The sequence below is a fragment of the Parcubacteria group bacterium genome (assembly GCA_016204045.1).
GTDB lineage: Bacteria > Patescibacteriota > Minisyncoccia > Phycocordibacterales > UBA2135 > JACQLQ01.
Window position 1 is genome coordinate 333,464 of record JACQLQ010000001.1, and the last position, 53,684, is coordinate 387,147.

Sequence of the window (53,684 nt, forward strand, 5' to 3'; positions counted from 1 at the left end):
CTGTGTCGCTTCTTCTTCGTTTACAACATAGCCATGACGTATACCGCGCGATTCGGCCTTGCCCCTTGCCACGACAGAAAATCCGGAGTCTTTATCTCCATGTTCGAGAACAGCCACACGTGTTGTGTGGCTTCCGATATCAATGCCGACAGAAAGGTTGCGAGCCACAAGAAAAGAGGAGGAGAATCTTACATGAGACCAAAACGGCGCATGTATTTACGTTCCTCTTTTTCCATTGTACTACCGTGTCTCTCTCCTTTCAAATGAAGGAGGCCGTGGATAAACAGAAAGGCGAGGTGGTTTCTGTAAGTGAGGCCATACTCGGGGGCTTCTCTCTTTGCCCGACTGGTATTGATACATATCTCTCCCTCGTCATCTGCAAGGGGGAATGCGAGCACATTTGCCGGCGTACTTTTCTTTCTGTACACCTGGTTGAACCTCTGGGCGCTCGTGTCATTGATGAAGACCAGGCTTAGGGTGTACGAAGCACCGAGAACTGCCTTTTTCATCTCCGAAAAAGGCAGGCGTGGTAACCTGCCCTTTGTCGCGTTGGTAATGGAGAACGTCTTTTCCATGAGAACCTTACCTTACACTATCTTTCCGAGCTTCTTCAGTTTCTCGTACTTTTTTTGTTTATCGATACGCTTGAGCGCCCACCTTTTTTTCTTGAATTGAGATTCTTCACGGGTGTAGAAACGGATCTTTTTTGCTGCGTTCAAGATACCTGTGCCGCGAAGGCGCTTTGAAAAACGTCGAACGAGGCTAATGTTCGTTTCGTTTTGGTTTTTGGTTACTTCGGCATTCACGGTCATATGTTGAGACACTATATACAATCTGAGGTAGTTTGGCAACCCCCAATAGTGTTGCGGCCTCTCTTTGGGAAGCCGTTAGCCGCCTTCGGCGGGCTAGCACTAGTCAGGGTAGGGCCCGGCTATTCCCGCATCTTCTTCTTGAGATAATCGGCGAACTTTTCAATAGGTACTGTTTCTTGAGACCGCGATCCCATGTCGCGCACGATGACTGTTCCGTCAACCGACTCCTTCTGTCCGATAATGATGACAAAAGGAATAGCGAGTTTCTCTGCTGTGCTCAGCTGGAGAGAGAGTTTGTCCTTTGAGAGCGCGTGGGCGATTGGTATGTGGGCCTTCCGCAGCAGTTCGATGACTTCCAAGCTTTTCAGTTTTGCCTCGGCGCCGAGCTGAATGAAGTATACCTTTGGCTTTTTAATAATGCGGGGAGAGTGAGGCGAGAATTCAGGAGATTCGATGACGCGGTCGACGCCAATCGTGGCGCCCACAGCAGGGACATCGCGCTTTGCGTTAAATCGTTTCGCAAGATCGTCATATCGTCCGCCACCAGCGAGGGCAAGGCGAGGAGGAACCGCCACTTCTTTTGCGGGAGGAGTGTCTTCAGGGGGCGTCTCTGTCTTTGCCTCGGGATCCGCCTCTGTGCTTTCATCTGTTTTCTCAGCATCCTTCTTTGGCTCTTGAACGGGAGCGACGGGTGCGCCGCCATCAGTGACAATCTCAAAGACAGTACGCGTGTAATAGTCGAGACCGCGGACTAATGTGTGGTCAATGTGGTAGGGGATTCCCATCGCGTCCAAGTATTCGAGTACGCCAGCAAAGTGACCCTTGCAGGCTTCGCAAAGGTGCGCCACCGCCTCGGGTGCTTCGGCGTTAATCTCGCGTGTCTCCTCCTCTTTTGAGTCGAGAATGCGAAGGGGGTTTGTCTTGAGCCGTTCTTTGTCAATTGGACTCAATTTCTGAATGTGTCGTCGATAATAGGTGGTTAGTTCACGCACATAGACAGTACGGCACGAACGGCATCCAATACTGTTGATCAAGACCGAGAGATGCTTCAACCCTGACTCGACGAGCATCTTGTGCATGAGCCCAATCGTCATTGCGTCTGCAATATTGTGAGAGGTGCCGAGAATCTCGATCCCAAACTGGTAAAACTGCCGATAACGCCCTCCCTGCGGTCGGTCGTGCCGGAAAAACGGCCCGTAGTAGTAGAGCATGACGGGTTGAGGCAGTGTGTGCATGCCGTGTTCCAGATAGGCGCGCATTACTGGCGCTGTTCCTTCAGGGCGCATAACCAAGGCGTCGCCCCCTCTGGTCTTGAGTGAATACATCTCTTTCTCAACAATATCGGTGTGTTCTCCAACCCCTGCAGTGAACACTTCCTCGCGTTCCAGTATCGGTGTTTCTATCGGTCTGAAGCCATAGTACACTGCAATTTCTGCAGCTTTTTCAAAAAAGCCCTGGTAATGATAGAACGTATCGTTCTTAATATCACGCATACCGCGTGGGTGTGCGAAGTTTCCCTCCTTTTTCTTTTTTGCCGAGGGAGTTTCGGCGGACTTCTTCATCTTTTTAGTTGTCGGTTTTTTGTTGGGCATAGTTAGGGTGTTATTTCTTCGAAACTATGTCTTCCTGGATGGAGCGCCATGTCATTGAGCGGGAAGAGGGCAAAAAATGCTTCACCGATTATGTTTTCCTGCGGAAGTGGACCCCAGATGCGTGAGTCCAAACTTTCGGGTCGGTTGTCTCCCATCACGAAGTACTCCGTGTCTTTGAGGGTTTTTATTCGGATGTCCATGAAGTTGTCTGGAACGACATAGGGCTCAGCAAGGGTGAAAGGCTCTGTTCCGGGTTTGGTAATGGTTACCTCACCTTGCGTGATTTTGACAGTTTCTCCTGGCAGTCCGATGACACGCTTAATCAAAAACTTTGAAGGATCTTGCGGGAGGCGAAAGATGATGACGTCGCCACGCTCAGGTTCATCAAAGCGATACGTGAACTGGTCAACAATGAGATACGTGCCGCTTTTAAATGTTTCCTCCATTGAGGCACCGCTTACAATGTAGGGTTGTGCGATGTAAATGCGAAAGGGGATAACAATGAGGAGGGCAATGACGGCAAACTTTACTGTTTCAAAGAGAAATGTAAAAAGACTAAATTGTTCTTTAGATGTTTTTTCTTCCGCCTGTGCTTCTTTTTCCTCAACCATTGGGGCATTATACTATGATAGTAACAAAAAACAAAAACATACAATCTATACAACACGGATGATACTCGATAGTATATAGATATGTTTTACATCGTCGGTCTGGGAAATCCGGGAACAGAGTATGAGAAAACTCGGCACAATATTGGCCGCGCTGTTGTGGAGCGCGTGCGTGAGCACAATGACTTTCCTGAATGGAAGCACGACAAAAAGGCCGGAGCGCTCGTTTCAAAAGGCGTGCTAGGTACTGATGCTGTTACTTTAGTTTTACCCGAGACGTATATGAACAAGTCAGGGAGTGCCGTTTCCTACTTTGTTAAGAGCAAGAAAGCTGCAGAAAAGGCGGTTGTCGTCCATGATGATCTCGATTTGCCTATCGGCACCCTCAAACTTGTCTTCAACCGCGGCTCCGCGGGCCACAAAGGCGTCGAATCGGTCAAGCGTGCGCTCGGGACGGAAGCGTTTGTTCGTCTTCGTATCGGGGTCTCTCCTCTCGGCAAGGATGGCAATGCTAAGAAACCAAAAGGGGAAGATGCCGTGAATACTTTTGTCTTAAAAACGTTTACTCCCGGCGAGCAGTCGAAAATCAAAGATGCCGTGATTCGGGGAGAGGGAGCGCTCCATGCGGTTCTCACACTTGGGCGCGAACGCGCGATGAATGAGTTTAATTGATTAATCAAACAAAAGCGGCCCGACTCAAGTCGGGCCGCTTTTGTTTATGCTTTTATTTTTTAGCTTCTTTTTGTGCTTCGGCGTATGAGAGTGTCATGCGCTGTGCCTTGGGATCGAAGAGTGTAATCTTCACCGGGTACGCTTTTCCTAGCTCGAGCGCTTCGCGGAGCTTTGCTTCATCTCCGAACTCCGAGATGTGGACCAAGCCGGCAACTCCTTCCTCAATAGAGATGAGGGCGCCGTGTTTGTTGTACTTAATTACAACACCGGTAACCATGCTTCCTGTTTTGTATTTCTTTTCTGCATCCACCCATGGGTTCTCCTTGAGTGCCTTAATGGAGAGCGAAATCTTGCCATCCTTAATCTCTATGACCTGTACCTTCACTTTCTCACCGACTTTGGCAAAGGTGCGTGGGTTCTCAACGAGTCCCCAGTCCATCTCCGAGATGTGGACCAACCCCTCGAGGCCGTCCTCGATTTTAACAAAGAGGCCGAAGTCGACGATGCCAGTAATCTCTCCCTCAAGAATGTCGCCAACTTTATATCGCTCTACTAATTCTGTTTTTTCCTTTTCCTCTAGTCCCTTTTCGCTAAAGATAAGTTTTCCCTCTTTGGGGTCAACAGAAAGAATGCAGACAGCAAGTGGTTTGCCCACAAACTTCTGGAGTTCGGAAAGGATTTCGTCTTTGTTGCCGTCGAGCACACGAGGATAGTGCTCTGCCTTGAGTTGAGAAGCGGGGAGGAATCCTTGTATGCCCTGCCATTCGAGAATAAGACCGCCCTTGTTTGCGTCTTTGACGCTGAGTTCAAAGACACTCTTGCCACGCATGGCGTCTTCTGCCTCGCTCCAGATGAGCGCTTGCCGAGCTTCTTTGAGTGACAGCTCTATATAACCGTCTTCGTTCTCTGCTTCAACTACTTTTGCCGTGATGATATCACCAATGTTTATTTTCTTGATGATCTCGCGCGCGTTTAGGAATTCCCTTCCGTAGATAATACCTGTGCCGAAGGGGACGAGATCAATATAAAGGGCGCCCTTCTCAAGGGTTAGTACACGTCCTTCGACGAGGTCACCGTCTTCTGGGTGCTTGGGTGCCGCCTCGAGAATAGAGGTCATCGGATGCATTGCTGCATTTACCTCTTTTACGGGTTGCTCCAGCTCGTCCGACATGGGTCGCGCTTTCTTTGTACGAGATACTGCCGCGGTCTTTTTGATTTTAGTAGTTGGCTCTACGGCAACTTCTTTAGATTCATCCGTCTCGGCCTCTCCTTTGCGAGACGGCTCAGCTTTCGCTTTTTTAAGTAAAAACATGTGTATGGTGCTTTGGGGCTCGCATGGTTTTCATACATTGCAACCGATCCTTTGAAAACCGACCATGTCGAGGTTACCCCCTCGGCGTTATTAATAATGTATAAGCAAGAAGTCTATATGAGTTAGTCAAATTTTGCAATCTCCCGCATTGCGGTCTCCCATACAAACAAACAGACCACCTAAAAGGCGGTCCGAACTTCTGGGAACTAAAACTTTATGAAAGAAAGAACGTGGGTGGAAGCGGCACCTGTTGCCGCCCCCACCCCTTGTCTCTCGAGGTTCGTGGGAGAACCTCAAGAGCGGGTACGCGGGTGTGCCCACGACGGAGAAGGCCGTCCACACCCTTGCCCCTTCAGCCCCGTCCGTGGCCGAACCACGCGACGGGACTGTTGTTGAAGGGAGAAGTCATTGCCCTAACCTTGAGCTGCTGCGTCGCGGCGTACGCAACTGACTTCCGACACATGGCCGCGCTGAGGCTGGCGTGCGGTGGTTACTCGTCGTGCGGCTCGCCGGCGATGGCGAGTGTCGCGTCGGCGGCGAAGCCGGCGGCGGTCGTAAGGATCGTTTCGGTCGCAGTCGTCGTCGGATCGTGCTTGTTCACGGCGTGTCTCCTCGGCGGGTGGCGTGCGGTCGGTCGATCGTCTAGCGTCTATACATTATACACCCTACAGTTTTTTTGTCAAGACCCCCTCAAAAGGGCCCAAGAAATGAAGCTATTTTGAACCTCTTGGAGTTTTTGCTAGAATTGTAAGCATGATCATTACCTACTACGGTCTACAATTCTTCAAACTTCAAGTGGGCGACCTTGTTATTGCCGTGAACCCGATTGCGAAGGGATCAAAAGAGAAGACCGCGCGCTTTGGAGCAAATATTGCGCTTATCACTACCAACCATCCCGATATGAACGGGGCGGAGCAAGTAACCCATGGCGACAAGAAGCCGTTTGTTGCGAATGGCCCAGGTGAATATGAAGTTGAGGGGGTTCCAATACGTGGGTTTCTTACCAAAACAAAATACGGTTCGGCAGCCTCACCACAGGGAGGCAAGGGAGAGCGCCCCAACACCATCTATTTCTTTTCCATAGATTCGCTCGATGTATGTTTCTTGGGAGCATTAGATGATGCGACGATTCCTCCCGATGTATATGAAAAGATCTATAACGTCGATATTCTCTTTGTTCCTGTGGGGGGAGGGGAAGTCTTGACCCCTTCTGCCGCCTATAAATTGGCACTTTCGTTTGAACCGAAACTCATCATCCCTATGCATTATGGAGAGGCGTCTTCGAAGGAGCTCAAAACATTTCTCGATGAAGCAGGAGCAGAGAATGCGCGTCCTGAAGAGAAGCTTACGCTGAAGAAAAAAGACGTTGAAAGTAAAACAGGAGAGGTCGTAGTCTTGAAGCCCCTTACTTCCTAGTAAACATGTTTGCACTCCTTGAGAGTCTTAAGAAAAAACCCATCACGGTGCGTTTGCGCATTGCCTTTGGGGGAGCGCTCTTAATTACGCTTATCCTCGCGATTGTGTGGGGATTTGGTTTGACAAGACAGCTTGCGGAGGTCGGAAGTGTTACAAGTGCGTCAGACGAAGAGGTGGGGACCATGAGCCCCTTCGAGATGATTAAAAGCGAGTTTGAGGATGTCCTCGAGCGATACTGAAGCGGCCAAGGAATGGGAGCCCACACTCCTTGAGTAGAGAGGTGTTTTTTGGTAGTATAGAAGCAACAGCAAGGACGTTTTGCTATGGCAAATGAAAAGGAAAACATAAAGGAAAGCGCTGAAGAGCGCATTGTCCCTCGCAAGATTGTTACCGAGATGCGCGAGTCATATCTCGACTACGCGATGTCGGTCATTACCTCCCGCGCACTTCCAGACGTGCGCGATGGCATGAAGCCGGTCCACCGGCGTATTTTGTATGCCATGCATGACATGGGGCTCTCGTCCGGCGGAAGGTTCCGCAAGTCTGCCGCCATCGTCGGTGAGGTGCTTGGTAAGTACCACCCACACGGCGACACGGCCGTGTATGACTCTCTGGTCAAAATGGCGCAGACGTTTTCTTCGCGCTACCCCCTTGTCCTGGGCCAGGGAAACTTCGGCTCTGTCGACGGAGACTCGGCAGCCGCTATGCGTTATACCGAGGCAAAGCTCTCGAGAAGTTCGAGCGAAATGCTTCGTGATATTGAGAAAGAGACAGTACCCTTTCGTCCCAACTATGATGGCACACACAAAGAACCGGAAGTATTGCCTGCAGCGCTACCAAACGTCCTCTTGAACGGCGCTTTGGGTATTGCCGTCGGTATGGCAACCAACATGCCTCCGCATAACCTGCGCGAAGTGGTCAACGCCACCATACACTTGATTGGCGACAAAGACGCGACAACGGAGGACTTGCTCCAGCACGTCCAAGGTCCCGATTTTCCAACAGGGGGCCTCGTTTTCAACGCCAAAGACATTGCTCACGCTTATGCGACTGGTCGCGGAGGTGTAGTGACGCGCGGAGAGGCAGAAATTGTCGAGGGCAAAAGCGGCGGTTTCCAGGTTATCATTACCTCGCTCCCGTATCGCGTGAACAAAGCAGAGTTTGTTGCGCGCATTGCCGAGCTTGTCCGCGAGAAGAAACTCGAAGGCGTTAAGGCGCTCCGCGACGAATCCTCACGAGGAGAGACGCGTGTTGCGGTGGATGTGAAGCAGGGTGCCCAGCCGCAATCTATTTTAAATTACCTCTACAAACACACTGACCTAGAGACGATGTTCCACTACAACATGCTTGCGCTGGTGGACGGCGTTCCGCGCACGCTTTCTTTGAAGAGCATTCTCCAGGAGTTCATCAAACACCGTGAAGTTGTTGTTCGCAAAAGGACCGAGTTTGACCTTGCGAAGGCAGAGGAGCGCGCACACATTTTGGAAGGGCTCAAAAAGGCGCTCGACAACATCGACAAGATAATCACCCTCATCAAGAAGTCCAAGGATACGAAGGATGCACACGACAATTTGCAAAAACAGTTCAAGTTTTCTGACCGACAAGCCACGGCCATCCTTGAGATGCGGCTGTCAAAGCTCGCCGGTCTCGAGCGTAGGGCGGTTGAGGACGAACTCAAAGAAAAACTCGAGCTCATTAAGGAATTGAAGTCGATTTTGGGAAGTCAGGCAAAGATCCGCGACATCATCAAAAAGGAGCTTAAAGAAGTATGCGACAAATACGGTGATGAACGAAGAACCAAGGTAGTAAGGGGCGGGGTGAAGATGCTCTCCGCAGAAGATCTTGTCCCCGAAGAGGAGACGGTCTTGGTGCTTTCGCAAGGAGGCTATCTTAAGCGGACAAACCCGAAAGAATACCGTCGCCAAAAGCGAGGAGGTGTTGGCGTGATGGACCTCTCTACCAAAGAGGAGGACTTTATTTCGATTTTCCTTACGGCCTCCACCCACGCAAGCGTGCTCTTCTTCACCAACCGCGGCAAAGCGTATCAAACAAAGATGTACGAGATCCCTGAAGGAAAGCGCGCAACTAAGGGCAAGTCCATCATGAACTTCTTGCCGCTCTCGGAGGGGGAGTTTGTTACCTCCGTTCTCCCGGTACCAAAGGAAGCGCGACAAATGAAAGACCTTTCGCTCACGATGGTGACCACAGGCGGGACCGTTAAGAAGGTGAGCGCGGATTCCTTCCTCGATGTCCGTCGGAGCGGCATCATCGCCATAAAGCTCAAGGGCGCTGATACACTTTTCTCCTCATTCTTTGTCGGGAAAGATGATGATATCATTATAGTAACAGCGAAGGGGCAGTCGATTCGCTTCAAATCTTCGCAAACGCGCGAGATGGGGCGCGCAGCGTCCGGCGTCCGGGCAGTCCGGTTCAAGAAGAACGATTCTGTTGTTGGTGCAAATGCCGTAAAGAAGAGCGAGAAAGACCCAATGCTCCTCGTCATGAGTTCTAAGGGCTATGGCAAGAGAACAGCACTCGCTGAGTACAAAGTTCAAGGACGCGGTGGTTCTGGTATTAAGACCGCAAACGTTACTCCTAAAACCGGTTCTGTCATCGGTGCTCGAGTAGTCACAGAAGACCTCGAAGAAATAATAGCCATTTCCAAGAACGGTACAGTGATCCGCACATCGCTCGCCGAGATACCAAAGCTTGGTCGCGCGACTCAAGGGGTCCGCGTGATGAAACTCCGTGAGGGAGATGAGGTTGCGACGTTTATTACACTGTAGACATATCGCCGCGCACATATGCCTTTCTCCAACCCGCAAACAATCATAGAATCGTGTCACTTTGGAATGGGATGGCATGTGGCGGAGTTTGGTGTTGGAAGTGGCGCCTATACACGCGCTATTCTCAAGGTTATAGGGAAAGAGGGCTTTGTGTACGCCGTCGATATCCAAAAGAATCTCTTGAATCGCGTACTTCGCGAAGCGAATGACGCAGGGTATTCCAACATCTCGATTGTGCACGGAGACCTGGAGCAATCGAGCGGCTCTAAGCTTGGCACCGAAAGCATGGACGCTGTCGTCATTGCAAACTTACTCTTCCAAACAAAGAACAAAAATGGAGTTGTGGCAGAGGCGAGGCGCGTTTTGAAGCCCAAGGGGAAAGTGCTTGTTGTCGACTGGTCTGCCTCTTTTGCTGGCATTGGGCCACGTGAGGAAGACGTCATTTCCGGCGCTGAAACGGAAAAGCTCTTTACCGCCGCTGGATTTGTAGCAGAGAAGACGGTTAACGCGGGGGAGCATCACTATGGTATCCTGTTTAAGAAGGGATAGCCTCTCATTCGCATGCAGTTTAATGCATTTCAATACACACTACTCGGCATCTTCGGCGCTTTTTTGATTTTGGGCATTGTCATTTTCTCGGGACTTATTCCGCTTGGAAGTGATGCACCACAAGGCGTTGGCGGTACAGTCGTCGTATGGGGGACTGTCTCCGCGGCTCGTTTGAGTGAACCGCTTGTTGCCCTAAACAACAAAAACAAAGGTTTGTTCGAGGTGCAGTATGTCGAAAAGGACTCGCGCTTCTTCGACCTAGAACTCATCGAAGCCCTTGCGGCAGATCGGGGACCTGACCTCATTTTGCTCCCACACGATTTGACCCTTCGACACCGAGACAAAATACTTCCGATTCCCTACGAAACGTTTTCGGAGCGCAGTTTTCGTGACGCATATGTAGACGCCGGTGATCTCTACTTTTCGAGCGATGGAATATTGGCGCTTCCCTTCACCATTGATCCCTTGGTCATGTACTACAACCGCTCGCTTTTGTCGGGGGCGGGTGTCGTTAAGGCTCCCGCGTATTGGGATGAGTTCTTTATCCTCGGGGAGGAACTGACAAAGAAGGATGCTGCAGGCAACATCGAAACAAGCGCGGTCTCCTTGGGGGAGTATCGGAACATCAGGAACACGAAAGACATCCTCTCACTCCTCATGATCCAAAGCGGGAACCCCATTGTTGAAGACGAAAACGGTGTGTACCGCGTTTTACTCTCGGAGCGTCTCGGCTTGGTTGTGCCTCCGGCCGAGAGTGCACTTCGTTTCTTCACCGAGTTTTCCAACCCGACAAAGCCCATGTACTCGTGGAATCGCTCACTCTCGGAAGCGCAAGATCTCTTTGCGGCGAATGATTTGGTAATATATTTTGGGTATGCGAGCGAGAGAGCGCAGATTGAGGCAAAGAGTCCCCGGCTCAATTTTGACGTCGCCCCAATACCACAAGTGAGGAATGTGGCCACCATTGCGACATCGGGCAAGATGACGGGGATTGCGGTTCTCAAGCGTTCGAAAAATATAACAACCGCATTTTATGCGGCGTACGCGCTTGCGGGAAGCGAATTCCTGCAAGCGGTCTTGGCACGTGACACGCTTCCGCCCGTACGTCGCGATCTCTTAGTTCACAAGCCGACAGACTCTTTTGGACGTGTCTTTTATGACGCCGCGCTCATTGTGCGCTTGTGGCCCGACCCAAATCCGGAAGCGACAGGGCGTATTTTCCAAGACATGATTGAGACGGTTGTCTCGGGAAGGCGTACCGTGGCTGAAGCAGTCGGTCGGGCGGCAATAGAACTCACGGAACTCTATCCTTCTAATCCGTAACACTTCGTACTCGGTACCTCTTTATGACTTTCTCAAAATTTTTCTTTCTCATACTTATCGTAGCGCTTATCGTGCCTTTTGCCGTGTTTGGACAAGGCGTTACCCAAGAGAGGGGAATCGTGCCATGTGAAGGCACAGTAGAGAGCCCGTGCAATTTTGATGCTTTCGTCCTATTGATACAGCAGGTGATCGATTTTCTTCTCACGAGTATTGCTATGCCCGTTGCGGCACTTTCGTTTGCGTATGCGGGGTATCTGTATCTCACCGCCGCTGGTAATGAGGGTCAGGCGAAAAAAGCTATCGGGATTTTTACCACAGTGGCGTACGGGATCATCTTTGCTCTCGCGGCATGGCTCTTGATCAACCTCATTGTCAACACACTACTTAGACCCGGCCTCTCGCTCCTGGGCTAAATCGGGACCTTTGATGGATCACCCGATCGCGCCGCAGGCGGGGCCCAAGAGGAAACCCCGTGTTTGTTTATCCACAATCATTCTATCCCCGCGCTCATTTGGGCGATATAATACACCTATGAGTAGACTCTCTCTAATTGTGTGGAGGTTGGCCGCCCTCGCTTTATGTTTGCCGTATATTGCGGAGGCGCAAACGCGACGACTCCAAAATCCGCTCCAGAGTGATATCAATACCCTCCCGAAACTCGTGGAAGCGATTCTTGAAGTGGTGGTTTTGATTGGTACTCCTGTTGCGGCACTCTTCATCATCTACTCTGGCTTCCTCTTTGTTACGGCGCGCGGAGATGAGACAAGGCTAAAGACAGCCAAAAAAGCTTTTTACTACTCAGTCATCGGTACTGCACTCCTCCTCGGTGCGTGGGCGCTTGCACAGGCAATTGGCGCCACGATTGAGCAAGTAGTTCGTCCCCGTTAACATCCTCAAGCATAGGTGATTATGAACTACAAACTTTTTCTTCTTCTCGCGTTCGTGGCGCCTCTCTTTCTAAGCGCCCAGGGGAGAATCGGGCAAGAGCCGCAAAACGTGGGGGAACTCATCTCTCTGTTCCTCCAGATTCTTGGCCTACTCATCCCCCTAATTGTCACTATCGCACTCATTGCGTTCCTCTGGGGTGTCTTTCGTTATGTCATTGCGAAGGGCCCTGAAGACAAAAAAGAAGCGATCAATGTAATTGCGTGGGGTCTTATTGGTCTTTTTGTCATGGTGTCAGTCTGGGGGCTTGTTTCTGTGCTATCAAATACGTTTGGCGTACGCGGGGGTTTCCCGTTCTTTCCCACACGCGGAACTTCTGTCGGAAATACAGTGAACACAAACAACTACACAAATACGTATGAACCCAATATTGATGAGATACCAAATCCGCCCTATGTGCCGCCACCGCAGCAAATTGACTCGCAAAGTCCGTAACCCCCTGCGTCCAACCCACGTCCCTCCAGGCAGGGGTGTGAATAAACCCCATAGCAATCAAGCGCCGCTTACATTACAATGTAGATAAAGTCAAAGCATTGCAAAACTACCAAGGTCGTACCTCATTATAAGTTTTAAAAACATTACTATATGAAAAAATTTCTTGTACCAGCGAGTCTTTTTGTCTTCCCACTTGTCGCAGCCGCGCAACAGACCGTTACGAGCATTCTTGCGCGCGTGATGGCAATCTTGAACCTCATTATCCCGATTGTTATTACCTTTGCGCTCATCACGTTCCTCTGGGGTGTCTTTAAGTACGTGACAGCAGGCGAGAGTGATGACAAGAAGAAAGCCATTGAACTCATTGCATATGGTTTGGTTGCCCTCTTTGTCATGGTTGCCGTTTGGGGATTGGTCGCGATCGTTGGCAACACGTTTGGTGTTCAGCCGGGGGGAGCAGCACCAGGAGTTCCCGGCATACCTGGGTATACAGGTGGTGGATTCTAGTAACTTTAGAGAATCATGCCCCCAGTTACTTCAGGATCAGAACAAACTGCACAAACGGCACTCGGCTCTGCTCGAGAGCTTATCTTCAGAATAAATGAGTTTATTCTGAATCCTATTATCGCGATTTTGTTCGGAATCGCACTCGTCGTCTTTCTGTGGGGAGTTGTGGAGTTTATCTGGAAGTCCAACGAAGAAACCGCGCGTGAGCGAGGTCAGCAGCACATTATGTGGGGGCTTATCGGCATGTTCATTATGGTTGCCGTGTTCTCGATCATCCACATCATTGCTCGCACCTTTGGACTCGATATTCCTGCGACAATACGTTAAGTAAAAGTGCTAAAGAAAAGCTGGTCCCGCCCGGGCCAGCTTTTCTTTTTGAGATGTATGTGGCGTAACAATAAAAAGGCGTGATTGTAGGGCCCTCAGTTTGCTATCCTTATTGGAGATTTTAGTTGAGAGAGAAGACTGATGCGTCTCCGTGGGACTGATTTCGGTGATGTATTTGGTGCTTCTGGTGTGCAAGGCTTCTTTGGAGAGGGGTACTGGTTTCATACACCCCTTCGTCCGTTTGGTCTCGACTTTGAAGGCATGACTCTCGTCTCAAAGACGGCGACACTTGAGGCAAACGTGGGGAACATGCCGCTCACAGAGTTCTATACACCACGAGATCTCTTTCCTGACTGTATTAAAATACAGCCATGGCGTGGTGCAGCGCTCAATGCCGTCAGGCTGAGTAATCCAGGGCTCAGGGCTCTCCTCGATACTGGTTTGTGGCAAATGCGAACCGAACCGTTCCTCATTTCATTTATGTCGCTCGCGGATACTCCCGAGAAGCGACTCGACGAGTTTCGTGCCGCAGTGGATATGCTCGGTCCTGCAAAAGATGATTTCTGCGCACCGTTTGGATTCCAACCCAATCTGTCATGTCCGAACACCGGGCATAAACCGAGCGAACTCATTGGTGAGTCTGCAAAAGTTCTTGAGGTTGCGGCAAAGCTTGGTGTGCCCGTAGTGCCGAAGTACAGCATTGCGTCAGCCCCAGTAGAAGCCGTTCTCGAACTCAACCAAAATCCCAATTGTGATGCAATATGCATCTCGAACACTGTACCGTGGGGATGGCATGGGATCAATTGGGAAGGTGTTTGGGGGAGCAAGAACTCACCCCTCGCAAAGCTAGGGGGCGGTGGATTCTCGGGGGCGACACTCAAACCCTTTGTGTGTGAGTGGGTGAGCAAGTTGCGTAAGGCTGGCTTTACGAAACCCATTAATGGCGGTGGCGGCATTTTCTCCCGCAATGATATTTGGGATTATCGCTCTGCTGGCGCTTCGTCTGTTTTCTTGGGCTCTGTCGCCATGCTTCGTCCGTGGCGCGTACGCGGACTTATCAAAGAAGCCAATCGTCTGGTTTGGGAATAACAACAACCGATCGCTATCCGCGGTCGGTTTTTATTTCGTCGAGCGAGTGGGCAAAATAAAAATGTTTCAATTTTTATTTTCTCCGAGCGAAGCGAGCCACCTCCGATACCTCGGAACAAGTCCCGAGGTCACCTTTACAAGTGTAGTTCTTTTGTCGTGAGTCGCCAGTCTCGCTGTGTCGTCCGCTCCTCAAGGCGTTCAATCCACGCCTCGTCAAAACTATATTGTTTCGCGATCATTTCTGGAGTCAGATGTTTTTCAGTGAGGAGATAGAGCATTTTGTCGAGCGTGTCGTAGGTGACTCCGAACGTATCCTCGTCATACCATGTGTCCACACCGCCAGGCTTCCGAGCAATGATTTCTTCTGGCACATTGAGCACCCGCGCAAGGTCAAAGATTTCACTCTTGAAAAGTGGAGCGAGCGGTGCCACATGCCCGTAGAAATGTTCCATGAGCCGACCTGTAAGGATCTCACTTTTGTTGATTGTCGAAAGGACGGCGTAGTTTTTCTCATCGGCGACCTGGAATAAGATGTTCTGCACGACACGGGTGGAAATGTTCACATCCGTAAAGGGCCCACGCTCTTTGACGAGCGCCTGGAAGGCCCCGTATATCTTTGAAGCGTCGAATACTTCGTACTCGACCCCGAGTGCTTCTGCGCTCGCAATAGCTAGCGCTTCTTGTTCACGGTGTTCGGGTATGTCTCCAAGGTTCACGATTACAGCTAGAACACGTTCTTTCCCAAGGGCTTTGAGAGCAAGCGCCCCCGTAGTTGCCCCATCCAAACCGTCAGAGATTCCAACAACTGCCCCAGCCCAATAATCGGGGACGGTGATGTTGTCGCGCAGGAAGTCGCACACTTTCTCGACCATTGCTTCATCTGTAACTTTTTTGTATGTAAAATTAAGCGGACCAGTTTTCTTCGGTTTTCCCGGGTAATAGCTTTCGACGTTTTGTGTGCGATCTTTCGCCATGTATAAAAGTATACCAACTTCAAATAAAAAAGCCGAGGTGTCTCGGCTTATGTGTCACCAAGGTGGATTAGCCCTACGCTAAGCTTGGAATGTGAGAATTACGTGTACGCAATATCTCTACTATCCTCCGTGTATTTCGATTCCACAAGAGCGGGGGAATGCAAAAGAGCATGACAGCGATAACCAAAGCAACCAAGCCGCTATAAGGCTCAAGATTATTTGTGAAGGAAGACACAAGCAAGAATATTGCGGTCACTGCCGAAACAATTCCTGAAATCAGCACACGCCAGTGGCTTTTCCAAGACCATGGCACAGCCTTGCGTTGGCCCGCCTCAATGAGTGAGTATTTAGGAATGCTACCAAGTGTGACAATACTCCCCGAGAGGTCGTACCACGTTTCTTGGCCCTCGTCTCTCTCTACACCCACAAGATGGAAGTTTTCTTTGAGCGCGCCCGATTCGTCGGGGTTCGACACTACATAGAGGCGCAGGAAGACGTAGTTATTGATCTCTTTCGCAATAGCTATGCGAATAGCGTCTGGTAGCCGTGCGAAAAAGGCTCCACTTGGTGGGTCCCACCCGCGAGGCGATAATGTTGCTCTGTACCTGGCTACTCTCCGAAGAATATCGATCGCTTGATTCGAAAGGGCGGTGTAAGGAGTCACATCTGTCTCCCTTGGGGCTACCTCTCAAAAAATAAAATCACTTTTCTGCAGAAAAGTCAAGAGCTGTAGTTGGTGCTCCCGAGAGGACTCGAACCTCTAACCCTTGCGGGACATGGTTCTAAGCCATGCGCGTATACCAATTCCGCCACGGGAGCATTTTGCAAAATTAATACAGGAACACGAAATAACCGTCAATGAAAAAGCCCACAAACCCAATTACTGCGCGCAGATACGTGCGCCATGTTGCATGTCCCTCGCGCGCCTCAAACATTGCATCGGCGAAAATAAATGCAAAGACGAGTATCCCAATCGCATCAAAATATTGAAAGGCTTGCATTGGATCCGCTCAGTAGGAGTCGAACCTACAACCAACTGCTTAAGAGGCAGCTGCTCTACCATTGAGCTATGAGCGGGTGAAAGGTGCTTTGTGTCTAGTACAATAGCTTCTTTTTGCTACTTTCTCAAGTGTACCAAAAGAAAAGGGGAGCCGCGATTGCGAACTCCCCACAGCAAGCAGAGCATTACCCGGATTACTGTGCCCTACTGCTGGATTGTGCCCTGATGTACTCTTCAAGGGTGACCGGAGTAAATGAGGCAATCAGCCAATAGTTGAGGCCATCGTATCCTACCGCGAGTAGTTTTCCATCAGGTCTTAATGTTCCCGCCTGCTTGGGCTCCCAACGCGGCACTTCGGCAATGACGAAGATCTCGGTGAATTCGCCGCGGAGTCGAGCAATCTCCTTCTTCACGTCTGGTGGGATGAGCATCGTGAATTGCGTGCGGACCCTCTAGCCGTCTTCTTGGTTTTCTTCGCAATTGCAGACAGGTTTTGAAGAACATCCTTGTAGCACTTCAGCACATCTCGTGGGAGTTTCGGGTCAACTTTCTGGCGCCATCTGCGCCGACTGTCCCAATCACGACTATCGACAACAGCGAATTCTGAATTTGGTGATTTGAGACTAAACACCGCAAGACGGGGAAACCCTTGCTTATTACGCCAGGTCAGAGGCTCAAGGCTAAATAGTGCGTACTGGCCCAGCTTGTTCAGCGACTTAAGTTGCTTAGCTTTCTTCTCAGCAGCGCTTTTCCTGGAACGGATTGCTTGAAGTAAACCACGTTCAATAGGGAGTAGGCCAGACTTAATTCGATCAATTCTGCTTAGCATCCCGGCCGTAATTTCCCGTTCGGCAGGAGAATCGCCAGCCATTTCTTGTGTGGTCATTTGCCTGGAGAGGCGAATGGCTGCTTCTATTGGATTGCGAATTATCAAACCCTTCGAAACAGATGCTTGAGCTCCCATGCGAGTGCCCCCTTCCCATGTCGGGGATCTATTAGATGTTTAGCAAACATAATCGTCCTCTGTCAACGCTTGTTCCTCGTGATGCCGGAGGTGGGACTCAATTTACTTATGGCAAATTCCGGGGAAGTCTCCCAGACTTCCCTTCGAGTCCCTCACGCGAGCAAAGCAGTTTGCTCGCTCTCCGTCATTCTATAAAAACCACGCGAGTGCGTGGTTTTATATAATGCCGGAGGTGGGACTCGAACCCACACGCCTTGCGGCACTCGATCTTAAGTCGAGCGTGTATGCCAATTCCACCACTCCGGCAAAGGCACGGGCGGGAATCGAACCCGCGCATCGCGGTTTTGCAGACCGCTGCGTTACCACTTCGCCACCGTGCCATTCGACTTCGCTCATGGCGAGCCGTCAAACAAACTATACCAGACTTTCTCGTTTCTGGGAATTAATCCTGGCTTAGGAGTTCGTCTATTCTTTGTCGGTTTCGTTCCCCGTGGTCAATTTCAAAGACCACTTTTGGCATATATTTAAAATCTGCCTGTTTAGCGATAAGTTCGTTTAACTCTCTGTAGTCAGCGTTCAGGAGTTTTGTTATCGATACGTCTCCTACATCAGGGTACACGCTCACAAACGCGACGATGTATCGCAGGTCCTGCGATACAGCAACATCAGTCACGGTAAGAAGCGTGTTTTTTGGCGCTCGCGCCTCGACAAAGTCAGCCACAATCTTTTGTAGTGCGGAGCTGGCCTTCTCTACCCGCTTTGATGGCCCGACTTTTTTTGTTTTTTCCCTCCTCTTCGGTTTCATGTTTAATTGCAGAATCCCCTATCGTTCTACTCGTTCGATGGCCTCTATCACATCTCCAGGAGCGATTTCGTGGCGCGATTCAATCATCGCGCCGAATTCAACACCCTCTAACACCTCGTTTGTTTTTTGTTTTTGTTGTTGGAGCTCCAGTATTCTCCCGTGTCCGATTGTATTCTCACGACGGATAACTCGAACTTCTTTGCTTGTCGTTAGGCGTCCTGTCTTCACGCGGCCACCCACTACTTGCTTGTCTTTTGTCCTACTGAATACTCGGATAATCTTTGCGCTACCGATGACGTCTTCAACCATGACTTTGGGCCGGTGTTTGGTAAGCTCTTTCTCGAGCCACTCGATGAGTTCGTAAATGATAGTGAAAGTTCCGATCGAGACCTTTTCACGAGTCGCGAGTTCTTCTGCGCGTCGCTCAACTTTTGTATTGAAGGCGACTACGATGGCCTTTTCTTTACCAAGTGCTCGCGCCACGTCTGCTTCACCGACAGTGCCGATGCCCTTACCCAATATATATGGTCGCACACGCTCGGGGGAGAGCAACCCCACTTCCTTCTCAATCGCTTCCAGCGTACCCATTGTGTCCGCCTTGATAATAATGGGGACAACGGCGACATCCTCCGCCGTCTCTTCCCTCCTTGGCGCAGAGACAGGAGTTTTTGCCACCTCGTCCTTAAGGAGATTTGCCGCGGCAATTGCTTCTTCTTGAGATTCCGATGCCTTGAATGTTGCGCCAACGCTCGGTAATTCAGCGAAACCGTAGACATGAACCGGGGCAGAGAAGGTTGCTTCGTCCACCGTCTTGCCCAAAAAGTTCTCGACGCGCCTAGCGGGAGCGACGCTTCCCCCGATAGCAACGTACATACCTTTGCGCAAGATTCCGTTCTTGATGATGAGTGTTGCCGAGATGCCCACCCGTTCGTCGCGGTGCGCCTCAATGACAATACCTTCGGCGTTCGCCTCTGGGTCCCCCGTAAGCTCGCGCATGTCCGCGACCAAGAGGACCATATCAAGAAGTTCGGGGATTCCGTCTCCTCGTTTCGCGGAAATTGGCACTAATGGGACATCCCCACCGTATCCTTCGACAAACACTTCTTTCTCGGCAAGCTCTTGTTTAACGCGCTCTGAGTTCGCACCTTCTTTGTCAATTTTGTTGAGCGCAACAATGAAGGGGACATTGTTACCGCGTATTGTCTTTAAGGCCTCAACCGTTTGCGCCTTTACTCCGTCATCTGCAGCGACCACCAAAATCGCTATGTCAGCCACCACGGCTCCTCGTTCGCGCATCAGAGAAAACGCTGCGTGGCCCGGAGTGTCGATAAACGTGATTTTGCGCTTTCCTCCACCCTCGCCCTGGTGTTCGATTTCGTAGGCGTACATATGTTGGGTGATACCCCCGGCTTCTCCGGCCGTAACGTTTGTTTTGCGTATGTAGTCGAGCAGAGAAGATTTCCCATGATCAATATGCCCCATAACGACAACGACAGGGGGGCGGGGGACAGAACCACTTTGTATATTTGGTTTTTGGGAAGCGGGAGACATAGTAGTACTACAAATTTCTGACTCTAAATTTCTAATTTCTAATGAAATCCAAATACCAGTTACCAATCGGCTTTAGAAATTAGATAGTAGGAATTAGGGATTCCCGTGCGAGGCACGGGCGATAGCCTCTTTCTCCTCTTTAGACAGCTCGTACTCAGACTGCCCGTTTTTGAGGGGTTTTGCAAATACTGATACTTGCTCGCGGGAGTAGAGGGAGGAAATGATGGTGCCGTTGCCCTCCTCATTTATGAAGGCCGCGGCAAAGCTTTGGTTGCTACCCGATGTTCCCTTGAACGGGTTGAAGCGCACGACGCCAACTTCTCTAACACTTTTGCGCAGTCGTTCATCTAGGTTTTTGAGTTGGGCCTGTTGTTGCCTCTTGTTTTCATTGAGAAGGTCGAGCTCGTGTCCCACCTCCTTAAGTGTTTCCTCCAAATCTTTAGCATGTTTGCCTCGGAGAAGCCGCTTGAGTCGTAGTTCTGTGGCGATAAGGAGTCCAAACACGACAGCAAAGAGGAAGGCCACAGCGCCAAAGGCAAGAAGAACGGGGGTTTCGAGCGGAATCATATGTTAAGAGTATAACAGTATAAGCACTTTTGTGCACAGTTCACTTGGATACGTTAACTTTTTATTGTATGATGCAGTTAAAGGAAGTAAGTAGAAGTAAGCGGCGTATGGATCTAGAAAATCTCAATAAAAATCAACTCATACTACTCGCGCTCCTGGTCTCATTCGTGACGTCTATTGCGACTGGCATTGTGACGGTCACGCTCATGGACCAAGCTCCTCCAGGTGTTACACAAACTATTAACAGAGTCGTCGAAAGGACAGAGCGGATCATTGTGCCGCAGAAATCAGAACAGCCAGCACAAGTAAACAATATCGTCATCAAGGAAGAGGACTTCATCGTCAAGGCGGCAGAGAAGAATTCGGCCAACCTCGTCATTATTGGGTATCCGAAGAAAAAGTCGTCGCTACTGCAGGGTCTCGCTGGTGATGCTCAAAAAATCGAAATCGAAAATGTTGGAACCGGCTTCGTGATACAAGAAAGTCGCGTCGTGCTCGGTGATAAGTCGCAACTCCCAGAAGATCAGAACGAGTTCATCGTTACAACCCTAGGCGGGGTTGAGTTTACCGCTCGTCGGGCGACAACAACAGATGAGTCTTCGCCAATCACAGTTTTGGAAATTACCTCATCTACTCTCACCGAAGGTGCGACAGAGCCTTTCAGCTCGGTTTCGTTTGCAGATACTGCGGAAACACGCATTGGGCAAACAGCGATCGCGCTAGGTGCCGATGATGACCTCCAGCTTCTTTTGGGTGTTGTCTCTCGCCTTGAACGAGCCGCGGCGGGAGAGGGGGAAAACGGAAGTCGTATTGTTAAGATTCATACAACCATGGATGTAGACAGGCGGTATTCTGGTGGACCGCTCTTGAACACTGACGGCGCAGTTCTCGGCATTACCATCGCGGCTGACGGGGCCCACTACGTGGTCCCGGCGCGCTACATTGAAGAACTTCTTAAGGGAAAGCAAAGTACGCACAAAGAAGGGGAGCCGCTTGTAAATAAAGGAGGAAAAGACCTTGACATTCAGTAAACTAGCATGTAAAATAGTGGCATCTACTTTATACCTAATACCTAATTCTTGATACTATTAACGTATGCCACCTTCTTTCGGGAATTTCACAACGAAAGCGCAAGAAGCGATTCGTCGTGCGCATGAACTTGCCATTGAGCGGGGTCAACAGCATGTTACCCCTGTGCATCTTTTGACTGCACTCGTCCTCCAAGAAGAGTCCATGGTGCTCTCTGTGCTGGATCGACTCGAGGTGGACACTATTCTTCTCGCCGACTCTCTCCTCGAAGCGATCGAGGCACCAGAAGGGTCAAACGTCCTTGCGCCGTCATACCAGATTTACCTCACTCCGGAGCTTGCCCAGATTTTGGAAAAAAGCGTTCGTGTTGCACAAGGCCTTGGAGACGAGTTTGTATCGACCGAACATTTGTTCTTGGCGACTTTTGATGTGCCTGGTCAGTCACGCGAGATCCTCGCGCGGTTTCGCATTACACGAGAGCGAGTACTCGAAGTCATTGAGGACTTGCGCTCTCACTCGGTTACAGATGCGACGCCCCAGAAGAAGTTTCGTTCGCTCGAAAAGTATACGCGCAATCTGACCAAACTCGCAGCTGAAGACAAGATCGACCCAGTCATCGGTCGTGACAGCGAAATCAATCGCATGATCCAGATCCTCTCGCGCCGGACCAAAAACAATCCGATTTTGATCGGTGACCCGGGAGTGGGGAAGACAGCGATTGCCGAGGGGCTCGCGGTTCGTATGGCAAAAGGGGAAGTGCCGGAATCTTTGAAGAACAAAGAACTTGTTTCCTTGGACCTCGGCTTACTCATTGCAGGCACAAAATACCGCGGCGAATTTGAAGAACGTTTGAAGGCAATCATGAAGGAGATTGAGCGAGCCGAAGGAAAGGTTGTTCTCTTTATTGACGAGATTCACACCATTGTAGGTGCCGGAGCGGCCGAAGGTTCAGTTGATGCCTCAAACATGTTGAAGCCCGCACTTGCACGCGGAGAGTTACGCGCAATCGGTGCGACGACTCTCAAGGAATATCAAAAATATATCGAAAAAGATCCGGCGCTGACACGTCGTTTTCAACCTATCTATATCAATGAACCCTCTCCCGAAGATGCAATCGCCATTCTTCGTGGCATTAAAGACAAATACGAGCTTTTCCACGGCGTCAGGATTACCGACAACGCTATTGTGGCCGCGGTAACACTCGGCAGTCGCTATATTAGTGATCGCTTTCTCCCAGACAAGGCGGTAGACCTTATCGACGAAGCGGCTTCAACTCTCCGCATGTCGCTTGAGAACAAGCCACAAGCTCTTGAAGAAACGCATCGAGCCATCATGCGTCTTCAGATTGAGAAAGAGGCGCTCAAGAACGAAGTGGACACATCAGTCGCGACCAGCGCCTCTGGTAAGCGCAAGGCCAAGTCGCGCATGAAGCAAATCGACAAAGAAATCGCTGACCTCAAAGAGAAGACACACGAACTCGAGCTTAAATGGCAAAACGAGAAGGGTCTTTTGGATGACATCAGTAAACTGAAGAAAGAATACGAGGCGCTCCGACTTGAAGGAGAGGCCGCCGAAATCAAAGCATCACTTACCCGTGCTGCAGAAATTCGTTATGGCAGAATGCCGGCAATTGAGCGCGATCTCAAGGAAAAGATGAAGCGTTTGAAGAAGCTTCAGAAGTCACGTCGAATTCTCAACGAAGAAGTGACCGAAGTCGAAATCGCAGACGTTGTCGCTCGTTGGACGGGTGTGCCCGTCATGCGCATGCTCGAAGAAGAGGTTAGGAAGCTTGAGCGCATGGACGAAGTTTTGAAAAAGCGGATTGTCGGACAAGACGAGGCGGTTCGCATCGTTGCTGACGCCGTGAAGCGCTCGCGCGCGGGAATCGGAGACCCGAATCGTCCGATTGCCTCCTTTATGTTCTTGGGGCCCACAGGGGTTGGTAAGACCGAGCTCACCAAAGCGCTCGCCGAGTTCATGTTTGATGACGAGAAGGCGATGATTCGCGTTGACATGTCGGAGTTCATGGAAAAGCACTCTGTTTCGAAGATGATCGGTTCGCCGCCTGGCTATGTTGGCCACGAAGAAGGAGGTGTCTTTACCGAGCAGATACGTCACCGTCCGTATTCGGTTATCCTCTTTGACGAGATCGAGAAGGCCCACCCCGAGGTCTTCAACATCCTCCTTCAGGTGCTTGATGACGGTCGCTTGACCGACGCCAAGGGTCGGGTAGTTAACTTCAAAAACTCCATTATCATTCTGACATCAAACGTGGGCTCCGAGCATATCAACCGTATGGAGAAAATCGGCTTTGGCGGCGGAGACGAGAAGAGTACCTTCGAGACACTTCGAGGAAACGTGCTTGAAAGTTTACGTTCGCACTTCCGCCCGGAATTCCTGAACCGCCTCGATGAGATCGTGGTCTTTAACTTGCTCTCACCAGACGCAATCAAGGAGATTGTAAAGATTCAAGTAGAGAATGTTCGCGCGCGGCTTCTTGAGAAAGAGATTAAGCTTGCGCTCGAGCCGGACGTGTTCGACTATCTTGCGAGGGTTGGGTATGACACCCAATATGGTGCTCGACCGCTCAAGAGGTTGATTCAAAACAAGATTTTGACCCCCGTCGCGACCTTTATGATCTCTCAAGGTGTGCGTGAAGGGGGGACCGTCTTGGTCTCCATGAAGAAGGGTGAGATTGCGATTGATGTTGAGAAGAAGTCTCAACGCGTGCGAAAGCGAGCAACTCCTCCTAAAGAAAAAGCTATGGCGTAAGCCACAAAAAAGACCGGCCCAATTACTATCGGGCCGGTCTTTTTTGTGCAACTAAAAACCCAGAGACGAATGTCTCTGGGTGCCCTCATGAACTATACGTTAATGGGGAGTGTAATATCCTGTTGAACCGGTGGTTCTGGAGGTTTCTTGCTTCTTAGGCGCTTATCGCGTTCCGCGACGGTTGCCACCCAAGCTCCGGCAAGTGCTCCCAGAAATGAAGAACCTATCATTGCCGCAAGGAGGCGGAGGATGTGGTTCCAGTCGAGTTCATTGGAAATTGCCAAAATATTACCTCCGATACCGAAGACGAGAAAGGCGGCAAAGAGCCCACCGACGAGCATGTATCGTCCTATGGTCACGCCCCCCTCCGTCTGCCAGGTAGGCTTGAGGCGGGAATGGATTCCGCTCCAATCCTGAGCGGCTCTGGCGAGTCATTCAAGAAATGTCGGCGAACTTCTGCACCAGTTACGGGGCCCGTGACGCCGGCTTGATTGAAAAGTGCTTTTGCTCCAGCAGGGCAGTCACACGGAAGGTCGTTATTCCCGGTGTCAATTGATCCGGTATCATTGCACGCTTTGCACTTCGGCATTGAGTGCTGTCTCCTAGCCGAGTCCCAAGTGCTGGGTTCGATAGGGCTCAAGTGCTTCATCGGTCATGTCAGGGTTCCACGCCTCGGCGGGAACACTGAAGGTCCCGTCCTTCCGCGCGATTGAGACGTTCCCAACAGGTTTCGCTTTGTGAAATGCGGCAAACTCTGCGCATATCGTCGAAAGACGCTTTCTTCCAAGCGGAGGCGCGTCTCTATAGACGTCCTTTAGCATAGCAATCCACTGCAAAGGGGTAACAGAACCGTCGAGGCTCCCGATATAGACACTCCGGAAACCCGGATCATCAGGGAAGACAATTGAGCTTGAACCCAAGGAGGGGATACGTCTTCCCTCGGGAGTGTCGAGCACATCGATGAGTGCCACGATTCCATCTCCCTCCTCAGGTCCAAATTCCTTGAAAAAAGCACGAAGTTCTGCCACATTTGGCGCTGCATTCGGCTGTGCCGACGTGTTCATGTGCCACCTCACTACGAGCAATCTGTTTTCTCAATACCACGAAATAGCACACATTGCAAGCCCTATTCTGAAATACGCCCGTTGTCGATACGGATGATACGCTCCGCCTCTTTCGCAAACTCTTCTTCGTGGGTGACCATGATGATTGTCTGTCCCTCGTTTTTGTGCAGGTCCTTAAATGCCTTCATCACGACCCTGGACGATTCGTTGTCGAGGTTTGCCGTCGGTTCATCGACAAAGAGAATCTTGGGTCTATGCGCCACCGCACGAGCAATAGAGACGCGTTGCTGTTCCCCGCCAGAAAGTTGACTCGGCAAATTTCGAAGTCGGTGGCCAAGACCGAGGCGCTCCAGGCTTTCTTTAGATTTTTCATATGCTTCTCCTGTGGTGTGTCCTTGCATAAGGAGGGGGAGTGCTACATTTTCAAGAGCAGAGAGTTCAGGAAGAAGCGCATAGTCTTGGAATACATACCCAAACTTGTGGAGCCGTATGCGTGACTTCTCTTTGGGAGTCATCGTATGCGCTTTCTCTCCCTCAATTAAGATTTCCCCGTCTGTGGGGTCGTCGAGCAAGCTCAATTGGTAGAGGAACGTGCTTTTGCCCGCCCCTGACCGACCCATGATTGCGAGGAATTCTCCTTGCTTCACTTCGAAATCGATCCCCTTGAGCACGTGGGTTTCGATGTCTCCGTTTTTAAACGACTTCGTGAGCTTTGTTGTTTTGATCATGGTTTTAGTTGCGGCCTAGGATTGAGTCGAGTGTGTTTTTGCGGATAATCATCCACGCGGGGATATAACCGGCGACGATAGTGGCAAACACAAGGAGTCCCACACGAAAAAGAGTCTCTCCAAGCGGGGCGACCAAGATTCCGTCACTAAAGGGGAAGTTAATGGGGTGGGCATCAATTGCCGGGACGAGAAGTGAATAGACCAGTATTAGTCCGATCGCCGAGCCGACGACCGCGTAGAACATAGACTGGAAGATATACGAAATCATAACCGCCGAACCGTTCACGCCGATTCCTTTCAAGATGCCGATATACTTACGGCGTGTAATAGCATTGATAAAGACGACGATGAAAACAGTTATGGAGGCGACAATGAGACCAAGCGAGCTAAAGGCATTTCCCAGCATGTTGAAGGTAGCAATAATATCCTTCAAAAACTTGGGTTGCGCGTCAGCATATGTTTGCACTTTCGCGTATTGGTCGACCCCGCTTCTTTTAAGTGCTTCGCGGACACTCGTGGGGTCGACGCCTTCTTTAAGTTTTACAGCGAATTGATCGACGTTCCCGTCCGTTCGTCCAATCATGCTCCTATATTGCGAATCAACCATAAAGGCGTTCCTGTTTACGGCGTCTACCTTGCTTTTCAGAAGCCCCTTCACGACCACTTCGCGGGTCACTCCGGCGACGGTAATGCGAATTTTTGTTCCCACACCAACATCGTTTAATGCTGGGAAGTTAGGATCTTCAATCGGCACGTACTGTTTAAGGAGATAGGTGCCCAAAAGAATCTGGTCGTAATCATTCGGAGAAAGATACGCCCCTTCTGAAATGGAACTTGCGAGATCTGTTACCGCATCCTCATCTGCTGGGCTGATTCCCATAATCTGCGTGCCGACGGTGTTGGGCTTGTCCGTATCCTTCCGTGTTTTGTAGTTTGCCTCTAGAGTCCCCCCTTCACTAAAACGCGGGGACACAGCCGAGACCTCCGGCATTGTCCTTATGAGCGCGAGAAGGTTAGGGCTGTTCTCGATATATTTCTTGTCATCGAGCGTTGTAATAAAAACATCACTTGTAAATTCAACTCTCCACGCGTTAATAGAGCCCTGGATCAAGCCAACCAAAATCCCTGAGACGACGACAAGATTCAAGAAGGTGAGCACCATAATGAATATGGTGAGCCCTGTCGTCCATGGAGAAGCGCGTCGCAATTGGCGCAATGCCAAAAAGAATCCTATGCGGATATTAAGTGGAGAAAACATGGTTTTTACTCCTCGTTCGGTAAGACGACGACGTCACCATCGCCAAGTCCAGAGAGGATTTCAATATTGCCAAGAGATGACACAAGTCCCGTCGTCACCTCCTGCTCAAACGGGTTGTTCTCTTTGAGAATTGTCACAAATTTCTTGCCGTCACGGCGTGTGATGACCCCCTGGGGTATGCTGACTACGTTTTGACGCTCTTCGGTGGTAATGACAATGTTCGCAGTCATGCCCGAACGGATGCGTGTGTCTCCGCCATCAAAGCGAAGCATTACTTTGTATGCTGAAACACCGTCGCGGACCGTACGTGCAGGGTCTATCGAAATGATCTTGCCGCCGAATGTAACATTCGGTCCGTACGCGTCAAGTGTTACCAGCGCAGGGTTCTCCGGCTTCAAGAGCGCTACGTTTACTTCTGGTACGTATCCTTCTATCTCAAGCGTTCCCTCGCCCATCATGGCAATGGGCGATGTCCCTGACGTGACGATTTCCCCCGGTCTAATGTCCATCTTCGTCAGAATGCCATTGAATGGCGCGATTACAAGTGTTTTTCGGAGTTGCGCCCGTACGTTCTCAAGGTCTGCTTGAGCGGCTTTAACACGGGCTTTCTGCGCGTTTATGTCCGACAGTGAACTCCCCGCACGGTCCAGGGCAAGTTTCCGTTCGTTTTTTGCAAGCGCTGTTGCGGCGCTCTTTTCTGCCGTGACGGCGCTCGTCAAGGTGTCCATTGCAACGTTCAGATTTGTCCTTGCTCCAGCCACATCGCTTGTCCATTCCGCGAGCGACGCAGAAGTTACTTGTTCATTTCGCGTACTCTTGTTGAGAGCAGTGTTTGCTAGCGACAGAAACCTAATACCCGCTTCAAGATCCGACTTCCCCTGTGTGTTTGCGGTAGAAAGTGATTCCCCTCCAAGTGTCGCCAGGGTACTCTCCCACCGTATAAGGACCTCTTCTAACGCGAGACGCGAAGATTCAAGCTTTTCTTTTATGGATTGGTCCGTCGTGACAAAGAGCAACTGCGGGTTCGCAGATCTCGGATTTTGTATGAATTGATCGACAGTGTTTCGTACGGCGTCATCAGTTTTCGTATACGCATTTTGCAGGGCGTTTATGACACCTTGTTTTGCTTGCATCAGCGTCGCTTCATCCATAGCCACCTGCGCTTCCGTAATGGCAATCTCTTCTGGGCGCAATCCTTGAACAAGCGAAGCAAGATTTGCTTCTTCTATTTCGAGTGCTGCCTCTTTCTGAAGCACGGCCGCACGCAGATCCCCATTTTCAAGCGAAGCTAGGATTGTGCCACGAGAGACGCGATCGCCAACCTTTGCATAAGTACCAGCAATACGGCCACCTTGGGTGAAGCCCAGGTCGGCATCGTCTGCGGCGACAACTGTTCCCGAGACAGAGATTTGCTGAAGAAAATCTGCTGGATGTAGAGCGAGTGTTTGGGCATCCCCGCCTCCTCCGTTCATTGCGAAGAGCGTTCCGCCAACAACGAGCATGCCGGTAATTCCTGCGATAATGAAGTGAGAGCGAATAAATGAGAGCGCGGCCTTTATGTGTGAGGTTATCGTAAGCATGTGGAGACGCTAACATATTTTTCCCACTTTGTCACGTCTTACTTTGTGAGGTTTACTAGGCATTCCGTATTCCCCTTTCGTTTTCGAGAAAGGTTTGTTAGACTGCCAAACAGTCCACTGTTCGAGGGACCCATGGCGGAGACAATCGAAGAAACACCCATGAGCTTCTTTCAATCCGTACAAGCAGTGCTTGCCCTGCCAGACGCAGATGATAGGAAAGTTGTTATGGACAGAGTCGTGGCTCGCTGGAAGGAAAAGTCGCCACTGGTCGCGGACGTCCTTGCTGGCAAGACTACGTTCGAAAACACAGTTAGGCCGCTTGTGGAACGCAATCTCACTGGGCTCGGAAGGTTTTTCTACAGTCGAAGGGCTTTCAAGACAGAAGCGTTCAAGAGGGTCGCGCAAGAAACTAGGGAAAAAGTCGGTGATACTCTGTCCTTTGGGGGTGAATACGCCATAGTTGGCCCAGGTTCCAGAACCAATTACAGAATATTCCTTACCGAACCCCTGCAGTCATTTTGGCCATCATTTTTTACAGCCCTGTCTATCATTCTCTTGATTACCTCTGTGCTGTGGGTTCTCAGACTCATTTTTGTTGGCTTACCAGCATTTGCCAATCTTCCCTGGTTTCTGCTTTGGGGGTCTGGCATCGGAGCTTTCTTTGGAGTAATGTTCTCGTCGACTGAAATGGGTCTTCGTGTGGATAACCGGCGAGAGCTTGCCAAGAGTCTTCTTAGAGAAGCGCAGCTTCTCGACAAACAGGTCCGTAGCTTGTAAGGCACCCTTTGGGTGCTTTTTGTTGCGTCTTGAATCTAGACGTCAAAAATGGTAATTTCCCTGTTAGGGGCGTGTCGCATAGCGGCAATTGCACTTGGCTGTAAACCAAGCGGCTTCGGCCTACGGGGGTTCGAGTCCCTCCGCGCCCACCAAACAACGCGGCTTTGCCGCGTTTTGTATAGAGCGGAAGCGAAGTGCCTGCGCACTTCGCGTGGGACTCGAACCGGCGGAGCCATGCCGAGTCCGCGAGGAGGGCGAGCCGCGTCCAACAGTACTTATGAACCCGAGCCTGTCGAGGGTGAATTAGTAACTGTGGGATCAGAGTCCCTCCGCGCCCACCAAACAACGCGGCTTTGCCGCGTTTTGTGTAGGGCGGAAGCGAAGTGCCTGCGCACTTCGCGTGGGACTCTCTGCGGTTGTATTTCAAACTTTGTTAGTTGTTCACTCGATTCCTTTGTGTTAGAACATGAGGAGAACACGTGCCCCGAGTTGCGTGTGGAAAAGGAATCCGTTGTGGCATCTCGGACTGGAGATGATGAACTCGTGGAGATCACAGACCCTTGGGGCGGTACTCTTGCCTCTGTTCCCATTACGTATCTCCGTACTGGGGAGACAGAACAGACGGTCATTATCGTTTGGGACATACGTTACAACCCAGAGCTTCAGGAGCATCATCGTATCCGGTATCGCGATGCGCTGTGGCGAAAAATCTTAGTTAAATTCCGTGAACGAAAATGCCAGGCGATCTTCCGCTTCAATATGTCGGGGCTCGAGATATCTCGGGTGTACCCCCCAAGAGCAGTTTCGTCGTAAGCCCCGTCAAGGGCTTTTTCAATACAAGATAACTCCAGCCAATGCCGGAGTTATAACTCTAAATATCCAAAACTATTCCTGCGCAGGAGTTGGGAGTGTTAGCTCGAAAACCCTTGAGGAAGTTTCCCTCCACCCACGCTTCCGATAAAATTTTTGCGCACCCTTTTTACTGCTGGTAAGGCGCGGACGGCCGATAAGACTTGCACGGACCTCTGCTTCTCCTAGTTTAAGGAGCTTAGTGCCTAGCCCGCGCCCTTCGTAATCAGGATGTGTTGCGACCTGTTCAATCCACCCCACATTTCGATTTTTGCCGCCACATGAAAGCAGATAGGTGTGAAGCGTTAAGGTGGCTACGATACGTCCAGTTCCGCTCTCCCTTGCAACAAAGAAATGCATACGCCCTTGTCCTAGGAATTCGTCGAATTCTTGAGCAGTCATCGGGGGTTGGGCGAACGCCGCCGCATTCAAAGCGTTGATGTCACTCAAATCGTGAGCTTTACCGCTAGGCTCGTACGGTCCTGTGTGGAAATCCACAGAGCATCTCCGACTGCATATTCTAAGGCAAGGATATTGGTCAATATGGGCTTTGTCAATTTTGCCTATTATATAGAAAGCTTGCCTTTCTTGTCCGTTATGGTATCTTGGGAGGACACATATCTGCTTTTAAACCTTATTCTATGAGCCAAGACAGACTAATACGCATCGCCTGCACCAAGTGCAAAAGGATCAACTACTGGTCCCAAAAGAACAAGAAACTGGTCCAGCGCAAGATCGAGATCAAAAAGTATTGCAACTGGTGCCGCAAGCACATCCCCCACAAGGAGATAAAGAAGTAAAAAGCGACCCCAAAATGGTCGCTTTTGCTTTAAGCATCAACCAGCTTCTGGTCACCGAGAGTGATCTCAGTCCATGTGTAATACTCGCTATCCGCTCCGGGCCCGCTTCGTGCCGCAGCCACCAGCCGTGTTCCATCAGTGCACACCACACTCACTTCGCGCTTTGTTTCGTCGAAAGTTGCTTCTCTGATTGTCTTGCCTACCAATTGCGTGAGTTGGCGCATTTAGGTTTCCCACGAGTTTCTTTTTTAAACGTAGGGCATTACACGCAGTAGGTCAAGCAAAGAAAAAGGCGAGGTTGTTCCTCGCATGGTTTTGGCAGGGGCGACAGGGATCGAACCTGCGGCCTTCGGTTTTGGAGACCGACGCTCTACCAACTGAGCTACGCCCCTATCTAATAAAAAGGATATCACACATTTAACGTTCTTTCAATGGTCTTTGTTGAGGAGAAAAGTACGCACATGTTTCTCAATTTTTGAATATTCCTTTGGCGTAAACCATGCGATATCAAGATCGCGCTTGAACCAACGCATCTGCCGCTTTGCATAGTGGGAGATGGCGCTTCCCAATCCCTCCTCAAACTCTTTCTGCGTAAGTTTGCTCGTTAGGTAGTCAGCGAGGAATCGATATTCTAGTCCCAACTCTCGCATACGTTTCCACGAGAGCCCTTTTTTATGGAGTCGCTTTGCCTCCGCAATCATCCCTCCCCTAATTCGCGCGAATAAGCGAATGGTTATCCTGCTCCTTAACTCCTGGTCGGGAAGTGTGAGCCCTATTTTAAGCGCATCATAATGCTCATCTTTTTTTCCGATGCGAGGTACCTTGCCGAGTGCTCGAGCAATTTCGATAGCACGTATAATGCGCCGCGGGTTTGCACGCTCAATCGTTTCCGCACGTTCTGGGTCGAGTGCTTCGAGTTTTTCTAATAATTCCAGAAGCGGCTTCGTCTCAAGCTCTTGGCGGAGCGTCGTGTCGGGGGGCACTTCGGGGAACGATATATTTCCGAGGACTGTGTCGATATAAAAACCGGTGCCACCGACCAAAATCGGGACCTTGCCGTGTGCAAGGATGTCCCGTATCGCGCGAGCCGCTTTTGTTCTGAATTGTGCGGCTGTGAATTGTTGTTTGGGAGATGCGACATCAAGAAGGTGGTGGGGGATGCCCCGCATTTCTTTCTCGGTTACTTTACCAGTACCAATATCAAGACCTTTGTATACTTGCCTCGAATCGGCGGAGATTACCTCACCACCAACTCTTTTTGCGAGCTTAACAGCGAGACTACTCTTGCCCGTAGCTGTGGGACCCACAATGACGATGACTTTTGGCTTCTGTAGCATAGATTATTTGTAACTGTACTACACGGGGCTTGCCAAGGCAAAAAGAGTGTTGTTTTCCCATTGCCCTCCCAAGGGTTCCTTGTTATTGTCTTTGCTAGATTGGCAATCAGAGGAAAGAAATGAAGGACGCACTTCCTAAGGACAGAACCTTTGTAGCAGTAGATGTCGATGAACTTCGCAAGGCAGAGCCTCTCGTCAAAATGCTTGCTCCGCATGTGGGTTGTTTCAAGATCGGTCTGGAGCTCACGACAGCCGTGGGTGGCCCCCAGGCCGTAGAGTTTATCCACTCTCTCGGCGGACAAGTCTTTTATGATGGCAAGTTCTGCGACATTCCTAATACGGTAGGCAGAGCAGCCAAAGCAGTTTCGGCGCTAGGAGTGAAGATGTTCAACGTTCATGCTTCTGCGGGAGTAGAAGCCATGGCTGCAGCAGTAAAAAACAAGGGGAACTCCCTTGTGCTGGCAGTAACGCTTCTCACGTCTCTGAATGAAGATGATATCAACGTCATCTTCGGTGGGCCAAGCAAGACCAAGGTTCTTCAGCTCGCACGGGATGCAATGCGCGCGGGTTGCGATGGTGTTATCTGTTCACCGCAAGAGCTCACCTTCCTTCGGAGTCACACGGATTTGCAGGATTTCTCACTCATTACACCTGGTGTTCGTCCTGCCGGCACAAGCAAGCAAGACCAGAAGCGAGTGATGACACCGTATGAGGCTATCATGGCAGGTGCAGATGCACTTGTTATCGGCAGACCGATTACTGAAGATAAAGACCCCGTGTCTGCTGCGCAACGTATCGAAGAAGAAGTAAGGCGTGCGTGCCAGGAGAAGTCGGTATGAGCGCCGCAAAGGACTTTGTCCGTTACGCCCTCGCTCGGGAAGCAATCAAGATCATTCCCGGGGGCATGAAGCTCGTCAGTGGGCGTATTTCGCCCTACTACTTCAATTCCGGACCTTTTGACAAAGGAGCGTCTATTCGAGAGCTTGCAAAAGCATGTGCAGCCATTGCGCAGGATATGCAGACTGATGTTCTCTTTGGTCCGCCAATGAAAGGTATCCCACTTGCTGTTGCGACGGCTTACGAGCTCTACGAGCGTCACGACATAAATGTCGGGTACGCTTTCAATCGACCAAAGGCAAAGGATCACGGTGATCAAGGCCTTATCCTGGGCCATCCTCTGAAGGGCAAACGTGTGTGCATTATCGATAATGTCATTACGACAGGTGGCACACTCGATGAGACAGCACAACTCGTCCACAACGAAGGCGGTATTCTCGCCGGGGTCATCATTGCATTTGACCGCCAAGAGCGGGTTACGGACGGAGCGAAGAGCGCGTCTGCGACTCAAGATTTTGAAGCACGTCACGGCGTTCCCGTCCGTGCTGCTGCGACTTGCGATGACCTTATCGCCGTATTGGGAGATATCGCCGAAGGGTTTGGTCCCAACGAAGAAAAGGAGTGGGGGCGAAACGCTCTCGCACTCGTTCTCGAATACAAAAAGAAATACGGAGCAGTCTAAATGACGCAACCCGATCGCTTTAAGCGATCGGGTTTTTGTTTTGAGAAAAGGAGATGGTTACCCCCTGTGTCGTACACGTGAGGGGCGTGAGGGGACGTGTACGGGAGAAACTTTCGGGTAGTAGCGCATAAGGAATTGGTAAGCAATCCACGTTCCGAAAATGAAGATAGCAGACGATGCGATTGCCCACGAGGGGCCAACCCATCCATATGCAAGTGCTGCAAAAATCGGACCGACAGCCCACCCCAAATCTTGGGCGAGGGTAATGACGCTCGCGAGGAGGCCTTTTCCATCCTCGTCGTGAGAAAGGGTGTGGAGCCAAGACCAGAGCGAGATACTCGTCAGTTCATCGCCTGTTGTCGCGAGGAATCCAAAGATGAGGAAGAGCCAGCCAAAGTCAAACCCGATTAACGTTGCCGAAATTGAAAAGAGAAGGAGCCCGAAGAATACATACGTCCGCTTGTCCCCCCTTTCGACGATTTTCCCAAGCGCAAAACCCGTAACGACGATAGCGAGGTCGAAAATGCCAAGACCAAGGCTCAAAAGTCCGGAGCTTACCTGGTGTGCGATGACGAGGGGAACGATAAACCAAACTACGGCATAAAATACGGAAGAACTGAACCCTAAAAGCATAAGCATAATGCTCGCCGGGTTTAGTTTTGGCAAGAAGCATAACGTCGTACCCAAGGGGTTGCGTCGGACATAATAATCACATGTCGCTAGTTTCACCTCTTTTACAAACAACTTTTTGTCTGGCGGTGCGAAGAGTATGACGACAAGTGCTACCGCCATACTCATAGTAATAATGAGCCCCATAACCTTCACATCGAGAAGGAGCACGAAGCCCAAGATGGCACTTGCTAAAAAGACTCCCGTCGAGATAGCAACATCGCGCATGGCAAAAAATCGCGAGGACCTTTCTTCCGGGGCGTGCGCAAGGACATAGGCATTTGTTGCGAGTGGAACCAAGAGCCAACTCACTGTTGCGGCGACCATGCTTATCATGTAGGTAAGAATCGTCAGGTCAACCATGAAGGCAATGCCGGCGAAGAGAAAGGCGATTACCGAGATTTTAAGGAAGCGGAGATAGCCAAATCGGTCGAGGATGTATCCAGCTGGCACATCAAGAATCATTTGTACAAACGAACTCGTGCTGATGATTGCTCCGACGACCCAAAGAGGCATCAATTGCTCACCAAGGGGAGAGAGAATGGAGTAGTGAAGGCTTCCTCCAAGTTTGTACATGACGAGGAAGATCCACAAAGGGATGAAGGCAATGAAGAGATGACGTATCGAGGGGGAGTGCTTTTGATCTGTCATAGTTCTCGAAAATTCTTTTTGCCCTTTAATTATACACTTTGCGCAAATTTTTTTCGAGAAGAGTTATGAAAAGTCCTGTCTTAGTGCCCGGGGGGAGACTCGAACTCCCAAGCCTTGCGGCACACGATTTTGAGTCGTGCGCGTATACCAATTCCGCCACCCGGGCATCGTTTTCAGTGTACTTCAATTTGCTGCTCCGATCAATTTTGATATAATGAAATGACTTCCAAACTCTACACTCTAGATTTTAAATGTAAAACGTCACCTATGGACAAGCGACCCTATAACCAATCTATTTTCTGGGTGGAAACAGAGAAGATTAAACCGAACCCCTATCAACCTCGGCGGGAATTTGATGAAGCGAAGTTAAAGGACCTCTCCGAATCCATCCGTCAGTATGGTATCTTGCAGCCGCTCGTTGTAACGCGAAAAGAATTTGCTACAGACGATGGGCTTCGCACCGAGTATGAGCTCATTGCTGGCGAGCGGCGTCTGCGCGCCGCTCGGCTCGCGGGTGTCTCTCAGGTCCCCGTCATCATCCGCGAAGGGGATACGGAAGAAGTCAACGAGCGGGTGAAACTCGAGATTGCGATCATAGAAAACGTCCAACGCGAGGACCTGAACCCCATTGATCGTGCCCGCGCATTCAAGCGTCTTGCTGAAGAGTTCAGATTTACCCACGCTCAAATTGCGACGAGAATCAGCAAAAGCCGTGAGTTTGTTTCAAACAGCATTCGCATGCTCGCTCTTCCTGAAGCAATCTTGCAGGCAATAGTTGACCAACAGATCACCGAGGGACACACAAGGCCGCTTTTGATGCTTATCGAGAAGCCCGATGAGCAAATGACGCTCTTTAAAGATATTCTCTACAAGAAGCTCAATGTTCGCGAAGCAGAACGCATTTCGCGGCACATTGCGCACGAACGTGCACGCAAAAAGTCTCCGGATATGGATCCAGAATTGCTCGAGATCGAACGTCAACTTGCTTCGAGCCTCGGGACACGTGTCCACATTGAGCGTCGCGAAGTCGGCGGCGGGCGTGTTGCGATTGACTTTGTTACTACCGACGACCTTCGCGGACTCCTTGAGCGCATTGTTCGCCTAGAGGAAGCAGCAGAAGAAATTGCAAATGCCGCCGAGGGAGTGGCATTGCAAGCTCCGGAGGATTCTGCCGAGAAGATTATTGAGAATCCACCAACCGAGGGAGACGGAGATCTCTACTCAGTAAAGAATTTCACCATTTAGAAATAGCCCGCGTGATCGGGCTATTTCTTTGTGAGTGCAGCCTTAATGTGCTTCCTCGCAAGTCCTGTCTTTATGTATCCGAGCCATTTGTGTGAGGGCATGCTCGACTTCTTGGTCACAATCTCGACGATGTCTCCGTTGTGAAGTGGGGTGTCGAGAGACACCATGCGAGCGTTTACCCGAGCGGCAGAGGTGTGGTCCCCAATGTCCGAGTGTATGGCGTAGGCAAAGTCGATGGGTGTCGAGTCTTGCGGGAGGTCGATAACGTCGCCATCGGGCGTGAAGACGAAGACCCGGTCAGAGAAGAAATCTTTTTTGAGTCGTTCGAGAAACTCTCCTGTCTCTGCAACATGCTTCTGCCATTCCGAAATCTCTCGAATCCACTCGAGCTTTTTCTTGAAGTCACGTTCTCCGCGTGTTTTCCCCTTACCGATTTCTTTGTAGGCGAGGTGAGAGGCGATACCGTACTCTGCCTCTTTGTGCATTTGCGTAGTTCTAATCTGAATCTCGACGATCCCGCCATCTCCAGTGAAGATGGTCGTGTGTATACTTTGGTAGCCGTTTAGTTTCGGTGCGGCAATATAGTCCTTGATTCGTCCCGGGAGTGGTCGCCACGCGCCGTGGATAATGCCGAGGACGCGGTAGCAGTCAGCGACAGAGTCGACGACAATACGAAGTGCCGCTATGTCGTAGACCTTGTCGATGTCCATGTCATAGCGTTGCAGTTTCTTGTACAAGCTGTAGAGATGCTTCACGCGGTAGTCGACCTCCACAGGCTTAATACCTTCTTTGTAGAGCTCTTTTTGAAGCGACCGATACACCTTCTCTAGATGAGAGAGATTTTCCTTACTTTTTTGTTTCAGGAGTACAAGTGTTTCTTTGTGCGCGTCAGGATGTGCGTAGGGGAAGGCGAGGTCCTCGAGCGCACCCTTGATGCGTCCCATGCCGAGACGGTTTGCGATTGGTCCGTATATCTCGAGTGTCTCCACAGCAACACGCTTTTGCTTGTTTTCCTTAACGTACTTAAGTGTCTGCAAGTTGTGCAGGCGGTCGGCGAATTTGATGATGAGCACACGCGGGTCTTCTGCAACCGCAAGCAAAAAACGGCGCAAGCTTTCTGCATAGCGCTCGAGTCCCTTGTATTGGTATTTTTTGAGTTTGGTGACTCCTTGTATAAGAAAGGCTACTTCATCACCAAATTGTTTTGCCAACTCCGCCTCCGTTACCTCACTGTCCTCGATGACGTCGTGGAGGAGCCCCGCGGCAATCGTCTCCGCATCCATCTTGAAGTTCGCGAGCGTCTTTGCAACCTCGAAGACGTGCAGGGAATAGGGATCGCCCGACTCGCGTTGCTGATCTTTGTGGATTTCTTGGGCAAAGGTATATGCCCGAGTGATCAGGTCTTTGTCCCGGTTACTTGCCGAGGGGAGGAGCGTTAGGATCTCATTGACCTCTTGCATGTTTGCACTATACTTTGAAAAGAGCGATTTGTGAAGGGCAGAGCGATGACCAAGAAAAGCCAAATCCGCAAGGGAAAGCAAAAGAAAAGCCCTAAGAATAAAGGGCGAAAAGCAGATACAAAGGTCTATCGCTGCGAGACGTGTGGTGACCGTGTGCCCGTTGAGGATGCCATGGTGCACGTCGCCGAATGCGACATGACCATTCCCCGAAGCGACTAAGGGTTGACTTTCACTGCTTTTTCATGTATAATTAAAAGGTAAAGCTGGACCTTAACCTAAGAAACCAAGGAGGCGGTCTGTGCAGTACGACGACTTTCTTGCCTATCTCGGGATTTTCGTTTGCCTTGTGCTTGGTGTAATCGGGGGCATTTACCTGACAGTTACCGCCCTCATCATCCTCACCGCGATCCTCGTTCTCATCGCAGGTGTCTCATGGGACAGGTGCAGCGCCGGGAGCGACTTCACGGCCGCGCTCTTATTGGCATCGGTGGTCGCCCTCGTCTTCATGTGGGTGTCCTACGGCGTCTCGGTCAACTGGGACACGCTAAGTCCCTACATCCTGCGCTAACGCAGAGAACACAAGGAGACAGCCGCAATGAGCAATGAAGATATTTCCATGTGGGTGGGGGGTGTGTTGGTTTGCTTGGCTTGCTTGATTCTCGGAAGCGTCACCGGTGTCTACATGCAGACCGGAGCCATCATCATCACCACGGTGGTAGTCGGCATTGTCTGCTTCGCCGCATTCAAGCGGCTAAACCAGGGAGCCATCAGCTATTTAATTGGGCTTTGCTTTTTTGGGTCCTTGGCGTTCCTGATTTCCACGTGGGCGGCGTACTTCATCCGCCTCGCCGTGGTCAACTGGAGTGCCATCGAGACCTTCGTCGTCACGCACATCCTGCGCTAACGCGCAGAACCAAGCCTGGAGCGCACTCGCGCGCTCCAGGTTTTTAAATTGTGTGATAAACCTACTCCGGCTTTATCTTGTGGGGATTATGCATCGCGCACGCCTTGTTGCTGCAGCGTTCAGGTATGGTCTTGGTTCCCTCCATCATTAAGGAGCTACACTTAGGACAAATATTTCCTGTTGGCTTTGCTTTCATACTGAAGCGGCACTTTGGGTACGCCGTACAGGCGTAGAACATACCGAATCGCCCCTTCCTCTCTGCAAGTTCACCCTTGCCGCATTCAGGACATTTCACCCCCGTCGTGTTCACAAGGGGTTTCCCGTCGCTCGTTTCAACCTGTTTTACATACCGACATTTTGGGTAGCCACTACACCCAATGAACTCACCGAAACGTCCGGCTCGCTTTACCAAAGGTTTGCTACACTCCGGACACTTTTCTCCCGTCTCCTCCGCCACTTCTTTTTTCATTATCGAGCCATCGAGCACACGCGCACCCTTACATTCAGGAAATCGCTTACAACTATAAAACTTGCCGATGCGCCCGAGCTTCACTACCATGGCGCTGCTACATTCTGGACATCGTATATCATCTGGCGCAGGAGCGATGTCAGTTATCTTATCAATGTCTGCTTTGGCACCCACCGCCTCATGGAAGGGTCCGTAGAACTCTTTTAGTGTTGCTTCGTATGAGCGGTTACCTTCTGCAATCTGGTCGAGCTTGTCTTCCATTTCTGCGGTGAAGGTGTCGCTTATATAATGAGTGAAATTCTTTTCGAGGAATTCGTTTACCACATCGCCCAAGTCTGTGGGGTAGAGTGTTCGGTTTTCTCGGCGCACATATTCACGATCAACGAGCGTCTTCATAATTGACGCATATGTTGAAGGACGCCCAATGCCGCGCTTTTCGAGCTCTTTAATGAGTCCCGCTTCGGTGTAGCGGTTTGGTGGCTCGGTCGCTTTCTTTTCACTCGCCACGTCGACAAGGGAAAGGGGATCTTGCTCTCCAACCTTTGGTAATTCCACATCCTCACCACGCGCTCGGGGGTCTGCACGCAGCCACCCTTCGAAGACGATTCTCGAGCCATTCGCGGCAAAGTCGGGGATGGTTTCTCCACCATCAATGTTCGCAGTAATCTTTGTCTTGAGCGCTTTCGCGTCCGTCATTTGAGAGGAAACAGCGCGTTGCCATATCAGTGCATAGAGCTTCTTGTGTGCTTCTGTCCTCCCAACCTCTTGCTTTTCAATATGTGTTGGGCGGATCGCCTCGTGTGCTTCTTGCGCCGACTTGCTCTTCGTCTTGTAGACATTGGCGCTCATGTATTCATTACCATATTCTTTTCTCACGAAAGCCAAAATACTCTTCTGCGCATCGGCGGCCATGTTGGTCGAGTCTGTGCGCATGTAGGTAATGTGCCCCTCTTCGTAGAGACCTTGCGCGAGGCGCATCGTCTGCGACGGGGAGATGCCGAGCCGTGAGCTCGCAGATTGCTGGAGTGTAGATGTGGTAAAGGGCGCACGTGGAGCGCGTCTCTGTTCCTTCTCTTCGACTGCCATCACTTTCCACGACCCCTTCTTTCCCGCCGCAACAATTCTCTCTGCCTCTTTCTCATCGCGCGGTTCTTGAACGCAGGTGAGCGTGAGCCCATCTCCTGACTTTGTTTTTGTCTCAGCGGTAATCACCCAGAAATTCTCTGGCTTGAAGGCCCTGATTTCTTTTTCCTGCTCCATCAATATACGAAGCGCGGGGGACTGCACGCGGCCTGCCGAAAGGCCGTATCGTAGTTTCTTCCAGATGAGCCCCGAGAGGTCATAGCCAAAGAGTCGGTCCAAGACACGGCGGGCTTCCTGCGCGCTCTTAAGATTCATATCAATACTGCGCGGGTTTTTGACCGCTTCTTGTACCGCCTTTTCTGTGATCTCATGGAAGACAATCCTTTTTACTTTCTCCGGAGTTTTATTGAGATTACAAATCTCCGCAATGTGCCAGGAGATAGCCTCACCCTCACGGTCAGGGTCAGTGGCGAGCACCACTTCGTCCGCCTTCTTGCATGCCGCGGCAAGTTCCTTAACCACCTTCTCTTTCCCGGGGATGATTTGATAATTGGGGACAAAACCCGCTTCAATATCGATAGCACCCTTGCTCGACTTCGGGATATCACGAATGTGACCAACGGATGATTTCACCACGTAGTCGTCTCCCAAATATTTGTTTATAGTCTTCGCCTTTGCAGGCGATTCGACGATGACGAGCTTCATGACTTCACACTAATACTACATGTTTTAGCTTTTTGCAAATAATTAAGTGAAAAAACTCTTGATTTTGATACCGTTCTTTTGTATCTTCTTTGAAAGACGACTCGATGAGGAAAGGTTTAATGACCGGTCTTATCTCGCTCTTTTGGCTTTTCGTGTATTGGATAGTGGCGACGTTTGTGATGCTCGCGGCTGTGGCGGTCTACGTACTCATTATTAAGGATAGCGATGTGGGGGAAATAAAGCGAGAGCTAATGCATAAGTTTACATGGGCCGTCTGCATTTCGGGCGGGTTCATACTCGCAATCGTCGCCAAGTTCACTATGTAATTGTCCCAAGCCCCTCAGGGCTTTTTTAAATGGCACGGTGCACCTCCCCAAGCGCTTCTTTTGTGAGTCCGCGCAATTCAAGTGTCGAGAGTCCAATGTTCACGTCGGTAATCGAAAGTCCGCTTTCACGGATGAGATCGTCTTTTGTCATGGGTTCGTCAAGGAGCTCGAGAAGCGTGCGCTCCACCTCAGTGCAATCGTGCGGCACGCCTGGTGTCTCCGCGGTTCCATCGGCAGCACTATCCATGTTCCATGCGGTAAGGATATCTTTTCCGGATGTCACCGGAGTTGCCCCGAGTTTCAAGAGTTGGTTCGCGCCCGCACTGTTGGCCGAAAAGATGGGTCCCGGTACGACGAAGACATCGCGGTTGTATTCTGTAGCGAGTCGTGCGGTGACAAGTGTACCCGAACGTTCTCCTGCCTCGATAATGAGAACTCCCCGCGCGATCCCCGCCATAATGCGATTTCGTTGTGGAAAAGAGTATGGCGTCGCACGGAAATCTGGTTCAAATTCCGAAACCAATGCACCCCCGCTTTGCACAATTGTTTCTGCAAGGCGTTGGTTTGTTCTCGGGTAGAGCACGTGTGCCCCAAGACCCGAACCGGGGACGGCAACCGTTGGCAACCCAGCATTAAGCGCTGCATTGTGAGCAATAGCGTCAATGCCGAGTGCTAGTCCAGAGACGATGACGACGGGTGTGCCACGCAGATCTGCAATAATTTTTTCACAGACCTCTCGCCCGTAGTTTGTGTATTTGCGGGAGCCGACGACGGCAAGGTAGCCATAATCGAGAGGAGAAGGGAGAGCACCTTTTATATACAGTCTTTCGGGCACCTGTGGAATCTCGAGAAGCGCTTTTGGAAATTGCTCGCGCGCAAGTATTTGTATTTCCGCTGCAGTCATACTTGTTCCCATTATTGTATACTAAATACCAAATACTATATACTAAAGCTATGTTGGATATTAACTTCATCCGCGAAAACCAGGAACTAATACGCGACGCCGCGCGGAAGAAACACATCAAGTTTGATATCGCAAAGCTCATCGAAGAGGACGACAAGCGTCGCTCACTCCTTCAAGGTGTCGAAGAAATACGCGCCCAACAAAACGCGGCGGGCGAAGAAATAGCTAAAGCAAAAGATGGCGATCGGGAAGCTCTGGTTCGGAGCATGAAGGGTCTCAAAGAGACGCTTCAGAAGAAAGAAGAGGAGCTCGAAAAGGTGATGAAAGCATGGCGTCTTCTGATGCTTCAAGTTCCCAACGTCCCCGATGTCTCTGTGCCAGAGGGAGAAGATGATTCCAAGAACCAAGAGATCAAAGCGTGGGGTCTCCAGCCACAGTTTGCCTTTACGCCCAAGAGTCACATCGAGCTCATGACGGCGCTCGACATGGCCGACTTCGAGCGTGGGGCAAAGGTGTCTGGTTTCCGCGGCTATTTCTTAAAGAACGACGGTGCACGACTTGCCTTCGCATTGTGGCGATTTGCACAAGACTTCTTCCTCGAAAGTAGCAAGGGCTTTACCCCCATTATTACTCCCTCCATCGTACGCCCCGAACCATTTTTTGGAACCGGGTATTTGCCGCAAGGAGAAGAAGATCTCTACAAAACTCAAGACGGCGCGTATCTCACAGGGACATCCGAGGTTCCCATCATGGGGTACCACATGGACGAGGTCATTCCAAAAGAGAAATTTCCGATCAAGTTTTTTGGTTTCTCTTCATGTTTCCGGCGCGAGGCGGGAAGTCATGGTAAGGACACCAAGGGTATTGTGCGTGTCCATGAATTCTTTAAGTTCGAACAAGTGATACTCTGTGAAGCTGACCATCAGACGTCGGTCAAATACCACGAATGGATAAACAGGAACACCGAAGAGGCAATGGAGAAGCTTGGTATTCCGTACCACACCGTCATTAACGCCGGGGGCGACTTGGGGTTAGGCCAGGTCAAGAAGTACGACATCGAGCTCTGGGTTCCCTCGGAGAAAAGATATCGCGAGATAAGCTCGGCATCCTACTTTCATGATTTCCAAACACGCCGCCTGAATATTCGCTATCGTGGTGAAGACGGGAAACTCCGCTTCGCACACTCGTTGAACTCGACTGCAATCGCGACCCCGCGCCTGCTCGTCCCCTTGATCGAGAATAACCAAGAGGCAGACGGCTCGATCGTGATCCCAAAGGCGCTTCAACCCTACATGGGCAAAGAGCGGATTACGAAAGATCGCTAGTATGTTTGTCCCATCGAAAAGAAGTATTTTGAAGGGATCGTATAAAAGACCTCCCTCAAGAAGTCGCGCGCTCTTAATTGGCGCGTCTCTTTTTTTCATTACGCTCTCGGCCTTAACTGGACTGGCGGCGTGGAGCTCGGGGAATCCTCGGGTGACCATACAGACACTCCATATCTCCGGCACCGAGAAACTAGAAGTAGAGACACTGAAAGATTTTGTTACGCAGTCGCTCAAGGGGCGTTACGTGTATCTTTTTTCTCGTGCGAACATTTTCATCTACCCTGATCACACGATTGAGAAAAAGCTTTTGAGCACTTTCCTCGAGCTCAAGTCTGCCCGTCTATCACGCGATTCGTTCACAGCACTTTCTCTCACTGTTGCAGAACGTAAGCCTCGATATTTGTGGTGCGGAGAGGGGAGAGATCTCAAGACAGAGATTCCTGACCGATGTTATTTTGTCGACGAGGATGGTGTCATCTTCATGAACGCGCCGTACTTCTCGGGTCGTGTGTATTTTGAAATGTATGGTGTGCCCGAAGGCGAGCGACTTGCTGTCGAGGAGGGACGAGTAGAGCCGCTCGGAAGGCGCTTCCTTAGAGAAGACACTTTCACGCGAGTGACCAGTTTTATTGAAGCGGTAAAAGGGCTCGGTATTGAACCGGTGTTTCTCATGATGAAGGAGGAAGGGGACGAGCTCCTCCTTGAAAACGGAGTACGGCTCATTTTTAATCGGGACAACGCGCCGGAGGAGATGGCCAATACGCTTTCTAATGCGCTCCAAAGCGAAGTGCTTCCGCTTGTTGCATTGACCGATATTAATACAAAGTTAGAGTATGTGGATCTCCGTTACCCAAAAAGGGTTTATTATAAATTTGAGTAGAAATTGACTCGGCCGCATAAGTGTGATATAAACTTCTCCAGACCCCAACACTCTCCATGGCATTGTGCTGTAGGAGAGGCTCTCGAGGAGGAAACATGTTCTGGACGATACTCACAAGCTTGTGTACCGCCCTCGGCTTATTGTTTTTCTACATCTTGCCGGCACTTACCAAAGCTTCTGGTCGGTCGCCAGCACCACAGGCTGCATCTTTTGTGGTGGGCGTGATCTTCTTTGGAGTTACTGTTCTTTTCGCTCTCTTCACCGGTTATGCATACGATTTCTTCGGAGTAATCGGCATCACAATTGGGTTCGTCTTAGGGGTCTGGTATTTTGCCCTCGCTACGTGGCCCGACTTACCGAAGCGCTACGTCGAGTGGCGCTCGCGATCTGGTGGGGGCGGTGGTCCGCACACGCCGAGGCCTGCCTAGAGCCTTCGTATCGTCACGCCGTCCAGTCCAACTGGCGGCTTTTTTATTTTCCAATTTTCGAGATCCACTTGACCTATTTTCTTAAAATGGTATAACTGCACCAGTACGAAGTAAACACTCCTTATGGCATGGGGCCGTTAAGGGTGAAACTTGAGGAGAAGACAATGGTACTCATTTGGTGCTCATTTTGGTCCGTAATTCTTTTTGCGATAGCGGTCAGTGCATTCGTGTCCACCCCAGCGTTAGAGGTGGCAGCACAACGAGGCGCGTTATTCACCCTCGGCATTCTTTGCTCCATACTCGGTATCGTGATGGCAGTTCTCACTGGCTACAAATATGACCCGCTCGGAATCGTCGGCCTTGTGAGCGCATTCGGCTTGAGTGTACTCTGCTTTGCCGCTACCGCTTGGCCTGATTTGCCGCAGCGATATGCTGCATGGTTACAGCGGATCAAGTATGTCACCCCTGCTCCCTAATCATGTGTATCACGCCGTCCAGTCCAACTGGCGGCTTTTTTGTTGACATAAAAACCCTTGCATGTTATGTTCGACACTTAACCAACGTCACGAAAACGTTGGAAAAAGCAACAGGAGACGAAATTGACCGGGAGACCACAGACCGTTTCAGTCCTTCTCTTTACGCGCCACGGTATTCCTTTGTTGAAGGATGAGACGAAACCAGCCCCTCATTATTGGAAGCTACCTGGTGGTAAGGGCGGACCAGGAAATGAAACTCCCCAAGGTATCGCCATCCGAAAGATCAAAGAAAAGGTCGGTATCTCACTCTCCGCAGGCGACCTAACACTTGTTCAGTCACAGGACAGAGGTGACCACGATTTCTCGTTTTTTGTCGCGCGGCCCCATAGGGAAACAAAACCAAAAAACAGGGGAGAGGGTGGAGAGATAATTGAACTTTTCGACCCGCAAGAGATTCTCGACATAGGAGATCTTTTTCCGAATCACCGCTCTCTTGTTCAAGGTCAATTGTCTAAACGATAGTCTGTTGCTCATGCCACGCCCCGCGTGGTATTTTTGTTTCCTCAAATCCTATTGACAGGAAGCTTTTTTTAGTTTATATCATCTCTAGCACGCGCGGCGCAGACGACCCAATACGGAAGGCCCGCAATGAGCACTAGCACCATTGAGGCAGTTACAAGATTTCCCACTGAACAGCACGTACGAGAAGTGTGCAAGCTCGGTCAGGGCGAAAAAAGTTGCCGTTATCTGGCAATGGGTGGTCGTGGCGGATGGACGTGCCTTAGAGCGAAGCAGAAGGAGTATCTTGACGGGAGAGTTGCGAATGGCCAGTTACAAGCCAAGGGCGACAACTGCGAAGGGGTACTTGGGGAGCTTTTGAAAAACAAGGCATCGCTCGTTGGTAAGCGAGTACGCTACCAAGAGCAGATGCCGACGCTTGAGGTCGCCGGCGTTCTTAGGGATTTGAGAGTAGAGGGCGACATGCTCCACATCATCGCAGACTGGGAGGGCGAGACAATGGGCCAGGGTTGCACCATTAACATTGACTATCTCAACCTTGATATCACACCGGCCTCCATCACAATGAGTATCTCCGGCCTCGGAAGTTTTGCCGGGATAACCACAATCTTTTTGGATCAAATCCGTTCTCGATAGGGGGGTGACAAGGGATGTGGGGAAGCAATCATCTATACAAGCGTCCGACCAAAAAAACCCGGGAGAAGCGTAAAGTTCGGGCAAAGAAAAAGGGGGAATATCGGACTCCTGACCGCATCAAGCGGCACGCTGACCGGCAATCGGAGCGCGGATACGCGAACGAAGAGCGCGTTGCTCGCATCCTTGCGAAAGCCGTGGAGCTAGGTCGCTACGCAAGCTTTCGGCAGACGGAGCACAACGGCTCCGAAGATACTCTCGGTATCGATTTCGTCGTCACCAAAGAGGTCTCTGACGCAAGCGTCGGGCGTGGGTTTGGCGTCACCATCTCGCACAAGAGTTGGATCGAGGCAAGGAAGATTCACCCCCGCGTCACCACGATTCTTGTCACTCCCGAGATGAAGGATGAGACGCTTCTCTCAAAGGTCGACGCCTTGTTTACGGAGAACGGGGTGTAGTATATCGTATGCCGTCCAGCAAAACTGGCGGCTTTTTTATGCTATAATCCACCCATGTCGCACGTCGTCCTCTATCGCAAACATCGTCCGCAGAGCTTTAAAGATGTATTGGGCCAAGACCACATCATCGGCCCACTCATGGAGGCGATAAAGAAAGGCACACCTGCACACTCCTACCTCTTTTTTGGTTCTCGCGGCACGGGGAAGACGAGCGTTGCGCGTATTCTCGCGCGCGAAGTCGGCTGCGCTCCCGAAGACCTGCACGAGATCGATGCCGCCTCAAACCGCGGCATCGATGACGTGCGCGAACTCCGCGAAGGTGTGCGCTCACTCCCATTTCGGTCTCCCTACAAGGTCTATATTGTCGACGAAGTGCACATGTTGACCAAGGAAGCCTTTAACGCACTTTTAAAAACCTTGGAAGAGCCGCCCGCACACGCCATTTTTATCCTCGCAACTACTGAAGTAGAGAAAGTGCCTGACACCGTGCTCTCCCGTTGCGAGACCTATACCTTCCGAAAGCCCACTGCGGCGCTACTCGCGGGTGCGATCAAAGATGTCGCAAAAAAAGAAGGGTATGCAATCGAGCCCGAGGCCGCAGAAGTTATCGCCATGCTTGGTGACGGTTCTTTCCGCGATGCGCTCGGCGTCTTACAACTTGTCATCTCCTCGACGAAAGACAAAAAGATTACCGAAGAAGCTGTTGCCAAGGTGACCAGTGTTCCATCAGGAGCTCTGGTGAACGAGGTCATCCAAGCACTCGCCGAGGGTGATGCCGCGAAAGCGCTTTCGGAGGTGCGGCGCGCCGCAGAAGCAAATGTCGACTTCACCATCTTTGTCCGCCTCCTTTTAAAAAAGCTTCGCTTCATCCTGCTCATTCGTCACGCGCCGGACATGAAGGAGAGCATTAAGGCAGAGCTTGGCGAAGACGATTTTGCCCGCCTTTCTACCCTTGCCGGTGTCGCGGGGAAAAACATCAAGTCGGGTACGATCCTCGCTCTTCTCGACGCGTATACACAAACGGGTCGAGCGCACATTCCCCAGCTCCCACTCGAGCTCGCATTGCTCAAACTCATCGGTGAACCCAGAGAAGAGTAGTGTCACCCCACGACCCGTCATGATCTCCCAAAAACTTAAAACTATTTTTTATATATCCATCCCACTCTTTATTGCGCATGGGCTGGAGGAATATGTTACTGGGTTTTATAACATCGATCCCATTTTCAAGTTTTTCTTCAGTTACTTTGACGCAATGAGTATTCCCCAGGCTACGTTTCTGCTCTTCCAGATTATGCTCTGGCTGACGCTCATCCTCCTTGCCCTCGTCATCACAAATGCGAAGTGGCAGCTCTGGCTCTTGGGGTTTGTCGGGCTCATCTATATCTTTGAACTCCACCATTTCTTCGAAGCGTTACGGTTTGGCGAGTATTACCCAGGCATGGTAACAGCCACCGCGTTCCCCGTTATCGGTTTTCTATTTTGGAAAGAATTAATAAAGAATTTTAAGCATCAAGAATGAGTCCCGTACGAAATCCTATGGTTATGTATTATACTTATGTTTTAAAGAGCTCCAAAAACGGAAGGCTTTATACCGGACACACAAATGATTTACGGAAACGCTTTAAGGAGCACAACAGTGGCCAATCTGAATATACAAAGATGCGAGGACCATACAAACTTATATATTACGAAGCTTGTTGCGATAATGGCGATGCACAAGCACGAGAATTATATCTTAAATCAGGAAAGGGTAAGCGCTACCTTAAATCAAGGATAAAGCGTTTCCTATTTCGTACGGGATGAAAAACGTCTACTTCGTACGTCACGGTGAGACCGGATCCAACAGGGACCGTACTCATCAAGGACCCAATGAACCGTTAACAGATCTCGGCAGGAAGCAGGCCGAGATTGTTGCAGATCGGCTCACACGCATCCCTTTTGATGTCATTGTTGCAAGCGATCTCAAACGTGCCCACGAGACGTCCATGGCGATAAGCAAAAAGACGGGCAAGGAAGTAGTCGAGAGTCCGCTGTTTCGCGAACGGAAGATTGTTACCGAGCTCATCGGTCTTCCTCACAAAAGTCTCGAGGCCGAACAAATACGATCCAAGGTTCGTGCGCGGTATGACGACCCTCTGTGGCACTATTCAGACGAAGAGAACTTCTTCGATCTTCGCGGACGGGCGAAAGAGGCGATTGCCTTTCTTGAGCACTATCCACAAGACAACATCGTCGTCGTAACGCACGGCATGTTTCTTACTACGCTGATTGGCGTTTTGATCGAGCCCGACATGACTCCCACCTTTTGGCAGCATATTCATAATTTTCTTGTCACCACCAACACTGGCATCACCTGGTGCCAGAAGGGCCATCCCCATTCAGAGAAGCCCGACACGTGGCAGCTCATCTCGTGGAACGACCACGCGCATTTGGGATAATTTCCCCCATATAAAAACCCCCGACTCAAATCGGGGGTTTACTCTGCGCTAAAAGAAAAAGCTTTCTGCCCTGCTTCTTCTACTTCTTCATCTGGTGCGGCAACCTTGGGCTCGCGCGCATGAGGTGGCAATATGAGCGGCGGCCTCTCGCGTTCCCAAAGCAGCAGTGTTCCTCTTCGGTAATACGGCTGTGAGGGAATAGCGTAGACACATGTGTCCTGGAGTGGGCACGCTCCGCATGTCCTCATGAGGCGCTTCAGTTGCCCAGCACTCCATGCACTGTCTCCCGATCGTCCTTCATCACCCTCCGCAAAGAGCGGCAATATCTCCTTGGGCGCCCCATTCACGACTGTCGCGGGGGACTCTCCGCAGAGAAGGAGTGAGTAGAGCCAAATCGCGTCCGCGAGGTCGATCGGATCAGCTCCCGTCTTCTCCAAGTACTCAAGCGTCAGGTCACGGATGACACCCGACACTTTCTCGTGGTAGCGGATCTCTCGTCCTTCATCCATGGTGACCATGACCGCCTCATTCGCAATGAAGAGGCGATAGTGGTGGAAGTCCGCAGGCGACGGATAGAGGAAGCGAGGCTTGAGCCATCCCTCCCAGTCATAGAAGTAGATGAGGAGCGATGCCATCTTGTGCTGAAAGCCGATGAACCCTTCGTCATTCGGATCAAGCGAGAGTGGCTTCTTTGTGCTACTCGGCTTGTATGCGATCCGTCGGATTACTTCGTCGTAGGAAGTGAGGTTCTGAATGAGTGCTCGCGGGTCTCCACCCCAACCACGCTCCAATCGCTCGGCATTTATCCGCCAGAATCGTCCGGCATTATCCGCGTCCCAACCAATATACTCGCGTAAGATCGGCACAATAGCATCTTCTGTCATACGCATCGCTTCTCGTGGTATGAAAAGCTCTGGATGTGCTTCCCACATGCGTATGAGTTGGCGAAATGCAGTATGGCTTTCAATGCCACCGCGCATATACGTGCATACAAAGAACAGGAAGCGGCCGAGTGTCAGCGCATCATCCCGGATCGAAGGGGGAATGAGCTCCTGCGGCACGTATGCCGCAGGTAAGTTAAACGGAAATACCTTCTCCTTGTAGCGTCCGACGAGGACGTCAAGGAGGTGGTTCGCACGTCGTTTGTTGACGACAACCTCCATGACACCCTCGCACTGATGTTCTTGTGACGTTGTACATCTTTTTACACATGTGGTCAACATACTCACCAACTCTACAGAGTGCTATAAGAAGGGTAGACCTGCGACGGTGAGGACACGATGGAGCACGAAAGGCTTCTCGCTCTCCTCGGCGGAGAGCAGACATTTGATAAGGCATCCTTTGAGCAAGTAGCACTCTCGGTCAAGGATCTTTCCACCATTAATATCCTTCCACAGCCGCGCAAGACCTTCTCCGACGAGGAGCTCGAGGCGTTGCTACAGAGCATTGTGCATTCGGGACTTCTGAACCCCATCATTGTTGCCGAGCTCCAGGGCCGCGAGCATTGCGAGCGGTATGTGAGCGTCATCAACAAACTGTGGGGCACGACCTTTGAGGTGAAAAGTCTTCATTCGACCGTGCGCGATAGCAAGCGTGTGTGGCGTATCCTCGTCGCTGGCGAGCGGCGTATGCGCGCGATCAAAGAAGCGCGCAGGCGTCACCTCTATCGCGACGATTCAGTGCGTATTGCCGTTGCTAAGAACATTGATCCGTTCCATGCGCTCCTGCTCCAGTGGCAAGAGAATACGCATCAGCGCGTGCCGATTCACGAAGATGCGCGGGCGACGGCACTTCTCTTCAAGTTGGTGCGCGAGGCAGATCCCAAGCTTTCGCAAGCCAAATTCGGCAAACACATTGGCCGTTCAGCCGAGATGGTTTCCCACTCGCTTCGTTTCGTTGATTTGCCGCCCGACATCCAAACGCTTACCGAAGAGGGGAAGATTCCCTACGGTGTGTCGCTCGAGCTCTCGCGGCTCCAAGTCTTTGGCGTTGCAGAACAGGACCTACTTTCTTGGGCGCGCAGAGCCATTGTTGATCGCTTGTCTGTCGAGAAAGTTCATAAACAGGTTTCAGAATACATTGAGCATCAGCGGAGCGGTCAGCAGTCGCTCATGGATATCTTTCAGACTGAAATGGCAGAAGGCGAGCGCATTCGTGAACGCGAGCTTCTTGCCACGAACACGGATCGTGCCCTTTGGATTGAAATCAAGTGGTGTCAGACCATCCTCACCCTATTTGAGAAGGGGATGTTCAAGCCAGAAGATTCTCCCTATCTGAAGAGACGTTCGCTTCGCTCTGTACTTGCGCTCGTCGACAAGCTCGAGCAACTGAACAAGCATTTGGAGTCGCTCCTTAGCCCCGCTCTCGGGAAACGACTCACCGAAGTTGTCGCAGAAACCAAGAAGAATGCAGAGGCACTTCTCGCTCGTGCCACAAGAGAGTAACCCAGTCTTCCTTGCCTCGCCGTAGCTTTGCGAAGGCGGGCGACTGGGTTTTTTTGAGAGAGTTGACGCGAATTTAATCTTGTGGCATTGTAGCTTCAGACCACTGGCTGTGTAGGGGACACCATGATTGACGAGGTGATCGGCGACGTCGTTGGCTCGATCGTAGGCGCACTCATTCCAACCTCAAAGGGTGCACTCATTGTTGCGGCTATTGTTCTTGTGCTGGTCATCGGTATTGTATGGTGGCTTGTTGCGTCTTCTCCACCTGCATAGTCACTCTTTGTTTGCCCGGCGCGGATTCTTCCGCGCTTTTTTGTTGACTAATTCCTAGAGCGTGATACTTTCTTTTCAGTTGTTGGCGTGAGAGGAACGCATGACCCCGCTCCAGGTAATCGGATTCTTCCCGTTTTTTGGGAGCTTGGGATACCTCTACTTTACGGGTATGCCCGACTTCGCTGATTCGCGAGCCACGGTCACCTTCGCCTTCGTCCTTGCAGCAGGCGTAGTTGGGTCTCTCATGATTGCGAAAGTGAATGAGGAGAAAAGGGCTTCTCCTCGCTCTTTCTATGTGTGGGTAGTCTTTGCCGCTCTGGCCATCTTCATCAAAGAAATGTTCTTTTCGATGTAATAGCTTGCCGATTAGTCAGCCGCCGCGATTCTCGCGGCGGCTTTTACTTAAGAATTGTTTGATCCCGTACGAAATCGCGAACGCGCGCTCAAGTGTGCACCATGCGATTCACTAGGTAGGCACGTTGCGCAGAATAATGTCTTCCCGAATATGGCTTTTGTTCGCGTTCTATTTCGTACGGGATTGACAAAACAGGATTTTTCGGTATTCTGCGTGCAGAGAACACAAGGCGAGAGAAGGAACAACGCGATGACTCACGGAATAGAGGTTCACGCGGGGTGTGATGGGAGCGGCGAGCTCGATATCGCCGATGATATGGTTGCCCTACCACAGGCGCCCGCGTATTCCATTCACGAAGAGAGCCTGATCAAAAACATCATCGAAGTCCTCCTTGGCCGAAAGGCATTGCAGAAAGAGACCGAGACAGAGCGCCTGAGCAGAGTTGTGGCAAGTGAGGCGGCGGGTCAGGCATTGGTGCGCGTTGGCAGGTCGGGCACGGTGAGCTTTGGGCCTAACTACGCCGCGGTACGTGCCATCCTTACCAACTTCCCTGTTTCCCAAGATGTCGTCGACTTCACCATCAACCAATGTTTGATGGCCTGGAACGAAAGCAAGGGACGCAACTTCGATGTGTTGGGCGAGGTCTCCGGTTTCTTGCCGTTTGGTGCATCTTTGCACATTGTCGAAAGGGTTGTCCTCGCATTTGCTAAGGTCGGTTTTTCTGGCCGCGTCGAAGCAACTGCGAAGCAATATCTCGGTCGCGGCTTGTCCGAGGTCGAGGTGCTCGCTCTCGTCGATGCCTATTGCAATGACCAGGCATCTTTGAGTGGTTCACAACAAGATGACCTCAAAGAACTTGCCAGGAAATATCTTCCAGCCGATGGGGCCACTGAGGTGGCGAAGAGGTTGGACAAGTTTGAGAAGGAGTTTTGGGAACGCGACTAATTCTTTTTTGTTGTTACATCTGCCCAGGTTGGCAGATTTTTTCTTACCATCTTATCAAAAGTATTCTAATATTCTTAAGAATATTAGAATACTTTTGATAAGATGGTAAGAAAAAATCTGCCAACCTGGGCAGATGTAACAACAAAA

67 protein-coding genes and 7 tRNA genes (1 of these 74 cut by a window edge) are annotated in these 53,684 nt (G+C 50.8%); 40 read left to right on the forward strand and 34 right to left on the reverse strand.

Going from position 1 to position 53,684, the window contains the following annotated elements; translation table 11 throughout:
* The 5 genes from ftsA to lepB form a co-directional block, all read right to left on the reverse strand.
* Positions 1-168, reverse strand: partial view of a cell division protein FtsA gene (gene ftsA / locus HY455_02000; protein MBI4118285.1) — the start only. Its footprint begins 1,005 nt before the window's first position; the window shows 168 of its 1,173 coding nt (coding positions 1-168); the start codon lies at positions 166-168; the stop codon falls past the left edge of the window.
* A gap of 20 nt (positions 169-188) precedes the next feature.
* Positions 189-575: an rRNA maturation RNase YbeY gene (ybeY, locus tag HY455_02005; protein ID MBI4118286.1), complete on the reverse strand. Its 387-nt coding sequence runs from the start codon at positions 573-575 to the stop codon at positions 189-191.
* Between the two features lie 12 nt (positions 576-587).
* Positions 588-812 (reverse strand): hypothetical protein, encoded by a 225-nt coding sequence (locus HY455_02010; protein ID MBI4118287.1) that lies wholly within the window; start codon positions 810-812, stop codon positions 588-590.
* Between the two features lie 119 nt (positions 813-931).
* Positions 932-2,404, reverse strand: a complete 1,473-nt coding sequence (gene hisS / locus HY455_02015; GenBank protein ID MBI4118288.1) for a histidine--tRNA ligase — start codon at positions 2,402-2,404, stop codon at positions 932-934.
* Between the two features lie 2 nt (positions 2,405-2,406).
* On the reverse strand, positions 2,407-3,015 hold the full coding sequence (gene lepB, locus HY455_02020) for a signal peptidase I (GenBank protein ID MBI4118289.1): 609 nt from the start codon (positions 3,013-3,015) through the stop codon (positions 2,407-2,409).
* Positions 3,016-3,096: 81 nt separating this feature from the next.
* Between lepB and HY455_02025 the strand changes: the two genes are divergently transcribed.
* Positions 3,097-3,684, forward strand: a complete 588-nt coding sequence (locus HY455_02025) for an aminoacyl-tRNA hydrolase (GenBank protein ID MBI4118290.1) — start codon at positions 3,097-3,099, stop codon at positions 3,682-3,684.
* Positions 3,685-3,736: 52 nt separating this feature from the next.
* Here HY455_02025 and HY455_02030 read toward each other — a convergent pair whose 3' ends face one another.
* Entirely contained in the window at positions 3,737-4,996 is a 1,260-nt protein-coding gene (locus tag HY455_02030) for a S1 RNA-binding domain-containing protein (GenBank protein ID MBI4118291.1), read from the reverse strand.
* A gap of 753 nt (positions 4,997-5,749) precedes the next feature.
* On the opposite strand from HY455_02030, the gene HY455_02035 reads away from it, so the two are divergent.
* The 11 genes from HY455_02035 (at position 5,750) to HY455_02085 (ending at position 14,373) form a co-directional block, all read left to right on the forward strand.
* Positions 5,750-6,412 carry an MBL fold metallo-hydrolase gene (locus HY455_02035; GenBank protein ID MBI4118292.1) on the forward strand — a complete coding sequence of 221 codons (663 nt, stop codon included), beginning with the start codon at positions 5,750-5,752 and terminating at the stop codon, positions 6,410-6,412.
* Between the two features lie 5 nt (positions 6,413-6,417).
* Complete coding sequence (locus HY455_02040) at positions 6,418-6,651, forward strand: hypothetical protein (GenBank protein ID MBI4118293.1); 234 nt, start codon at positions 6,418-6,420, stop codon at positions 6,649-6,651.
* A gap of 84 nt (positions 6,652-6,735) precedes the next feature.
* On the forward strand, positions 6,736-9,198 hold the full coding sequence (gene gyrA, locus HY455_02045) for a DNA gyrase subunit A (GenBank protein MBI4118294.1): 2,463 nt from the start codon (positions 6,736-6,738) through the stop codon (positions 9,196-9,198).
* An 18-nt stretch (positions 9,199-9,216) separates the two neighbouring features.
* On the forward strand, positions 9,217-9,747 hold the full coding sequence (locus tag HY455_02050) for a methyltransferase domain-containing protein (protein MBI4118295.1): 531 nt from the start codon (positions 9,217-9,219) through the stop codon (positions 9,745-9,747).
* 12 nt (positions 9,748-9,759) lie between these two features.
* Positions 9,760-11,070 carry an extracellular solute-binding protein gene (locus tag HY455_02055; protein ID MBI4118296.1) on the forward strand — a complete coding sequence of 437 codons (1,311 nt, stop codon included), beginning with the start codon at positions 9,760-9,762 and terminating at the stop codon, positions 11,068-11,070.
* 23 nt (positions 11,071-11,093) lie between these two features.
* The gene (locus HY455_02060; GenBank protein MBI4118297.1) at positions 11,094-11,483 is read left to right on the forward strand and encodes a hypothetical protein; all 390 of its coding nucleotides are present in this window, start codon (positions 11,094-11,096) and stop codon (positions 11,481-11,483) included.
* A gap of 118 nt (positions 11,484-11,601) precedes the next feature.
* Positions 11,602-11,958: a hypothetical protein gene (locus HY455_02065; GenBank protein ID MBI4118298.1), complete on the forward strand. Its 357-nt coding sequence runs from the start codon at positions 11,602-11,604 to the stop codon at positions 11,956-11,958.
* Positions 11,959-11,979: 21 nt separating this feature from the next.
* Positions 11,980-12,450: a hypothetical protein gene (locus tag HY455_02070; GenBank protein MBI4118299.1), complete on the forward strand. Its 471-nt coding sequence runs from the start codon at positions 11,980-11,982 to the stop codon at positions 12,448-12,450.
* 150 nt (positions 12,451-12,600) lie between these two features.
* Positions 12,601-12,957 (forward strand): hypothetical protein, encoded by a 357-nt coding sequence (locus HY455_02075; protein MBI4118300.1) that lies wholly within the window; start codon positions 12,601-12,603, stop codon positions 12,955-12,957.
* A gap of 15 nt (positions 12,958-12,972) precedes the next feature.
* The gene (locus HY455_02080; GenBank protein MBI4118301.1) at positions 12,973-13,284 is read left to right on the forward strand and encodes a hypothetical protein; all 312 of its coding nucleotides are present in this window, start codon (positions 12,973-12,975) and stop codon (positions 13,282-13,284) included.
* Positions 13,285-13,425: 141 nt separating this feature from the next.
* Positions 13,426-14,373, forward strand: a complete 948-nt coding sequence (locus HY455_02085) for a hypothetical protein (protein ID MBI4118302.1) — start codon at positions 13,426-13,428, stop codon at positions 14,371-14,373.
* Positions 14,374-14,507: 134 nt separating this feature from the next.
* Here the strand turns inward: HY455_02085 and nadE are convergent, their stop codons facing one another.
* The 12 genes from nadE to HY455_02145 form a co-directional block, all read right to left on the reverse strand.
* On the reverse strand, positions 14,508-15,347 hold the full coding sequence (nadE, locus tag HY455_02090; protein ID MBI4118303.1) for an NAD(+) synthase: 840 nt from the start codon (positions 15,345-15,347) through the stop codon (positions 14,508-14,510).
* A gap of 73 nt (positions 15,348-15,420) precedes the next feature.
* Positions 15,421-16,011 (reverse strand): hypothetical protein, encoded by a 591-nt coding sequence (locus tag HY455_02095; GenBank protein ID MBI4118304.1) that lies wholly within the window; start codon positions 16,009-16,011, stop codon positions 15,421-15,423.
* Positions 16,012-16,081: 70 nt separating this feature from the next.
* A tRNA-Leu gene (locus HY455_02100) sits at positions 16,082-16,166 on the reverse strand.
* An 11-nt stretch (positions 16,167-16,177) separates the two neighbouring features.
* Positions 16,178-16,348: a hypothetical protein gene (locus HY455_02105; protein ID MBI4118305.1), complete on the reverse strand. Its 171-nt coding sequence runs from the start codon at positions 16,346-16,348 to the stop codon at positions 16,178-16,180.
* A gap of 4 nt (positions 16,349-16,352) precedes the next feature.
* Positions 16,353-16,424, reverse strand: a tRNA-Lys gene (locus HY455_02110).
* 117 nt (positions 16,425-16,541) lie between these two features.
* Complete coding sequence (locus tag HY455_02115) at positions 16,542-16,778, reverse strand: hypothetical protein (GenBank protein MBI4118306.1); 237 nt, start codon at positions 16,776-16,778, stop codon at positions 16,542-16,544.
* Entirely contained in the window at positions 16,757-17,311 is a 555-nt protein-coding gene (locus HY455_02120; GenBank protein MBI4118307.1) for a hypothetical protein, read from the reverse strand. Before HY455_02120 ends, HY455_02115 begins: the two co-directional genes overlap by 22 nt.
* A 224-nt stretch (positions 17,312-17,535) precedes the next feature.
* Positions 17,536-17,617: transfer RNA gene (locus HY455_02125), tRNA-Leu, on the reverse strand.
* Positions 17,618-17,619: 2 nt separating this feature from the next.
* Positions 17,620-17,691: transfer RNA gene (locus tag HY455_02130), tRNA-Cys, on the reverse strand.
* A gap of 62 nt (positions 17,692-17,753) precedes the next feature.
* Entirely contained in the window at positions 17,754-18,116 is a 363-nt protein-coding gene (locus tag HY455_02135) for a ribosome-binding factor A (protein MBI4118308.1), read from the reverse strand.
* 18 nt (positions 18,117-18,134) lie between these two features.
* Complete coding sequence (infB, locus tag HY455_02140; GenBank protein ID MBI4118309.1) at positions 18,135-19,667, reverse strand: translation initiation factor IF-2; 1,533 nt, start codon at positions 19,665-19,667, stop codon at positions 18,135-18,137.
* A 93-nt stretch (positions 19,668-19,760) separates the two neighbouring features.
* Complete coding sequence (locus HY455_02145; GenBank protein ID MBI4118310.1) at positions 19,761-20,234, reverse strand: DUF4446 family protein; 474 nt, start codon at positions 20,232-20,234, stop codon at positions 19,761-19,763.
* Between the two features lie 107 nt (positions 20,235-20,341).
* On the opposite strand from HY455_02145, the gene HY455_02150 reads away from it, so the two are divergent.
* Positions 20,342-21,265, forward strand: coding sequence for a serine protease (locus HY455_02150; protein ID MBI4118311.1), 924 nt, complete (start codon positions 20,342-20,344; stop codon positions 21,263-21,265).
* Positions 21,266-21,329: 64 nt separating this feature from the next.
* A complete protein-coding gene (locus tag HY455_02155; GenBank protein ID MBI4118312.1) occupies positions 21,330-24,035 on the forward strand; it encodes an AAA family ATPase in 2,706 nt (901 codons plus the stop codon).
* A 92-nt stretch (positions 24,036-24,127) separates the two neighbouring features.
* On the opposite strand, the gene HY455_02160 is transcribed toward HY455_02155, so the two are convergent.
* The 6 genes from HY455_02160 to HY455_02185 all read right to left on the reverse strand — a co-directional run bounded on the left by HY455_02160 (position 24,128) and on the right by HY455_02185 (position 28,665).
* Positions 24,128-24,394 (reverse strand): hypothetical protein, encoded by a 267-nt coding sequence (locus HY455_02160; protein ID MBI4118313.1) that lies wholly within the window; start codon positions 24,392-24,394, stop codon positions 24,128-24,130.
* Complete coding sequence (locus HY455_02165) at positions 24,391-24,624, reverse strand: hypothetical protein (protein MBI4118314.1); 234 nt, start codon at positions 24,622-24,624, stop codon at positions 24,391-24,393. The genes HY455_02160 and HY455_02165 overlap by 4 nt, the downstream gene beginning before the upstream one ends.
* 13 nt (positions 24,625-24,637) lie before the next feature.
* Complete coding sequence (locus HY455_02170; protein MBI4118315.1) at positions 24,638-25,099, reverse strand: hypothetical protein; 462 nt, start codon at positions 25,097-25,099, stop codon at positions 24,638-24,640.
* 62 nt (positions 25,100-25,161) lie between these two features.
* On the reverse strand, positions 25,162-25,827 hold the full coding sequence (locus HY455_02175; protein MBI4118316.1) for an ABC transporter ATP-binding protein: 666 nt from the start codon (positions 25,825-25,827) through the stop codon (positions 25,162-25,164).
* A gap of 4 nt (positions 25,828-25,831) precedes the next feature.
* The gene (locus tag HY455_02180) at positions 25,832-27,085 is read right to left on the reverse strand and encodes an ABC transporter permease (protein MBI4118317.1); all 1,254 of its coding nucleotides are present in this window, start codon (positions 27,083-27,085) and stop codon (positions 25,832-25,834) included.
* A gap of 5 nt (positions 27,086-27,090) precedes the next feature.
* Complete coding sequence (locus HY455_02185) at positions 27,091-28,665, reverse strand: efflux RND transporter periplasmic adaptor subunit (protein ID MBI4118318.1); 1,575 nt, start codon at positions 28,663-28,665, stop codon at positions 27,091-27,093.
* Positions 28,666-28,797: 132 nt separating this feature from the next.
* Between HY455_02185 and HY455_02190 the strand changes: the two genes are divergently transcribed.
* From HY455_02190 to HY455_02200, 3 genes are all read left to right on the forward strand, one after another.
* Positions 28,798-29,442 carry a hypothetical protein gene (locus HY455_02190; protein ID MBI4118319.1) on the forward strand — a complete coding sequence of 215 codons (645 nt, stop codon included), beginning with the start codon at positions 28,798-28,800 and terminating at the stop codon, positions 29,440-29,442.
* A gap of 67 nt (positions 29,443-29,509) precedes the next feature.
* Positions 29,510-29,594, forward strand: a tRNA-Tyr gene (locus HY455_02195).
* 343 nt (positions 29,595-29,937) lie between these two features.
* Entirely contained in the window at positions 29,938-30,255 is a 318-nt protein-coding gene (locus HY455_02200; GenBank protein MBI4118320.1) for a hypothetical protein, read from the forward strand.
* A gap of 72 nt (positions 30,256-30,327) precedes the next feature.
* Here the strand turns inward: HY455_02200 and HY455_02205 are convergent, their stop codons facing one another.
* Positions 30,328-30,789 (reverse strand): GNAT family N-acetyltransferase, encoded by a 462-nt coding sequence (locus HY455_02205; protein MBI4118321.1) that lies wholly within the window; start codon positions 30,787-30,789, stop codon positions 30,328-30,330.
* A 143-nt stretch (positions 30,790-30,932) separates the two neighbouring features.
* Here HY455_02205 and rpmG point away from each other — a divergent pair, with 143 nt between their 5' ends.
* Positions 30,933-31,091, forward strand: coding sequence for a 50S ribosomal protein L33 (gene rpmG, locus HY455_02210; protein MBI4118322.1), 159 nt, complete (start codon positions 30,933-30,935; stop codon positions 31,089-31,091).
* Positions 31,092-31,120: 29 nt separating this feature from the next.
* Here the strand turns inward: rpmG and HY455_02215 are convergent, their stop codons facing one another.
* From HY455_02215 to miaA, 3 genes are all read right to left on the reverse strand, one after another.
* On the reverse strand, positions 31,121-31,315 hold the full coding sequence (locus HY455_02215; GenBank protein ID MBI4118323.1) for a hypothetical protein: 195 nt from the start codon (positions 31,313-31,315) through the stop codon (positions 31,121-31,123).
* A 92-nt stretch (positions 31,316-31,407) separates the two neighbouring features.
* Positions 31,408-31,483, reverse strand: a tRNA-Trp gene (locus HY455_02220).
* 36 nt (positions 31,484-31,519) lie between these two features.
* Positions 31,520-32,428 (reverse strand): tRNA (adenosine(37)-N6)-dimethylallyltransferase MiaA, encoded by a 909-nt coding sequence (gene miaA, locus HY455_02225; protein ID MBI4118324.1) that lies wholly within the window; start codon positions 32,426-32,428, stop codon positions 31,520-31,522.
* A gap of 119 nt (positions 32,429-32,547) precedes the next feature.
* On the opposite strand from miaA, the gene pyrF reads away from it, so the two are divergent.
* On the forward strand, positions 32,548-33,267 hold the full coding sequence (gene pyrF, locus HY455_02230) for an orotidine-5'-phosphate decarboxylase (protein MBI4118325.1): 720 nt from the start codon (positions 32,548-32,550) through the stop codon (positions 33,265-33,267).
* Positions 33,264-33,947 (forward strand): orotate phosphoribosyltransferase, encoded by a 684-nt coding sequence (gene pyrE / locus HY455_02235; GenBank protein MBI4118326.1) that lies wholly within the window; start codon positions 33,264-33,266, stop codon positions 33,945-33,947. The genes pyrF and pyrE overlap by 4 nt, the downstream gene beginning before the upstream one ends.
* 57 nt (positions 33,948-34,004) lie before the next feature.
* On the opposite strand, the gene HY455_02240 is transcribed toward pyrE, so the two are convergent.
* Together HY455_02240 and HY455_02245 are read right to left on the reverse strand one after the other, a co-directional pair.
* Positions 34,005-35,267: an MFS transporter gene (locus HY455_02240; protein MBI4118327.1), complete on the reverse strand. Its 1,263-nt coding sequence runs from the start codon at positions 35,265-35,267 to the stop codon at positions 34,005-34,007.
* A gap of 84 nt (positions 35,268-35,351) precedes the next feature.
* A tRNA-Leu gene (locus tag HY455_02245) sits at positions 35,352-35,433 on the reverse strand.
* 101 nt (positions 35,434-35,534) lie between these two features.
* Here HY455_02245 and HY455_02250 point away from each other — a divergent pair.
* Positions 35,535-36,512, forward strand: coding sequence for a ParB/RepB/Spo0J family partition protein (locus HY455_02250; protein MBI4118328.1), 978 nt, complete (start codon positions 35,535-35,537; stop codon positions 36,510-36,512).
* Positions 36,513-36,532: 20 nt separating this feature from the next.
* Here HY455_02250 and HY455_02255 read toward each other — a convergent pair whose 3' ends face one another.
* Positions 36,533-37,972 carry a bifunctional (p)ppGpp synthetase/guanosine-3',5'-bis(diphosphate) 3'-pyrophosphohydrolase gene (locus HY455_02255; protein ID MBI4118329.1) on the reverse strand — a complete coding sequence of 480 codons (1,440 nt, stop codon included), beginning with the start codon at positions 37,970-37,972 and terminating at the stop codon, positions 36,533-36,535.
* Positions 37,973-38,017: 45 nt separating this feature from the next.
* Here HY455_02255 and HY455_02260 point away from each other — a divergent pair, with 45 nt between their 5' ends.
* The 3 genes from HY455_02260 (at position 38,018) to HY455_02270 (ending at position 38,876) form a co-directional block, all read left to right on the forward strand.
* Complete coding sequence (locus HY455_02260; GenBank protein MBI4118330.1) at positions 38,018-38,191, forward strand: hypothetical protein; 174 nt, start codon at positions 38,018-38,020, stop codon at positions 38,189-38,191.
* A 79-nt stretch (positions 38,192-38,270) separates the two neighbouring features.
* The gene (locus tag HY455_02265; protein MBI4118331.1) at positions 38,271-38,540 is read left to right on the forward strand and encodes a hypothetical protein; all 270 of its coding nucleotides are present in this window, start codon (positions 38,271-38,273) and stop codon (positions 38,538-38,540) included.
* A gap of 27 nt (positions 38,541-38,567) precedes the next feature.
* Positions 38,568-38,876, forward strand: coding sequence for a hypothetical protein (locus HY455_02270; protein MBI4118332.1), 309 nt, complete (start codon positions 38,568-38,570; stop codon positions 38,874-38,876).
* A 61-nt stretch (positions 38,877-38,937) separates the two neighbouring features.
* On the opposite strand, the gene topA is transcribed toward HY455_02270, so the two are convergent.
* Entirely contained in the window at positions 38,938-41,133 is a 2,196-nt protein-coding gene (topA, locus tag HY455_02275; protein MBI4118333.1) for a type I DNA topoisomerase, read from the reverse strand.
* Between the two features lie 119 nt (positions 41,134-41,252).
* On the opposite strand from topA, the gene HY455_02280 reads away from it, so the two are divergent.
* Positions 41,253-41,459 (forward strand): hypothetical protein, encoded by a 207-nt coding sequence (locus tag HY455_02280; protein ID MBI4118334.1) that lies wholly within the window; start codon positions 41,253-41,255, stop codon positions 41,457-41,459.
* Positions 41,460-41,484: 25 nt separating this feature from the next.
* Here the strand turns inward: HY455_02280 and dprA are convergent, their stop codons facing one another.
* Entirely contained in the window at positions 41,485-42,363 is an 879-nt protein-coding gene (dprA, locus tag HY455_02285; protein MBI4118335.1) for a DNA-protecting protein DprA, read from the reverse strand.
* A 50-nt stretch (positions 42,364-42,413) separates the two neighbouring features.
* Between dprA and serS the strand changes: the two genes are divergently transcribed.
* From serS to HY455_02340, 11 genes are all read left to right on the forward strand, one after another.
* On the forward strand, positions 42,414-43,688 hold the full coding sequence (serS, locus tag HY455_02290; protein ID MBI4118336.1) for a serine--tRNA ligase: 1,275 nt from the start codon (positions 42,414-42,416) through the stop codon (positions 43,686-43,688).
* A 1-nt stretch (position 43,689) separates the two neighbouring features.
* Positions 43,690-44,568, forward strand: coding sequence for a hypothetical protein (locus HY455_02295; GenBank protein MBI4118337.1), 879 nt, complete (start codon positions 43,690-43,692; stop codon positions 44,566-44,568).
* Positions 44,569-44,663: 95 nt separating this feature from the next.
* Positions 44,664-44,996, forward strand: a complete 333-nt coding sequence (locus tag HY455_02300; GenBank protein MBI4118338.1) for a hypothetical protein — start codon at positions 44,664-44,666, stop codon at positions 44,994-44,996.
* Between the two features lie 128 nt (positions 44,997-45,124).
* Positions 45,125-45,472 carry a hypothetical protein gene (locus tag HY455_02305; GenBank protein ID MBI4118339.1) on the forward strand — a complete coding sequence of 116 codons (348 nt, stop codon included), beginning with the start codon at positions 45,125-45,127 and terminating at the stop codon, positions 45,470-45,472.
* 123 nt (positions 45,473-45,595) lie between these two features.
* Entirely contained in the window at positions 45,596-45,994 is a 399-nt protein-coding gene (locus HY455_02310; GenBank protein MBI4118340.1) for an NUDIX domain-containing protein, read from the forward strand.
* Between the two features lie 126 nt (positions 45,995-46,120).
* Positions 46,121-46,627: a hypothetical protein gene (locus HY455_02315; protein ID MBI4118341.1), complete on the forward strand. Its 507-nt coding sequence runs from the start codon at positions 46,121-46,123 to the stop codon at positions 46,625-46,627.
* A gap of 14 nt (positions 46,628-46,641) precedes the next feature.
* Positions 46,642-47,082, forward strand: coding sequence for a hypothetical protein (locus HY455_02320; protein ID MBI4118342.1), 441 nt, complete (start codon positions 46,642-46,644; stop codon positions 47,080-47,082).
* Positions 47,083-47,136: 54 nt separating this feature from the next.
* Complete coding sequence (dnaX, locus tag HY455_02325; GenBank protein ID MBI4118343.1) at positions 47,137-48,180, forward strand: DNA polymerase III subunit gamma/tau; 1,044 nt, start codon at positions 47,137-47,139, stop codon at positions 48,178-48,180.
* Positions 48,181-48,199: 19 nt separating this feature from the next.
* On the forward strand, positions 48,200-48,601 hold the full coding sequence (locus tag HY455_02330; GenBank protein ID MBI4118344.1) for an HXXEE domain-containing protein: 402 nt from the start codon (positions 48,200-48,202) through the stop codon (positions 48,599-48,601).
* Positions 48,602-48,624: 23 nt separating this feature from the next.
* Positions 48,625-48,885, forward strand: coding sequence for a GIY-YIG nuclease family protein (locus HY455_02335; protein MBI4118345.1), 261 nt, complete (start codon positions 48,625-48,627; stop codon positions 48,883-48,885).
* Positions 48,882-49,520 (forward strand): histidine phosphatase family protein, encoded by a 639-nt coding sequence (locus HY455_02340; GenBank protein MBI4118346.1) that lies wholly within the window; start codon positions 48,882-48,884, stop codon positions 49,518-49,520. The genes HY455_02335 and HY455_02340 overlap by 4 nt, the downstream gene beginning before the upstream one ends.
* A 38-nt stretch (positions 49,521-49,558) precedes the next feature.
* Here the strand turns inward: HY455_02340 and HY455_02345 are convergent, their stop codons facing one another.
* Entirely contained in the window at positions 49,559-50,683 is a 1,125-nt protein-coding gene (locus tag HY455_02345; GenBank protein ID MBI4118347.1) for a hypothetical protein, read from the reverse strand.
* Positions 50,684-50,800: 117 nt separating this feature from the next.
* Here HY455_02345 and HY455_02350 point away from each other — a divergent pair, with 117 nt between their 5' ends.
* The 4 genes from HY455_02350 (at position 50,801) to HY455_02365 (ending at position 53,537) form a co-directional block, all read left to right on the forward strand.
* The gene (locus tag HY455_02350; protein ID MBI4118348.1) at positions 50,801-51,964 is read left to right on the forward strand and encodes a hypothetical protein; all 1,164 of its coding nucleotides are present in this window, start codon (positions 50,801-50,803) and stop codon (positions 51,962-51,964) included.
* A 123-nt stretch (positions 51,965-52,087) separates the two neighbouring features.
* Positions 52,088-52,237 (forward strand): hypothetical protein, encoded by a 150-nt coding sequence (locus tag HY455_02355; GenBank protein ID MBI4118349.1) that lies wholly within the window; start codon positions 52,088-52,090, stop codon positions 52,235-52,237.
* Between the two features lie 100 nt (positions 52,238-52,337).
* Complete coding sequence (locus HY455_02360; protein MBI4118350.1) at positions 52,338-52,592, forward strand: hypothetical protein; 255 nt, start codon at positions 52,338-52,340, stop codon at positions 52,590-52,592.
* Between the two features lie 249 nt (positions 52,593-52,841).
* A complete protein-coding gene (locus HY455_02365) occupies positions 52,842-53,537 on the forward strand; it encodes a hypothetical protein (protein ID MBI4118351.1) in 696 nt (231 codons plus the stop codon).
* Positions 53,538-53,684 lie beyond the last annotated feature (147 nt).

What these genes read in the sequence shown, in the direction of transcription:
- ybeY (MBI4118286.1), bottom strand. Translation starts at nt 575, where the DNA reads ATGGAAAAGACGTTCTCCATTACCAACGCGACAAAGGGCAGGTTACCA.
- HY455_02010 (MBI4118287.1), bottom strand. Translation starts at nt 812, where the DNA reads ATGACCGTGAATGCCGAAGTAACCAAAAACCAAAACGAAACGAACATT.
- hisS (MBI4118288.1), bottom strand. Translation starts at nt 2,404, where the DNA reads ATGCCCAACAAAAAACCGACAACTAAAAAGATGAAGAAGTCCGCCGAA.
- lepB (MBI4118289.1), bottom strand. Translation starts at nt 3,015, where the DNA reads ATGGTTGAGGAAAAAGAAGCACAGGCGGAAGAAAAAACATCTAAAGAA.
- HY455_02025 (MBI4118290.1), top strand. Translation starts at nt 3,097, where the DNA reads ATGTTTTACATCGTCGGTCTGGGAAATCCGGGAACAGAGTATGAGAAA.
- HY455_02030 (MBI4118291.1), bottom strand. Translation starts at nt 4,996, where the DNA reads ATGTTTTTACTTAAAAAAGCGAAAGCTGAGCCGTCTCGCAAAGGAGAG.
- HY455_02035 (MBI4118292.1), top strand. Translation starts at nt 5,750, where the DNA reads ATGATCATTACCTACTACGGTCTACAATTCTTCAAACTTCAAGTGGGC.
- HY455_02040 (MBI4118293.1), top strand. Translation starts at nt 6,418, where the DNA reads ATGTTTGCACTCCTTGAGAGTCTTAAGAAAAAACCCATCACGGTGCGT.
- gyrA (MBI4118294.1), top strand. Translation starts at nt 6,736, where the DNA reads ATGGCAAATGAAAAGGAAAACATAAAGGAAAGCGCTGAAGAGCGCATT.
- HY455_02050 (MBI4118295.1), top strand. Translation starts at nt 9,217, where the DNA reads ATGCCTTTCTCCAACCCGCAAACAATCATAGAATCGTGTCACTTTGGA.
- HY455_02055 (MBI4118296.1), top strand. Translation starts at nt 9,760, where the DNA reads ATGCAGTTTAATGCATTTCAATACACACTACTCGGCATCTTCGGCGCT.
- HY455_02060 (MBI4118297.1), top strand. Translation starts at nt 11,094, where the DNA reads ATGACTTTCTCAAAATTTTTCTTTCTCATACTTATCGTAGCGCTTATC.
- HY455_02065 (MBI4118298.1), top strand. Translation starts at nt 11,602, where the DNA reads ATGAGTAGACTCTCTCTAATTGTGTGGAGGTTGGCCGCCCTCGCTTTA.
- HY455_02070 (MBI4118299.1), top strand. Translation starts at nt 11,980, where the DNA reads ATGAACTACAAACTTTTTCTTCTTCTCGCGTTCGTGGCGCCTCTCTTT.
- HY455_02075 (MBI4118300.1), top strand. Translation starts at nt 12,601, where the DNA reads ATGAAAAAATTTCTTGTACCAGCGAGTCTTTTTGTCTTCCCACTTGTC.
- HY455_02080 (MBI4118301.1), top strand. Translation starts at nt 12,973, where the DNA reads ATGCCCCCAGTTACTTCAGGATCAGAACAAACTGCACAAACGGCACTC.
- HY455_02085 (MBI4118302.1), top strand. Translation starts at nt 13,426, where the DNA reads ATGCGTCTCCGTGGGACTGATTTCGGTGATGTATTTGGTGCTTCTGGT.
- nadE (MBI4118303.1), bottom strand. Translation starts at nt 15,347, where the DNA reads ATGGCGAAAGATCGCACACAAAACGTCGAAAGCTATTACCCGGGAAAA.
- HY455_02105 (MBI4118305.1), bottom strand. Translation starts at nt 16,348, where the DNA reads ATGCAAGCCTTTCAATATTTTGATGCGATTGGGATACTCGTCTTTGCA.
- HY455_02115 (MBI4118306.1), bottom strand. Translation starts at nt 16,778, where the DNA reads ATGCTCATCCCACCAGACGTGAAGAAGGAGATTGCTCGACTCCGCGGC.
- HY455_02120 (MBI4118307.1), bottom strand. Translation starts at nt 17,311, where the DNA reads ATGGGAGCTCAAGCATCTGTTTCGAAGGGTTTGATAATTCGCAATCCA.
- HY455_02135 (MBI4118308.1), bottom strand. Translation starts at nt 18,116, where the DNA reads ATGAAACCGAAGAGGAGGGAAAAAACAAAAAAAGTCGGGCCATCAAAG.
- infB (MBI4118309.1), bottom strand. Translation starts at nt 19,667, where the DNA reads ATGTCTCCCGCTTCCCAAAAACCAAATATACAAAGTGGTTCTGTCCCC.
- HY455_02145 (MBI4118310.1), bottom strand. Translation starts at nt 20,234, where the DNA reads ATGATTCCGCTCGAAACCCCCGTTCTTCTTGCCTTTGGCGCTGTGGCC.
- HY455_02150 (MBI4118311.1), top strand. Translation starts at nt 20,342, where the DNA reads ATGGATCTAGAAAATCTCAATAAAAATCAACTCATACTACTCGCGCTC.
- HY455_02155 (MBI4118312.1), top strand. Translation starts at nt 21,330, where the DNA reads ATGCCACCTTCTTTCGGGAATTTCACAACGAAAGCGCAAGAAGCGATT.
- HY455_02165 (MBI4118314.1), bottom strand. Translation starts at nt 24,624, where the DNA reads ATGCCGAAGTGCAAAGCGTGCAATGATACCGGATCAATTGACACCGGG.
- HY455_02170 (MBI4118315.1), bottom strand. Translation starts at nt 25,099, where the DNA reads ATGAACACGTCGGCACAGCCGAATGCAGCGCCAAATGTGGCAGAACTT.
- HY455_02175 (MBI4118316.1), bottom strand. Translation starts at nt 25,827, where the DNA reads ATGATCAAAACAACAAAGCTCACGAAGTCGTTTAAAAACGGAGACATC.
- HY455_02180 (MBI4118317.1), bottom strand. Translation starts at nt 27,085, where the DNA reads ATGTTTTCTCCACTTAATATCCGCATAGGATTCTTTTTGGCATTGCGC.
- HY455_02185 (MBI4118318.1), bottom strand. Translation starts at nt 28,665, where the DNA reads ATGCTTACGATAACCTCACACATAAAGGCCGCGCTCTCATTTATTCGC.
- HY455_02190 (MBI4118319.1), top strand. Translation starts at nt 28,798, where the DNA reads ATGGCGGAGACAATCGAAGAAACACCCATGAGCTTCTTTCAATCCGTA.
- rpmG (MBI4118322.1), top strand. Translation starts at nt 30,933, where the DNA reads ATGAGCCAAGACAGACTAATACGCATCGCCTGCACCAAGTGCAAAAGG.
- HY455_02215 (MBI4118323.1), bottom strand. Translation starts at nt 31,315, where the DNA reads ATGCGCCAACTCACGCAATTGGTAGGCAAGACAATCAGAGAAGCAACT.
- miaA (MBI4118324.1), bottom strand. Translation starts at nt 32,428, where the DNA reads ATGCTACAGAAGCCAAAAGTCATCGTCATTGTGGGTCCCACAGCTACG.
- pyrF (MBI4118325.1), top strand. Translation starts at nt 32,548, where the DNA reads ATGAAGGACGCACTTCCTAAGGACAGAACCTTTGTAGCAGTAGATGTC.
- pyrE (MBI4118326.1), top strand. Translation starts at nt 33,264, where the DNA reads ATGAGCGCCGCAAAGGACTTTGTCCGTTACGCCCTCGCTCGGGAAGCA.
- HY455_02240 (MBI4118327.1), bottom strand. Translation starts at nt 35,267, where the DNA reads ATGACAGATCAAAAGCACTCCCCCTCGATACGTCATCTCTTCATTGCC.
- HY455_02250 (MBI4118328.1), top strand. Translation starts at nt 35,535, where the DNA reads ATGGACAAGCGACCCTATAACCAATCTATTTTCTGGGTGGAAACAGAG.
- HY455_02255 (MBI4118329.1), bottom strand. Translation starts at nt 37,972, where the DNA reads ATGCAAGAGGTCAATGAGATCCTAACGCTCCTCCCCTCGGCAAGTAAC.
- HY455_02260 (MBI4118330.1), top strand. Translation starts at nt 38,018, where the DNA reads ATGACCAAGAAAAGCCAAATCCGCAAGGGAAAGCAAAAGAAAAGCCCT.
- HY455_02270 (MBI4118332.1), top strand. Translation starts at nt 38,568, where the DNA reads ATGAGCAATGAAGATATTTCCATGTGGGTGGGGGGTGTGTTGGTTTGC.
- topA (MBI4118333.1), bottom strand. Translation starts at nt 41,133, where the DNA reads ATGAAGCTCGTCATCGTCGAATCGCCTGCAAAGGCGAAGACTATAAAC.
- HY455_02280 (MBI4118334.1), top strand. Translation starts at nt 41,253, where the DNA reads ATGACCGGTCTTATCTCGCTCTTTTGGCTTTTCGTGTATTGGATAGTG.
- dprA (MBI4118335.1), bottom strand. Translation starts at nt 42,363, where the DNA reads ATGACTGCAGCGGAAATACAAATACTTGCGCGCGAGCAATTTCCAAAA.
- serS (MBI4118336.1), top strand. Translation starts at nt 42,414, where the DNA reads ATGTTGGATATTAACTTCATCCGCGAAAACCAGGAACTAATACGCGAC.
- HY455_02295 (MBI4118337.1), top strand. Translation starts at nt 43,690, where the DNA reads ATGTTTGTCCCATCGAAAAGAAGTATTTTGAAGGGATCGTATAAAAGA.
- HY455_02300 (MBI4118338.1), top strand. Translation starts at nt 44,664, where the DNA reads ATGTTCTGGACGATACTCACAAGCTTGTGTACCGCCCTCGGCTTATTG.
- HY455_02305 (MBI4118339.1), top strand. Translation starts at nt 45,125, where the DNA reads ATGGGGCCGTTAAGGGTGAAACTTGAGGAGAAGACAATGGTACTCATT.
- HY455_02315 (MBI4118341.1), top strand. Translation starts at nt 46,121, where the DNA reads ATGAGCACTAGCACCATTGAGGCAGTTACAAGATTTCCCACTGAACAG.
- HY455_02320 (MBI4118342.1), top strand. Translation starts at nt 46,642, where the DNA reads ATGTGGGGAAGCAATCATCTATACAAGCGTCCGACCAAAAAAACCCGG.
- dnaX (MBI4118343.1), top strand. Translation starts at nt 47,137, where the DNA reads ATGTCGCACGTCGTCCTCTATCGCAAACATCGTCCGCAGAGCTTTAAA.
- HY455_02330 (MBI4118344.1), top strand. Translation starts at nt 48,200, where the DNA reads ATGATCTCCCAAAAACTTAAAACTATTTTTTATATATCCATCCCACTC.
- HY455_02335 (MBI4118345.1), top strand. Translation starts at nt 48,625, where the DNA reads ATGTATTATACTTATGTTTTAAAGAGCTCCAAAAACGGAAGGCTTTAT.
- HY455_02340 (MBI4118346.1), top strand. Translation starts at nt 48,882, where the DNA reads ATGAAAAACGTCTACTTCGTACGTCACGGTGAGACCGGATCCAACAGG.
- HY455_02345 (MBI4118347.1), bottom strand. Translation starts at nt 50,683, where the DNA reads ATGGAGGTTGTCGTCAACAAACGACGTGCGAACCACCTCCTTGACGTC.
- HY455_02350 (MBI4118348.1), top strand. Translation starts at nt 50,801, where the DNA reads ATGGAGCACGAAAGGCTTCTCGCTCTCCTCGGCGGAGAGCAGACATTT.
- HY455_02355 (MBI4118349.1), top strand. Translation starts at nt 52,088, where the DNA reads ATGATTGACGAGGTGATCGGCGACGTCGTTGGCTCGATCGTAGGCGCA.
- HY455_02360 (MBI4118350.1), top strand. Translation starts at nt 52,338, where the DNA reads ATGACCCCGCTCCAGGTAATCGGATTCTTCCCGTTTTTTGGGAGCTTG.
- HY455_02365 (MBI4118351.1), top strand. Translation starts at nt 52,842, where the DNA reads ATGACTCACGGAATAGAGGTTCACGCGGGGTGTGATGGGAGCGGCGAG.